General features: G+C 69.3%; 53 protein-coding genes, 2 tRNA genes and 1 other RNA gene (2 of these 56 cut by a window edge). 20 read left to right on the top strand and 36 right to left on the bottom strand.

What is annotated here, in order from left to right; genetic code table 11:
- Positions 1–217 carry the final stretch of a succinate--CoA ligase subunit alpha gene (gene sucD / locus H531_RS0103320; protein ID WP_022797943.1) on the top strand. It extends 650 nt beyond the left edge of the window, so the window shows 217 of its 867 coding nt (coding positions 651–867); its start codon lies off the left edge, out of view; it ends in the stop codon at positions 215–217.
- Positions 218–266: 49 nt separating this feature from the next.
- Here sucD and malQ read toward each other — a convergent pair whose 3' ends face one another.
- The 5 genes from malQ to H531_RS0103295 are packed head-to-tail and all read right to left on the bottom strand — an operon-like array spanning position 267 to position 5974.
- The gene (gene malQ / locus H531_RS0103315; protein ID WP_022797942.1) at positions 267–1769 is read right to left on the bottom strand and encodes a 4-alpha-glucanotransferase; all 1503 of its coding nucleotides are present in this window, start codon (positions 1767–1769) and stop codon (positions 267–269) included.
- A gap of 42 nt (positions 1770–1811) precedes the next feature.
- Complete coding sequence (locus H531_RS0103310; protein WP_022797941.1) at positions 1812–2684, bottom strand: 3-hydroxybutyryl-CoA dehydrogenase; 873 nt, start codon at positions 2682–2684, stop codon at positions 1812–1814.
- 15 nt (positions 2685–2699) lie between these two features.
- Positions 2700–3560 (bottom strand): DMT family transporter, encoded by an 861-nt coding sequence (locus tag H531_RS0103305; protein WP_022797940.1) that lies wholly within the window; start codon positions 3558–3560, stop codon positions 2700–2702.
- Positions 3550–4770, bottom strand: coding sequence for a M16 family metallopeptidase (locus H531_RS0103300; protein WP_022797939.1), 1221 nt, complete (start codon positions 4768–4770; stop codon positions 3550–3552). The genes H531_RS0103305 and H531_RS0103300 overlap by 11 nt, the downstream gene beginning before the upstream one ends.
- Entirely contained in the window at positions 4763–5974 is a 1212-nt protein-coding gene (locus H531_RS0103295; protein ID WP_022797938.1) for a M16 family metallopeptidase, read from the bottom strand. Before H531_RS0103295 ends, H531_RS0103300 begins: the two co-directional genes overlap by 8 nt.
- 15 nt (positions 5975–5989) lie before the next feature.
- Between H531_RS0103295 and recG the strand changes: the two genes are divergently transcribed.
- Complete coding sequence (recG, locus tag H531_RS0103290; RefSeq protein ID WP_028490618.1) at positions 5990–8290, top strand: ATP-dependent DNA helicase RecG; 2301 nt, start codon at positions 5990–5992, stop codon at positions 8288–8290.
- On the top strand, positions 8290–9066 hold the full coding sequence (locus H531_RS0103285) for a hypothetical protein (RefSeq protein ID WP_022797936.1): 777 nt from the start codon (positions 8290–8292) through the stop codon (positions 9064–9066). The genes recG and H531_RS0103285 overlap by 1 nt, the downstream gene beginning before the upstream one ends.
- Here H531_RS0103285 and H531_RS0103280 read toward each other — a convergent pair.
- From H531_RS0103280 to ssrA, 4 genes are all read right to left on the bottom strand, one after another.
- Positions 9020–10009: a pectin acetylesterase-family hydrolase gene (locus H531_RS0103280; RefSeq protein ID WP_022797935.1), complete on the bottom strand. Its 990-nt coding sequence runs from the start codon at positions 10007–10009 to the stop codon at positions 9020–9022. The genes H531_RS0103285 and H531_RS0103280 overlap by 47 nt on opposite strands.
- A 99-nt stretch (positions 10010–10108) precedes the next feature.
- The gene (locus H531_RS0103275; protein WP_022797934.1) at positions 10109–12946 is read right to left on the bottom strand and encodes an AAA family ATPase; all 2838 of its coding nucleotides are present in this window, start codon (positions 12944–12946) and stop codon (positions 10109–10111) included.
- A complete protein-coding gene (locus H531_RS0103270; protein WP_022797933.1) occupies positions 12927–14045 on the bottom strand; it encodes a metallophosphoesterase family protein in 1119 nt (372 codons plus the stop codon). The genes H531_RS0103275 and H531_RS0103270 overlap by 20 nt, the downstream gene beginning before the upstream one ends.
- A 46-nt stretch (positions 14046–14091) precedes the next feature.
- Positions 14092–14439, bottom strand: a transfer-messenger RNA (tmRNA) gene (gene ssrA, locus H531_RS13815).
- A 155-nt stretch (positions 14440–14594) separates the two neighbouring features.
- Here ssrA and rimP point away from each other — a divergent pair.
- The 8 genes from rimP (at position 14595) to H531_RS0103230 (ending at position 23144) form a co-directional block, all read left to right on the top strand.
- Complete coding sequence (gene rimP, locus H531_RS0103265; RefSeq protein ID WP_022797932.1) at positions 14595–15020, top strand: ribosome maturation factor RimP; 426 nt, start codon at positions 14595–14597, stop codon at positions 15018–15020.
- 9 nt (positions 15021–15029) lie between these two features.
- Complete coding sequence (nusA, locus tag H531_RS0103260; protein ID WP_022797931.1) at positions 15030–16187, top strand: transcription termination factor NusA; 1158 nt, start codon at positions 15030–15032, stop codon at positions 16185–16187.
- Positions 16188–16189: 2 nt separating this feature from the next.
- Positions 16190–16465: a YlxR family protein gene (locus tag H531_RS0103255; RefSeq protein WP_022797930.1), complete on the top strand. Its 276-nt coding sequence runs from the start codon at positions 16190–16192 to the stop codon at positions 16463–16465.
- A complete protein-coding gene (gene infB, locus H531_RS0103250) occupies positions 16434–18149 on the top strand; it encodes a translation initiation factor IF-2 (protein WP_022797929.1) in 1716 nt (571 codons plus the stop codon). The genes H531_RS0103255 and infB overlap by 32 nt, the downstream gene beginning before the upstream one ends.
- Before the next feature lie 8 nt (positions 18150–18157).
- Positions 18158–18454: a hypothetical protein gene (locus H531_RS0103245; RefSeq protein WP_022797928.1), complete on the top strand. Its 297-nt coding sequence runs from the start codon at positions 18158–18160 to the stop codon at positions 18452–18454.
- 102 nt (positions 18455–18556) lie between these two features.
- Positions 18557–20761, top strand: a complete 2205-nt coding sequence (secD, locus tag H531_RS0103240) for a protein translocase subunit SecD (protein WP_022797927.1) — start codon at positions 18557–18559, stop codon at positions 20759–20761.
- A gap of 32 nt (positions 20762–20793) precedes the next feature.
- The gene (locus tag H531_RS0103235) at positions 20794–21960 is read left to right on the top strand and encodes an MFS transporter (protein ID WP_022797926.1); all 1167 of its coding nucleotides are present in this window, start codon (positions 20794–20796) and stop codon (positions 21958–21960) included.
- Positions 21951–23144 (top strand): polysaccharide deacetylase family protein, encoded by a 1194-nt coding sequence (locus H531_RS0103230; protein ID WP_022797925.1) that lies wholly within the window; start codon positions 21951–21953, stop codon positions 23142–23144. Before H531_RS0103235 ends, H531_RS0103230 begins: the two co-directional genes overlap by 10 nt.
- Here the strand turns inward: H531_RS0103230 and mnmC2 are convergent.
- On the bottom strand, positions 23041–23694 hold the full coding sequence (gene mnmC2, locus H531_RS0103225) for a tRNA (5-methylaminomethyl-2-thiouridine)(34)-methyltransferase MnmC2 (protein ID WP_022797924.1): 654 nt from the start codon (positions 23692–23694) through the stop codon (positions 23041–23043). The two genes, H531_RS0103230 and mnmC2, sit on opposite strands and share 104 nt — an antisense overlap.
- Before the next feature lie 19 nt (positions 23695–23713).
- Here mnmC2 and H531_RS0103220 point away from each other — a divergent pair, with 19 nt between their 5' ends.
- The 7 genes from H531_RS0103220 to H531_RS12765 are packed head-to-tail and all read left to right on the top strand — an operon-like array spanning position 23714 to position 30305.
- Positions 23714–24457 carry a DUF554 domain-containing protein gene (locus H531_RS0103220; protein WP_022797923.1) on the top strand — a complete coding sequence of 248 codons (744 nt, stop codon included), beginning with the start codon at positions 23714–23716 and terminating at the stop codon, positions 24455–24457.
- Positions 24458–24467: 10 nt separating this feature from the next.
- Positions 24468–24737: an Asp-tRNA(Asn)/Glu-tRNA(Gln) amidotransferase subunit GatC gene (gatC, locus tag H531_RS0103215; RefSeq protein WP_022797922.1), complete on the top strand. Its 270-nt coding sequence runs from the start codon at positions 24468–24470 to the stop codon at positions 24735–24737.
- A 2-nt stretch (positions 24738–24739) separates the two neighbouring features.
- A complete protein-coding gene (serS, locus tag H531_RS0103210) occupies positions 24740–26005 on the top strand; it encodes a serine--tRNA ligase (RefSeq protein WP_022797921.1) in 1266 nt (421 codons plus the stop codon).
- The gene (gene menC, locus H531_RS0103205) at positions 25996–27105 is read left to right on the top strand and encodes an o-succinylbenzoate synthase (RefSeq protein ID WP_022797920.1); all 1110 of its coding nucleotides are present in this window, start codon (positions 25996–25998) and stop codon (positions 27103–27105) included. The genes serS and menC overlap by 10 nt, the downstream gene beginning before the upstream one ends.
- Positions 27078–27860, top strand: a complete 783-nt coding sequence (locus H531_RS0103200) for a GNAT family N-acetyltransferase (RefSeq protein WP_022797919.1) — start codon at positions 27078–27080, stop codon at positions 27858–27860. The genes menC and H531_RS0103200 overlap by 28 nt, the downstream gene beginning before the upstream one ends.
- Positions 27841–28950, top strand: coding sequence for an amidohydrolase family protein (locus tag H531_RS0103195; RefSeq protein WP_022797918.1), 1110 nt, complete (start codon positions 27841–27843; stop codon positions 28948–28950). The genes H531_RS0103200 and H531_RS0103195 overlap by 20 nt, the downstream gene beginning before the upstream one ends.
- Positions 28950–30305, top strand: coding sequence for a chloride channel protein (locus tag H531_RS12765; RefSeq protein WP_022797917.1), 1356 nt, complete (start codon positions 28950–28952; stop codon positions 30303–30305). Before H531_RS0103195 ends, H531_RS12765 begins: the two co-directional genes overlap by 1 nt.
- Here H531_RS12765 and H531_RS0103185 read toward each other — a convergent pair.
- Entirely contained in the window at positions 30193–30846 is a 654-nt protein-coding gene (locus tag H531_RS0103185) for a PIG-L deacetylase family protein (protein WP_028490617.1), read from the bottom strand. The genes H531_RS12765 and H531_RS0103185 overlap by 113 nt on opposite strands.
- Positions 30847–30914: 68 nt before the next feature.
- Here H531_RS0103185 and aroH point away from each other — a divergent pair, with 68 nt between their 5' ends.
- A complete protein-coding gene (gene aroH, locus H531_RS0103180) occupies positions 30915–31283 on the top strand; it encodes a chorismate mutase (protein ID WP_022797915.1) in 369 nt (122 codons plus the stop codon).
- A 280-nt stretch (positions 31284–31563) separates the two neighbouring features.
- Here the strand turns inward: aroH and H531_RS0103175 are convergent, their stop codons facing one another.
- The 25 genes from H531_RS0103175 to ychF form a co-directional block, all read right to left on the bottom strand.
- Positions 31564–31947, bottom strand: coding sequence for a hypothetical protein (locus tag H531_RS0103175; RefSeq protein ID WP_022797914.1), 384 nt, complete (start codon positions 31945–31947; stop codon positions 31564–31566).
- The gene (locus H531_RS0103170) at positions 31944–33533 is read right to left on the bottom strand and encodes an aldehyde dehydrogenase family protein (protein WP_022797913.1); all 1590 of its coding nucleotides are present in this window, start codon (positions 33531–33533) and stop codon (positions 31944–31946) included. Before H531_RS0103170 ends, H531_RS0103175 begins: the two co-directional genes overlap by 4 nt.
- 20 nt (positions 33534–33553) lie before the next feature.
- The gene (gene coaD / locus H531_RS0103165; RefSeq protein WP_022797912.1) at positions 33554–34036 is read right to left on the bottom strand and encodes a pantetheine-phosphate adenylyltransferase; all 483 of its coding nucleotides are present in this window, start codon (positions 34034–34036) and stop codon (positions 33554–33556) included.
- On the bottom strand, positions 34037–34552 hold the full coding sequence (locus H531_RS0103160; RefSeq protein ID WP_022797911.1) for an RsmD family RNA methyltransferase: 516 nt from the start codon (positions 34550–34552) through the stop codon (positions 34037–34039). It abuts the gene before it with no gap.
- 10 nt (positions 34553–34562) lie between these two features.
- Positions 34563–36041 carry a PhoU domain-containing protein gene (locus H531_RS0103155; RefSeq protein WP_028490616.1) on the bottom strand — a complete coding sequence of 493 codons (1479 nt, stop codon included), beginning with the start codon at positions 36039–36041 and terminating at the stop codon, positions 34563–34565.
- 39 nt (positions 36042–36080) lie between these two features.
- Positions 36081–36157, bottom strand: a tRNA-Pro gene (locus H531_RS0103150).
- A gap of 36 nt (positions 36158–36193) precedes the next feature.
- On the bottom strand, positions 36194–36604 hold the full coding sequence (locus tag H531_RS0103145) for a hypothetical protein (protein WP_022797910.1): 411 nt from the start codon (positions 36602–36604) through the stop codon (positions 36194–36196).
- A 2-nt stretch (positions 36605–36606) separates the two neighbouring features.
- The gene (locus H531_RS0103140) at positions 36607–37341 is read right to left on the bottom strand and encodes an amino acid ABC transporter ATP-binding protein (protein WP_022797909.1); all 735 of its coding nucleotides are present in this window, start codon (positions 37339–37341) and stop codon (positions 36607–36609) included.
- A 109-nt stretch (positions 37342–37450) separates the two neighbouring features.
- The gene (locus H531_RS0103135) at positions 37451–38239 is read right to left on the bottom strand and encodes an amino acid ABC transporter permease (protein WP_022797908.1); all 789 of its coding nucleotides are present in this window, start codon (positions 38237–38239) and stop codon (positions 37451–37453) included.
- Positions 38240–38285: 46 nt separating this feature from the next.
- A complete protein-coding gene (locus H531_RS0103130; protein ID WP_022797907.1) occupies positions 38286–39050 on the bottom strand; it encodes an ABC transporter substrate-binding protein in 765 nt (254 codons plus the stop codon).
- A gap of 38 nt (positions 39051–39088) precedes the next feature.
- Positions 39089–41545, bottom strand: a complete 2457-nt coding sequence (glgP, locus tag H531_RS0103125) for an alpha-glucan family phosphorylase (RefSeq protein WP_022797906.1) — start codon at positions 41543–41545, stop codon at positions 39089–39091.
- 17 nt (positions 41546–41562) lie between these two features.
- Positions 41563–43032 (bottom strand): TrkH family potassium uptake protein, encoded by a 1470-nt coding sequence (locus H531_RS0103120; protein ID WP_022797905.1) that lies wholly within the window; start codon positions 43030–43032, stop codon positions 41563–41565.
- Complete coding sequence (gene trkA, locus H531_RS0103115; protein ID WP_022797904.1) at positions 43004–44341, bottom strand: Trk system potassium transporter TrkA; 1338 nt, start codon at positions 44339–44341, stop codon at positions 43004–43006. Before trkA ends, H531_RS0103120 begins: the two co-directional genes overlap by 29 nt.
- Positions 44342–44353: 12 nt before the next feature.
- Positions 44354–45658 (bottom strand): 30S ribosomal protein S12 methylthiotransferase RimO, encoded by a 1305-nt coding sequence (gene rimO / locus H531_RS0103110; RefSeq protein WP_022797903.1) that lies wholly within the window; start codon positions 45656–45658, stop codon positions 44354–44356.
- Between the two features lie 60 nt (positions 45659–45718).
- Positions 45719–46576 (bottom strand): RodZ domain-containing protein, encoded by an 858-nt coding sequence (locus H531_RS0103105; protein WP_022797902.1) that lies wholly within the window; start codon positions 46574–46576, stop codon positions 45719–45721.
- Between the two features lie 4 nt (positions 46577–46580).
- On the bottom strand, positions 46581–47426 hold the full coding sequence (locus H531_RS0103100; protein WP_022797901.1) for a pseudouridine-5'-phosphate glycosidase: 846 nt from the start codon (positions 47424–47426) through the stop codon (positions 46581–46583).
- Between the two features lie 7 nt (positions 47427–47433).
- The gene (locus H531_RS0103095; protein ID WP_022797900.1) at positions 47434–48177 is read right to left on the bottom strand and encodes a DUF4388 domain-containing protein; all 744 of its coding nucleotides are present in this window, start codon (positions 48175–48177) and stop codon (positions 47434–47436) included.
- Positions 48153–48941, bottom strand: coding sequence for a fructosamine kinase family protein (locus H531_RS0103090; RefSeq protein WP_022797899.1), 789 nt, complete (start codon positions 48939–48941; stop codon positions 48153–48155). The genes H531_RS0103095 and H531_RS0103090 overlap by 25 nt, the downstream gene beginning before the upstream one ends.
- Complete coding sequence (locus tag H531_RS0103085) at positions 48904–49389, bottom strand: low molecular weight protein-tyrosine-phosphatase (protein ID WP_022797898.1); 486 nt, start codon at positions 49387–49389, stop codon at positions 48904–48906. The genes H531_RS0103090 and H531_RS0103085 overlap by 38 nt, the downstream gene beginning before the upstream one ends.
- An 18-nt stretch (positions 49390–49407) precedes the next feature.
- Positions 49408–50955: a sensor histidine kinase gene (locus tag H531_RS0103080; protein ID WP_022797897.1), complete on the bottom strand. Its 1548-nt coding sequence runs from the start codon at positions 50953–50955 to the stop codon at positions 49408–49410.
- Positions 50942–51706: an RNA methyltransferase gene (locus H531_RS0103075; protein ID WP_022797896.1), complete on the bottom strand. Its 765-nt coding sequence runs from the start codon at positions 51704–51706 to the stop codon at positions 50942–50944. The genes H531_RS0103080 and H531_RS0103075 overlap by 14 nt, the downstream gene beginning before the upstream one ends.
- Complete coding sequence (locus H531_RS12760; RefSeq protein WP_033399254.1) at positions 51703–53772, bottom strand: transglycosylase domain-containing protein; 2070 nt, start codon at positions 53770–53772, stop codon at positions 51703–51705. Before H531_RS12760 ends, H531_RS0103075 begins: the two co-directional genes overlap by 4 nt.
- A gap of 27 nt (positions 53773–53799) precedes the next feature.
- Positions 53800–54162, bottom strand: a complete 363-nt coding sequence (locus H531_RS0103065; protein WP_022797893.1) for a hypothetical protein — start codon at positions 54160–54162, stop codon at positions 53800–53802.
- 46 nt (positions 54163–54208) lie between these two features.
- Positions 54209–54282, bottom strand: a tRNA-Gln gene (locus tag H531_RS0103060).
- 211 nt (positions 54283–54493) lie between these two features.
- Positions 54494–55600: a redox-regulated ATPase YchF gene (gene ychF / locus H531_RS0103055; RefSeq protein ID WP_022797892.1), complete on the bottom strand. Its 1107-nt coding sequence runs from the start codon at positions 55598–55600 to the stop codon at positions 54494–54496.
- 74 nt (positions 55601–55674) lie between these two features.
- Between ychF and deoC the strand changes: the two genes are divergently transcribed.
- Positions 55675–55900: the 5' portion of a deoxyribose-phosphate aldolase gene (gene deoC / locus H531_RS0103050; RefSeq protein ID WP_022797891.1), read on the top strand. Its footprint extends 434 nt past the window's final position; only the first 226 of its 660 coding nucleotides appear in the window; the start codon lies at positions 55675–55677; the stop codon falls past the right edge of the window.

The following is a 55900-nucleotide window of genomic DNA, read 5'->3' as shown; positions in this document are numbered from 1 at the left end:
CGCGGAATGGGTGAAGGCGCACATGAAGAAGCCCGTGGTGGGCTTCATCGGGGGGCGCTCCGCCCCCAAAGGGAAGCGCATGGGCCACGCCGGGGCCATCATCATGGGCAACGTGGGCACCCCGGAGTCCAAGCTTAAGGCCTTCGCCGAGGCGGGCATCCCCGTGGCCGACACCATTGACGAGATCGTGGAGCTGGTGAAGAAGGCCCTAGGTTAAACCGGCTTTCCAGGCCCCCCATGCGGGCTTGCGCCCGCATGGGTTGCTATCACACCCGGCCCGTCTCCTCGGCCATGGCCCTGAGCCTCTCCCCGTGCTTTGGGGTGAGCTCTCCCGGAAGAAGCCGCCAAGCCCAGTTGCCGTAGGGCCTTCCCGGATAGTTCATCCGGGCCTCGCTGCCCAGGGCTAAGACGTCCTGCACCGGGTACACGGCAAGCCGGGCCACAGACTTCATCCCCAGGCCCATCAGGGCCCAGGGCACCTCTTCCTCTTTCCGGAAGGAAAGCCCCCAGTCCGCAAGATAGCGCTCCAGAAAGGCCTTCTCGTGGGGTGTAGCCGTGCGGTACCAGCCCAGGGTGGTGTCGTTGTCGTGGGTGCCGGTGTAGACCACCACCTGGCCGTGGGGGGGGTAGTTGTGGGGGAGAAAGGGGTTTTCCAGGCCGTCGTCAAAGGCAAACTGGAGCACCTTCATCCCGGGAAGCCCGAAGCGGTCCCGCAGGGCCTCCACCTCGGGGGTGATGACCCCCAGGTCCTCGGCCAGGATGGGCACCCGGCCAAAGACCTCCTGGATCCTGTGGAAAAGCCGCTCCCCCGGGGCCTTGACCCAGCGGCCTTCCACCGCCGTGGGGCAGGAAGCGGGGATCTCCCAGTAGGCCTCAAAGCCCCGGAAGTGGTCCACGCGCACCAGGTGGAAGAGCTCCAGGGCCTTCCGCAGGCGGTCCACCCAGAAGGCAAAGCCCTCCCTCTCCAGGACGTCCCAGCGGTAAAGGGGGTTGCCCCAGCGCTGGCCCGTCTCGGAGAAGTAGTCGGGAGGGACGCCCGCCACCACGGTGGGCCGCCCCTCCCCGTCCAGGTGGAACCACTCCGGGTGGGCCCAGACCTCCGCCGAGTCCTCGGCCACGAAGATGGGCATGTCCCCGATGATCTGAACCCCCAGGGCCTCCGCCGCCTCCTTCAGGGCCGCCCACTGGCGGAAAAAGAGCCATTGGGTGAAGGCGTGGAAGGCCATCTCCTCCGCCAGGGCCTGCACCGCCTCCTTTAACGCCTTCTCCTCCCGGAGGCGCAGGGGCAAAGGCCACCGGTTCCAGGGAAGCCCCCCGTGGTGCGCCTTCAAGGCCATGAAGAGGGCGTAGTCCTCAAGCCACCAGGCCTCCTTCTCCCGGAAGGAGGCGAAGTCCTCCTTCTCTTCCCGGGAAGCCCTCTCCAGAAACCCCTGGAAGGCCTCCCGCAGGGCAGGCCACTTCCAGGCGTAGAGCAGGCCATAGTCCACCCGGGCCCCGGGAAAGCCGGGGTCGGTCAGGCGCACGTAGCCCGCCTCCTCGAGGGGCCTCAGGTCCACGAGGTAGGGGTTTCCCGCGAAGGCGCTGAAGGACTGGTAGGGGGAGTCGCCATAGCCCGTGGGGCCCAGGGGGAGGACCTGCCAGTACCGCCCGCCCGCCTCCTTGAGGAAGCGCAGGAAGTCCCAAGCCTCCCGGCCCAGGACGCCCACGCCGTAGGGACCGGGGAGGCTCGTGGGGTGGAGGAGGAGGCCGAAGGCGCGGGGAAGCTCCATGCCCTAGAGTATACCCCCGGGCGTGGAAGGGCTTCCGCAGGCCTAGCCCAGCTTGTTCCCCTGCTCGTCGTAGGCGTAGAAGCCCCGGCCCGTCTTGCGGCCCAAGAGCCCCGCCTGCACCATGCGGCGCAGGAGGGGGGAGGGGCGGTACTTGTCGTCCCCGAAGCCCCGGTGGAGGACCTCCATGATGGCGAGGCAGGTGTCCAGGCCGATGAAGTCGGCGAGCTCCAGGGGCCCCATGGGGTGGTTCATCCCCAGGCGCATGACGCCGTCTATGGCCTCCTTGCTGGCCACCCCTTCCCGCAGGGCCTCTATGGCCTCGTTGATCATGGGCATGAGGAGGCGGTTGGACACGAAGCCGGGGTAGTCCTGGACCTCCAGGGGGATCTTGCCCATGCGCTTGGCCACCTCCACCACGGTGTCCCGGGTGGCCCCGGAGGTGAGCTCCCCCCGGATCACCTCCACCAGGGGCATGAGAGGCACGGGGTTGAAGAAGTGCATGCCGATGAAGCGCTCGGGCCGCCCGGAGTAGCGGGCCAGGGCGGTGATGGGGATGGAGCTGGTGTTAGAGGCCAGGACGGCCTCGGGCTTGGCCAAGGCCCCCACCCTCTCCCAGAGGCCCTTCTTCACCTCCTCGTCCTCCACCACGGCCTCCACGATGAGGTCGGCCTCCGCCAGGTCCTCCAGAAGGAGGCCGGTGCGGAGGCGCCCCAGGGCCTCGTCGTGGGCCTCCCGGGTGATCCGTCCCTTCTCCAGGAACTTTCCCAGGGAGCGCCTTATGGCGGCGAGGCCCCGCGCCAGGGCCTCCTGAGAGACGTCCACCAGGACCACATCGTAGCCCGCCTGGGCCGCCACCTGGGCGATGCCGCTTCCCATCTGTCCTGCGCCCACCACGCCGATGGTCTTGACCTCCATAGGCCACCTCGCGGCCTATTCTACGCCCCGGAGGTTCACGAGGAGCACCCCGAGGAGGGCGAGGCCCCCGCCCAGGAGGGAGAGGAGGGAGGGCACCTCCCCCAGCCAAAGGTAGGCGATGAGGAGGGCCAGGAGGGGCGAGAGGTAGAGGAAGGAGGAGAGCCTCGAGGCCTTGGTGCGGGCGAGGGCGTAGGTCCAGGTGAGGTAGGCCAGGGCCCCGGGGAAGACCCCGAGGTAGAGGGCGGCCAGGAGGGCGGGCCTCGGGGCTTCCAGGAGGGCTTGGGGAAGCCCGGGGAGGAAGACGAGAAGGGGCAGGGTGCCGAAAAGAAGCGTGTAAACGGTCATCTCCTCGCTTCCGTAGCGGGCAAAGAGGGGCTTTTGCAGGACGAAGTAAAAGGAGGTGGAGAGGGCCGAGAGGAGGATGAGGAGGGCCCCAGGGCTCAGGGAAAACCCCCCGCCCTCCCCAAAGGCGATGAGCAAGGAGCCCACCAGGGCGAGGGCAAAGCCCAGGGCCCCCAGGGGCCTGAGGCGCTCCTTGAGGAAGAGGCTGGAAAGGAGGGCGGTGAAAACCGGCCCCGTGGCGATGAGGAGGCTCGCCGCCCCCGCGCTCACGGAAAGCTCCCCGTAGACCAGGGCCGTGTGGTATACGGTGATGCCCAAAACGCCGAGGAGGAAAAGCCGCGGCAGGTCCTCCCGCCTTGGGGGGCGGACCCCCCGGAAGCGGGCGTAAAGGAGGAGGACCCCCCCGGCCACCAGGAAGCGGAGGAGGACGAGATGCCCCGGGGAAAGCCCCTTTAGCCCGGCCCGGATGGCGGCAAAGGCGCTGGCCCAAAAGAGGATGGTGACCAGGGCCGCGGCGAGCGCCCTAGGCTCCATGGGGCAAGACCAGGTAGTAGAGGCCCCGCTCCAGGAAGCCCCTTTCCAGGAGGGCGTTCACCTCCTCCGCGGAGACGCGGAGCACCCGGGCCTTCACCTCCTCCAGGGAGAGGTAGCGCCCGGTGTAGAGGTACTCCATCCCCAGGTGGAAAAGCCGCTGCATAGGGGTTTCCCCGGCGAAGACCAGGCCGGTGGCGAGGGGGGTCTTGGCCCTCGCCACCTCCTCCTCCCGGACCCCCTCCCGACGCAGGCGGGTCAGCTCCGCCTCCAGGACCGAGGCCACCGCCTCCTTGTGGGCGGGGTCGGCCTGGACGTAGGCGTGGAAGAAGCCCGCCCGGTCCGCCTCCTCGAGGCCGAAGGAAGCGGTCTCGGCGAGGCCTTGGTCCACCAGGGCGAAGTGGAGCCGGCCCGACCCCTCCTCCCCCAGGAGGTGGGCGAGGACGTGGCCGGCGAAGCGGGCCTCCTCCTGGTAGGCGATCCCCGGGAAGAGGGCCACCAGGTAGAGGGCGCGGGCCTTCTCGTAGGGGCGCTCCTCCAGGCCCACGGCGGAGTCCAGGGGAGGGTAGTCCCTCCCTGCCTCCCCCGCCCTCAGCCCCTCGGTGAGGCGCTCCGCCTCCTCCAGGAGGCGGTCAAAGTCCACCCGACCCGTGGCCGCCAGGACCATGTTCCCCGCAAGGTAGCGCCGCGCGTGGTAGGCGGCCATCTGCTCCCGGGTGAGGGCTCGGATGCTTTCCTCCGTGCCCAGGACGCTCTGGCCCAAGGGGTGGCCTCGGAAGAAGCGGCTCCGCGCCCACTCGTAGGCCATAAAGCCCGGGCGGTCCTGGTAGCGGGCGATCTCCTCCAGGATCACCCCCTTCTCCGTGGCGAAGTCCTCCTCCCGCAGGGCGGGGCGCAGGAGCTTGGAGAAGAGCTCAAGCAGGGGAAAGGCGAACTCGGGGAGGACCGCCCCGTAGTAGACCGTGGCCTCCTCGGAGGTGAAGGCGTTGTACTGGGCCCCCAGGCGGTCAAAGGCCAGGTTCACGGAAAAGGCGTCCATCCCCTCGGGCCCCTTGAAGACCATGTGCTCCAGGAAGTGGCTCACCCCGCTTTCCTCCTTCGCCTCGTCCCGGGCCCCGGTCCTCACGAAGTAGCCCAGGGCCACGCTCCGGGCCTCGGGGAGGACCTCGGCGATGACCCGGAGGCCGTTATTCAAGACCGCTTCCCTAAACATCCTCTACCTCCCCCAAAAGTCCAAGCCAAGGGTCCCGGTAGGGGTGCGCCCTCAAGAAGGCGTTCACCGCCTCCAGGGAGGTGCCCTGGATGGCCGCCTCTATCTCCGAGAGGGGACGCACCCGGCCCAGCATGTAGAGGTCCCGGGCCATGGAGGCCGCCCGGCTCCTCACGGACTCGTCCCCCATGACCAGGCCCGTCCTCAGGCCCACCCGGGCCCGGGAAAGCTCCTCCTCGGTCACGCCTTCGGAAAGCCTCTCCATCTCGGCGAGCATCACCCTCAGGGTCTCCCGGGCCCGCTCCTTGGTGGTGCCCGCGTAGGCCATGAGGAGGCCCTGGCCCTTGACCCCGGCGGGAAAGGCGCTCACGGCATAGACCAGGCCCCGCTTCTCCCGGACCTCGGTGAAGAGGCGGCTACTCATCCCCCCCGAGAGGACCTCGAGGGCGAGGCGCGCCGCGTAGAACCCAGGGTCCTCGGGGCCCACGTCGGGGTAGGCCAGCCCGATCTGCACCTGGGCGGTGGGGCGCCTCAGGAGGAAGCGCTGGGGGGAGGCGAGCCTGGGGAGGGGGCGGAGGAGCTCCTCCCCTTGCCACAAGGCCAGGGGCTCCAAGGCCCGAAGGAGGCGTTCCCAGGAGACGCCCCCGGCCACGGCCAGGATGGCCCCCTTGGGGGTGTAGCGCCTGGCATAGTCCTCCCTGAGGGCCCTAGGGGTGGCCCGCTTGAGGTCCTCCTCCCGCCCCAAGGGGTCGCGGCCGTGGGGGGAAAGGAACACCCTCCTCCTGAGCTCGGCGAGGAGCTTCCTCGCGGGCTGGTCCTCCTGGGAGAGGAGGGCCTGGAGGGCCACGGAGCGCACCGCCTCAAACCCCTCCTCGGGGAGCCTGGGCCTCGTGAGGAGGAGGGCGTAGAGGCGGAAGACCTCCTCTAAGACCTCGGGGAGAAAGCTTGCGGCGAAGGCGGTGTGCTCCAGGCCCGCCCCGCTCGTCCGCCGCACCCCTAGGGCGTCCAGGGCCTGGGCCAGGGCCCTCGCGTCCAGGTCCCCGGCCCCCTTCCAGATCCAGCCCTCCAAGAGGGCGCTCGCCCCCTCCAGCCCCTCGGGGTCGTTCACCGCCCCGGCGGGGACCAGGAGCTGAAAGGCGACCCCGGGGAAGTCCCGCTCCTCCAGGGCCACCAAAAGGCCATTCGGCAGTCGCTCCACGCGGCTCACAGGCCTAAGGGTATCATGGGGGGCGTGAGGGAAGGGGAACTTCGGGAAAGGCTCCGGCGGCCCATCCTCCGGGAGCTCCAGGACGGGGCCAGGGACCGGGTGGTGGTGGGGGGCCTCGAGGGGCTGGTGCAAAACCTCGCCCGTCCCTTCCCCAAGCTTTTAGAACTCTTCCGGGGCTACGGGGAACGGCCTCCGGAAGAAAGGAAGCGCATCCTGGAGGAAGCCCTCCGCCTCCTCGAGGGCCAAGCGGTCCCCGCCCAAGCCACCCCGACCCGGCTTTCCCCCTCGGACCCGGCCCACCTCCTCGTCCCCCCCCAGAGCCGCAAAAAGCTCGCGGAGCTCGGGCTTCATACGGTGGGGGACGTGCTCCAGCACTACCCCCGCCGCTACGAGGACCGGAGGGCCCTCCCCGGGGTGCGCTACCTGGAGGACGGGCAGAAGGCTACCCTGGCCGTAAAGGTCCTCTCCAAGGAGCTGGTGAAGACCCCCAAAAAGGGGATGCAGCTCGTCCAGGTCAAGGCCCAGGACGCCTGGGGATGGCGGGTCACCCTGGTCTGGTTCAACCAGCCCTGGGTCCTCTCCCAGGTGGAGGAGGGGGCCACCCTCATCGTCACAGGCCGGGTCCAGCGGCGGGGCGGGGTCCAGCTTTTCGTGGAGCACTTTGAGGACGAGGGCACCGAGTCCCTCTCCACGGGGCGCATCGTCCCCATCTACCCCGCCAAGGAGGGCATAAGCCAGGCCTTCCTGCGCCGCACCGTCCATCGGGCCCTGGAAGGGGCCCTTCCCCTGCCGGACCCCCTCGAGGCCTACCGCGAGGGGCTGGGCCTCATCCCCTATGCCGAGGCCCTGAAGGGCATCCACTTCCCAGAGGACGAGGAAGCCCTGAAGCGAGCCCTTCTCCGCCTCAGGTTTGACGAGTACCTCCTCCTGGAGGTCAAAGCCCTCCTGGACGCAGGGGGGCTGGTCCTGGGCCGGAGCTTCCGGGTGGAGGCGGCCTGGGTGGAGGCCTTCCAAAAGGCCCTTCCCTTCCCCCTCACCAGGGCCCAGGAACGGGTCATGGGGGAGATCGCCCGGGACATGCAAAGCCCCCGCCAGATGGCCCGCCTCCTCCAGGGGGACGTGGGCTCGGGGAAGACGGTGGTGGCGGCCTTCGCCCTGTACCTCGCCGCCAAGAACGGGGCCCAGGGCGCCCTCATGGCCCCCACGGAGATCCTCGCCCGGCAGCACTACCAGAACCTCACCCGCTACCTCTTCCCCCTGGGGGTGAGGGTGGAGCTCCTCCTGGGCTCCATGAGCCCCCGGGAAAAGGAGGCCGCCCTCGCCCGCCTCCTTTCGGGGGAGGCCCAGGTGGCCGTGGGCACCCATGCCCTCATCCAGGAGGGGGTGGGGTTCCAAGACCTGGGCCTCGCCGTGGTGGACGAGGAGCACCGCTTCGGGGTCCTGCAGCGCCGCGCCCTCCTCAAGATGGCCCAGACCCCCCCAGACGTCCTGGTCATGTCCGCCACCCCCATCCCCCGCTCCCTGGCCTTAACCCTTTACGGAGACCTCGAGGTGAGCGTCCTGGACGAGATGCCCCCAGGCCGCACCCCCGTGAGGACCAAGGTCCTCCCCCACCGCCTCCGCCTCCAGGCCTATGCCTTCGCCCGAGAGGAGGTTAGGAAGGGGCACCAGGTCTTTGTGGTAGCCCCGGCCATTGAGGGATCGGAGGAGCTGGACCTACGAGCGGCCACCGCCCTCTACCAGGAGCTTAAGGGCCTCCTCCCCGAGGCCCGCACAGGGCTCCTCCACGGCAGGATGCCCCCCCGGGAAAAGGAGGAGGTGATGGAGGCCTTCCGCCAAGGCGCCCTGGACCTCCTCGTCTCCACCACGGTGGTGGAGGTAGGGGTGGACATCCCCCGGGCCACGCTCATCATCGTGGAAAACGCCGAGCGCTTCGGCTTAGCCCAGCTCCACCAGCTCCGGGGCCGGGTAGGGCGGGGGGGGCTTCCGGGCTACGCCATCTTCCTTGCGGGGGAGGCCAGCCAAAAGACCCTGAAGCGGCTCAAGGTGCTGGAGGAGTCCACCGATGGCTTCTACATCGCCGAGATGGACCTGAAGCTTAGGGGCCCCGGGGAGCTCAGGGGCACCCGGCAGTCGGGCTACCCCGAGCTCCGGCTCGGCGACCTGTCCGAGGACGCCGAGGTCATTGAGCGGGCCCGGGCCCTGGCCAAGGCCATCGTGGAGAAGGACCCCACCCTGGACCTCCCGGAGCACCGGGCCCTTAAGGAGGCGCTGAGGGCCCAGGCGGAGCGGGTGGGCTTCCGGGAAGTCATCTGATGCAAGTCCTCCCCCACCCCCACATCCCCACCCTTTTCTCCGAAGGGGGGGCGCTTCGGGCCAGGGCGCTCCAGGCCTATTTGCTCTCCCTCGCCCCTGCCTACGCCCCCTACGCTCCCCTGCCCGTGGTGCGCCTCTTCGTCCTCTCCGAGAGGGACTGGCGGGCCTGGCTCCCCTACCCCTACGGCCTGCCCTTCCAGCACACAGGGCCGGAAGGCCTCGCCCTCTACGCCCCCCTTACCTACCCGGAGAGGCTCCTCCACCGCCTGCGGGAAGTCCTCCTCCCCCTGGGGCCTCCCCCGGGGGAGATCCCCGCCTTTTTGGACCTCAACCTGGGCCACGAATACGCCCACGCCCTACAGGTGGCGTGGCGCCTGCGCACGGGAGCGCGGTGGCTGGACGAGTTTCTGGCCAACTACCTCTTCCTCCTCGGTCTGGAGAGGGAAAGGGCGGATTTGGCCGGCCTCCTCCTCACCTGGAGCCGCTACCTCTCCCGCCTGGACCCGGGAAAGCGGAGCCTCTCGGCCTACGAAAGGCGGCGGGGCAACCTCGGGAGCGCCCTTTGGTTCCAGGCCCACTTCACCCTGAAGGCGGCCGAACTCCTGGCCCAAGACGGCGACCGCCTTCTGCGAAGGCTCCTCGAGGCCGCCCCCCTGGACCGCAGGAAGGGCCACCGCCTCCTCGTGGAGCTTTACCCCGACCTCCGGACCTGGTTCGCCGCCTTCGGCCTCAGGGCCGCACCCGGGGGGGCACCTTCCCCTCGGCCAGAGCCTTGAGCCAGTCCAGGAAGCTCACCTCCCCCACCTTCAAGGTGTAAAGCTCGGGGCGGGGGAGGATGCAGTGTTGGCTCCCCGGGGCCAGGTAGAAGGTGTAGTTCGGCGCCTGGGCCGGGGTGAGGACGGCCTCCTGGGCCAGGGCGGCCCACTCCCGGGCCGTGGCCTCCGAGGGGCTCCTCTCCCCCTTCATGAGGCCGTAGAAGAAGATCTGGGTCCCGTCCAAGACCGTGGTGTACTGGGCCAGGACCGCCTTGGGGTAGGCCTTGGCCAGGGCCAGGTAGATCTCCGACACCCTCGGCCGATCGGAAAGCCCCGGAAGCTCGGGCAGCCTCGGGTTCCAGCGGGCGTAGCCGGGGAAGTCGGCCGTGGTCACCCCCACCCCCGCATCCCCACACACCGCGATCTGGGCGTTTCGGTAGGTGGCGAGCACCCGGTCGGCCCAGAAAAGGGCCCCGTAGGCCCCGGCGCTACAGCCGGTGACGAAAACCCGCTCGGGGGCCGGGTAGTTCTTGTAGAGGTAGTCCAAGGCCGCCTGGGCGTTCCGGGCGCCCTGGTGGAAAACCCGGAAGCCCCCATAGTCCACACTGGCCCGGCCCACATGGAGGTCCCCCGTGCAGTAGGGCACGAAGACGTGGGTCCAGCCGAAGAAGGGGTTGGCCACGCTCATCCGGTTATAGATGCCCTGGGCCAGGTAGAGCTCCTGGACGTCCACCCGCTTGCGGTAGGTCCGGCTCTCCGGGCCGCAGGTGGCCGCGTCCCAGCAGGCCCCGCCCCCCTGGAAGTCCAGGACCACCCTCTTCGGGTCACCGGGGCTCACGTAGAAGCGGTAGGGGGAGCCATCGGCGCAGACGCCCCCGGGCACCTCCACCGCCTTCCAGAAGGCCTCGAGGCCCTGGGCCAGGGCCAGGGTCAACAGGAACACCAGGGAAATAAGCCGCTTCATCTTTTCCCCTCCGAGCCCCATTCTAGAGAAGAACTTGCACTTGGTCAAGAAAAGCCGCAAAACGCCCCTTGGCCAACCCCTCCACGCCCCGCGCCCGAATCACGCCCAGTACACCCGGCTTCCCGCGGGACGCTTCTCCACCACGAGCCTTGCGGGAAGCCGCTCCGCGAGGGCGGCCACGTGGGTTACGATGCCCACGAGCCGCCCCCGGGTGGGAAGGGCCTCCAGGACCCCCGCCACCAGCTCCAGGGCCTCCGGGTCCAGGGTGCCGAAGCCCTCGTCCAGGAAAAGCGCCCCAAGCCTCCCCCGGGAGAGCTCCTCGGAGAGGGCCAGGGCCAGAGAGAGGCTCGCGAGAAAGCTCTCCCCCCCGGAGAGGGTGCGCACGGGGCGCTCCGCCTCCGTCCAGAGGTCCAGCACCCAGTACTCCCCTCCCTGGACGCGTAAGCGGTACCGTTGCCCCGAGAGGTGGGCGAGGAAGTGGTCCGCCCGGGCCAGAAGGTCCCGTTGCCTGAGGTCCAGCAGGTACTCGGGGAAGTTGTTCTCCTGAAGGTCCCAGGCGAGCTTCTCCCATAGGGCCATTTCCCGTGCCACCTCGGCCAGGCGGGCCTCCAGGGCCTGCTTCCGCTTGAGGCCCTCCCGCATCTTCCCCAGGCGGTCCTCTTTGGCCCCCATCTCTCGGGCCAGGTGCTCCAAACGGCCCTCCAGCTCCTTCAAGCCCTTTTGGATCGCCCTAAGCCGCTCCTCGGCCTCCGAAAGGGAGAGGTTGGGGAGGTGGGCCAGGGCCTCCAGGCGGGCCTCCACCTCGGCAAGCTCCCTCTCGTGGGCGCGGATTCTCCCCTCCAGGGCCCTCCTTTCCTCCGGCGAAAGCGCGAGCGCCCGGGCCTCCTCCTCGGAGAGCAGCCCCTCCAGCAGGGCTCTGGCCTCCTCCAGGGCCCGGGTTTGCTCCTCCTTGCGGGCCTTGAGCCCCAAAAGGCCGCTTTGCAGCCGAGCGATCTCCTCCCTGAGGAGGCTTTCCCTCTTTTGCTGGGCCTCCAGCTCCCTGACCCTGTCCTCTAGGCCCTTCAGGTACCCCTCCACCTCGAGGCCCCCGGTCCTCTCCAGGAGGTGGCGGCGAAGCCCCGTGGCCAGGGCCGCCTTCTCCCCCTTGAGGGCGGCAAGCCTCGCCTCCACCTCGGGGAGGCTGGTGAAGCTTCCCTGGGCCACCCGCTCCTTGAGGCCCTGGACCTCCTCCTCCAGGGCCTGGACCCGGCCCCGCTCTTCCTTATAGGCCTCCCGAAGGTGGGCCAGCTTCTCCTCCGCCTCCTTGAGCTCCCCTTCCAGAGCCTTTGGGTCGTCAGGGATGGGCTCGGGCCTGGCCTTCCCCAAAAGGCCCTCCAGGGTCTCCTTTTCCGCGAGGAGGCCGCCCCGCTTCCGCTCCAGCCTTCCCAAGCGCTCCTCTAGCTCCTTCCTTTCCCGTTCCAGGTCCCGGAGGGGGGGACTTTCCGGCAGGCGGTGCACCACCCCGCCGCAGAGGGGGCAGGGCTCCCCGGGGCGGAGGAGGTCGCGGTAGGCAAGAACCCCCAGGCGGCGCTCCTCCGCCCTCAGGGCCTCCAGGCCTTCCCGAAGGGCCTTTTCCTCCTCCTCCAGGGCGAAAAGCGCCGCCTCCACCTGGGCCAAGCGGTGGGCCCGGGCCCCCTGGAGGCGCGCCTTCAGCCCCTCCACCCCCTCCCGCTGGGCCCTACCCTTCCTCTCCAGCTCCCCCAGGGCCTCCTGGGCCTTCCTTAGGGCTTCCTCCCGCTCCACAAGCCGCCTCAGGACCTCCTGGGCCCTTTCCAGGGAGGCCTCCTCCTCCAGGATCCCCTCCAGGGCCCCGGGGTCCAGGCGGGCCGCGGGGGGCTCGGGTAGAGCGCCTGCAAAGGCCGGCGCCACCCGCTTCCAGAGGGCCTCGAGGGCCTTAAGCTCCTGGTCTTCGCCAAGCCTCCTCCGGGCCTCCTCCAGGGCCCCGGGGTCAAAGGCCTGGGCTTGGAGCTCGGCCTCGAGGTCAAGGAGGCGCCCTTGCAGCTCGGCCATCTCCTCCTCGGTCTTCCGCAGAGCCCCTTCCCACCTGCGGTACCGTTCCCAAAGGGGCAGGGCCCGTGCGGCCTCCTCGGCCCGAAAGAGGCGCTGGCGGAGGCCTTCCACTTCCTTGGCCTCAGCCAAGAGCCTGGCCCTTTGGACCTCCAGAAGGGACCTTTCCCGTAGCCCCCTCCAAAGGTCCTCCGCCGCCCTCGCCTCCTTTTCCAGGCGCTCCTTTTCCCCCTTTAGGCGGCCTTCCTCTTGCCTAAGGGCCTCAAGCTCCTTCTCCAGGGCCTCTAGGGCCTCCTCCGTGGCCTCGGCCAGACTCAGAAGCTCCCCCTCCAGGCGGTCCTTCTCCTCCTTGAGCTGGGCCCGCTTTTGGGCTGCCCTCTCCCGAGCCTTCCTGAGGCGGGAGAGCTCAAAGAGGTCCATGAGGAGCTGACGCCTTTCCTTGGCCTCCCCCTTGAGAAAGCGGTCAAACTCCCCCTGGGGCAGGAGGAGGGCCCGGGTGAAGGCCTCGTAGGAGAGGCCCAGGAGGTCCTCCACCGCCCCGTTGAGCTGGTCCAGGGTCTCCAGGGGCACGAGCCGCTCCCCCTCCGTAAGCTCAAAGAGCCGGGCCTCGCCCTTCCGGCCCCGCACCCGCTCCACCCGGTAAAGCCGGCTCCCCACGGCAAACACCAGGCGGACCCGGGCCTCGCTGGCCGCGGGGTGGACCAGGCTCCCCACCTGCCGCCCCACCCGGGGCACCCGGCCGTAGAGGGCAAAGGCCAGGGCGTCCAGGAGGGTGCTCTTGCCGCTCCCCGTGGGCCCGGTGATGGCGAAGAGCTCCACGTCGGAGAAGTCCACCGCCTGCCTTTCCCGGTAGGGGCCAAAGCCCTCCAGCTCAAGCCACAGGGGCCTCAAGCTCCACCTCCCTCAAGACCCGCTCCAAAAGCCCAAGAAGGGCCTCCTCCTTTCGCCCCCTCTCCTCCAGGTAGCGCCCGTAGGCCTCCACGAAGCCGAGCTCCGCCCTACCCTCCGCCTTTTCCTCCAAGGCCAGCTCCGAGGCGGCCTCGAGGGCGAGGAGGTGGGGCAGGGCCCGGTAAAACCGCTCCTTCTCCGCCGGGGAAAGCCTGCCCTCCACCACCAGGCGGAGGTAGCCGGGAAAGCGCTCCATCTCGGCGAACCTCCCGTCCAGCTCCTCCCTCTTCAGGCGGAAGGTCCTGAGGGGCTTGCCCCAGCGCTCCCGGATGGGGTGGACCCGGGGAAGCCCTGCGGGGGGAAGCTCCACGAGAAGGGCCCCCCGCTCCGCCTCCTCCCCCTCCCCGAAGTCCAGCTGGACGAGGCTTCCGGGGTACCAGGCCAGGGGGGCCTCTGAGACCTGCTGCTGGCGGTGGATGTGCCCCAGGGCCAGGTACCGGGCCCTGAGGGGCAAGGCCGAGGCAGGCACCGCGTAGCTTCCGGCAAGGTGGAAGGAGAACTCCCCGCCGCCGGGCCGCACCCCCTCCAGGGCGAAATGGGCCAGCATCAGGGGGCTCTCCAGGTTGGCGAGAACCCTCCGCATGGCCTCGGCGTAAGCGAGGTGGCGCTCCTCCGCCTCCTGGAGCACGCGCTTTACCAAGATGCGCTCGGAAACGAAGGGGAGGAGGGCCGCCCTCAGGTCCCCCGCCTCCACCACGCCTCCCTCCTCGCGGAAAAGAAGCTTGCCCCGCACCTCGGCCCCCGCCAGGGCGAAGAGGGGGGAAAGGGCCTCGAGGCGCTCCTTCGGATCGTGGTTCCCGGCGATGACGAGGGCGGGCACCCCAAGCGCCTTGAGGCGGAGGAAGAAGTCCACCGCCAGCGCCTCGGCCTCCGCAGAAACCTGGGGGCGGTCAAAGAGATCCCCCGAGACCACCACCAGGTTCACCCGCTCTTTCTTGACGATTTCCAGAAGGTCCTCTAACGCCTTCCCGATCTCCGGGGTGCGGTCCACCCCCTTCAACACCTTTCCCAAATGCCAGTCCGCGGTGTGCAATAGGCGCACGGCCCCATTCTACGGACAAAAGGAAGGGGCGCCCGAAGGCGCCCTGTGGTGGAGGTGGGGGGAGTTGAACCCCCGTCCGAAGGTCCCTACGGCGGGCCTCTACGCGCGTAGTCCGCGTTTTGGGTGTCCCCCTAGCTTGGCCCGCGGACGGGCGGCCAGGGGCAAGCCCCGCTCAAGCTTCGCCCAGGGCTACGGGGCCTCGCCCCGGGCTAGCCGGGTTTGTGTCCCCGCTTCCGGTGAGCCCCCGGCCGGGCTACCGGGCGGGGTCGCGGGGATTAAGCCGCGAGAGCGTAGCCAGTGTTGGCCGTTATGCCGTTGCGGGTTTTTACGAGGCCACCCGCACCTCGGCGCGCAACCCTGCCCTCGGCGACCCCCGTCGAGACCGTTCACCCCCATAGGGCCGGGATCGGACCGGCAACCTTGAGTCTACCAGGCTAAAGGGGTTGTAGTCAAGGGCCCCTTGGGTGTAGACTAGGGCCAGTGCTCCCAAGGGAGGGGGGTGGGTGTAAGCCCACCCTTCCTTTGTGAAGGGAGGCTTAGGAGGTGCCCGTGGACCTTTGGCGGTTGGTGGAGGAGGCAGTGGAGCCCTTGGGCCTCGAGGTCCTCGAGGTCAGGGAGGCCCCGGGAGAGGTCCTGGTGCGGCTTGAGCGCAAGGACGAAAAGCCCATCCGCGTGGCCGACCTGGAACGGGCAAGCCGCCACATTGAGGCGGTCCTGGACCGGGAGGACCCCATTCCCGGAAGCTACCGCCTTCTGGTGGAGTCCCCAGGGCCCAGAAGGCCCCTCTTCACCCGCCGCCACTTTGAGCGCTTCCAGGGTCTAAAGGCCAAGGTCCCAGGCCCCGAAGGCTTCGTGGGACGCATCCTCCGGGTGGAGGGGGATGAGGTGGTCTTCCAGGTAGGCTCCGAGGAGAGGCGCCTCACCCTGGGCACCTTCCGGGCCACCCTCGCCGAGTGGCCCGAGGAGCCGCGGTAGGAGGTAGAGATGAACCGAGAATTCCTAGACGCACTGCACCAGCTGGCCTTGGAGCGGGGGGTAACCCCGGAGGAGGTCCTCGAGGCCTTCAAGGAAGCTCTGCGCAAGGCGTACATCAAGAGGCAGAAGGGCTACCGAAAGGAGGAGATCGACGAGGGGCGGGGTCCCGAGGTGGACGTCTACATTGACCCCCAGACCGGCCGCATAGAGATGGTGGAGGTCCGCCGGGTGGTGGAGAAGGTGGAGGACCCCGACAAGGAGATCGCCCTCTCCGAGGCCCTCCAGTACGACCCCGAGGTCCAGGTGGGGGACGAGATGGAGTTCCCCATTGACCCCGAGGGGCTTTCCCGGGTGGCCATCCAGGACCTGCGCCAGATCCTCACCCAGCGCCTGAAGGAGTCCGAGCGGAACCGGATCTACAACGAGTACAAGGACAAGGAGGGCCAGGTGCTCACGGGGGTGGTGTCCCGGGTGGACAACCGGGGCAACGTCTTCGTGGAGCTGGGCCGGGGGGAGGCCTACCTGCCCAAGGGAGAGCAGATCCCCACGGAGCGCTACTACCCGGGCCAGCGCCTCAAGGTCTTCCTGAAGAAGGTGGACCGCTCCGCCAAGGGCCCTTCCCTCCTCGTGAGCCGGGCCCACGAGAAACTCTTGGAGTACCTCCTCAAGCAGGAGGTCCCCGAGATCGCCGAGGGGATCGTGGAGATCAAGGCCATCGCCCGGGAGCCCGGCCGCCGCAGCAAGGTGGCGGTCACGAGCCACAACCCCAACGTGGACCCCATCGGGGCCTGCATCGGCCACAAGGGGCAAAGGATCCAGGCGGTCTCGGCGGAGCTCGGCCGGGAGAAGGTGGACATCATCCTCTGGTCCAAGGACCCGAAGGAGTTCATCCGGAACGCCCTCTCCCCCGCCCAGGTGGGGTCCATTGAGCTGGACCCCGAGGCCAAGAAGGCCAGGGTCAAGGTGACCAAGGACCAGCACTCCCTGGCCATCGGCACCGGGGGGCAGAACGTGCGCCTGGCCTCCAAGCTTACGGGGTACGACATCCACTTTGAGGAGGCGGAGATCTCCGACCTGGACGAGGCCATTCGCCGGGCGGCCCAGGAGGAGTTGGAGGAGAAGAGCCGGGCCAAGGAGGAGTTTGAAAAGCTCTTCCGGGACCTCTAGCCATGAGGCACGTCCCCCTGCGCATGTGCGTGGCCTGCCGCAGGAGGCGGCCCAAGGGGGAGCTTCTCCGGGTCCTCCTGACGCCGGAAGGGTTCCGGCTGGACCCCACGGGCAAGCTCCCCGGCAGGGGGGCCTACGTCTGCCGCGACCACCCCGAGTGCTGGACGGAAAAGAAGCTCCGGCGCTTCGCCGGAGGCCGGGCCAAGGCCCTTTCCGAGGCGCTTTTGGCCCACCTAGGAGGCAAGGATGGCCAAAGTACGCATCTACCAGCTGGCTAAAGAGCTGGGCATGAAAAACGAGGAGCTCCTGGAGCTCCTGGACCAGATGGGCGTGGCCTACAAGTCCCACGCCTCCACCCTGTCCGAGGAGGACGCGGAGGCGGTCCGGGAGCTGGTGAAGGAAAAGCGGGGCCAGGAGGCGAGGCAGGCGGAGGAGGAGCGCCGTAAAAGCCTTCCCCGCCGCCCTCCCGTGGTGGTCATCATGGGCCACGTGGACCATGGGAAGACCACCCTTCTGGACTACCTGCGCAAAAGCCGCATCGCCGAGAAGGAGGCGGGGGGCATCACCCAGCACGTGGGGGCCTTTGAGGTGAAGACCCCGGGGGGCACCGTGGTCTTCATTGACACCCCCGGCCACGAGGCCTTCACCACCATAAGGCAGCGGGGGGCCAGGGTGGCGGACATGGCGGTGATCGTCATCGCCGCCGACGACGGGATCATGCCCCAGACGGAGGAGGCCATCGCCCACGCCAGGGCGGCGGGGGCCAAGCTCCTCTTCGCCATCAACAAGATTGACCTGCCCCAGGCCGACCCCGAAAGGGTCAAGCGCCAGCTCATGGAGCGGGGCTTCGTCCCCGAAGAATATGGGGGCGACGCCATCGTGGTCCCCATCAGCGCCAAGACGGGCCAGGGGGTGCAGGACCTCCTGGACATGATCCTCCTCCTCGCGGAGCTGGAGGACTACCGGGCCGACCCCAACGCCGAGCCCAAGGGGGTGATCCTGGAGTCCAGGCTGGACAAGCAGGCGGGCGTCGTCGCCAACATGCTGGTCCAGGAGGGTACCTTTCGCGTGGGGGACTACGTGGTGGCCGGGGAGGTCTTTGGCCGCATCCGGGCCATGATGGACGCGGACGGGAACCAGCGCAAAGAGGCAGGCCCGGGAAGCGCGGTGCAGGTCCTGGGCTTCCAGGAGCTCCCCCACGCCGGGGACGTGGTGGAGTGGGTGCCGGACCTCGTGGCCGCCAAGGAGATCACCGAGGAGCGCAAGGAGGAGCGGAGGGCCCGGGAGGAGGGGGAAAAGGAGCGCCGTCCCAAGACCATGGCCGACCTGCTCCGGACCCTACAGGAGGAGGGCAAAAAGGAGGTGAACCTGATCCTCCGGGCCGACACCCAGGGCTCTCTGGAGGCCATCCAGCACATCCTGGCGCGGGAGAGCACGGACGAGGTGCGGATTAATGTCCTCCTGGCCCAGGTGGGCGCCCCCACGGAGTCGGACGTCCTCCTGGCCCAGACGGCCGGGGCGGCCATCCTGGCCTTTGGCGTGAACCCGCCCGGCTCGGTAAAGAAGAAGGCGGAGGAAAAGGGGGTCCTCCTCAAGACCTTCCGCATCATCTACGACCTCATAGACGAGGTGCGGAACATGGTGAAGGGGCAAAAGCAGCCCCAGTACAAGGAGGAGGTCCTGGGCCGGGCCGAGGTGCGGGCCATCTTCCGGCTGCCCACGGGGAAGCAGGTGGCCGGGTGCATGGTCACCCAGGGGAGGATCCCCAGGAACGCCGAGGTCCGGGTCCTCCGCAAGGGGCAGGAGATCTGGCGGGGCCGCATCGCAAGCCTCAAGCGCTTCAAGGAGGATGTGCGGGAGGTGGCCCAGGGCTACGAGTGCGGCCTCGGCCTCGAGGGGTTTGACGCGTTCCAAGAGGGGGACGTCCTCGAGGCCTTCCAGCTGGTGGAAGTGCCCGCCTAGGAGGGGGATTGCCGAGGCAAGGTTGGGCCTACGCGGGGGCGGTCCTCGCCCTCCTCCTCCAGGGGGCCCTGCTCCCCCAACCCCAAGGGAAGGGGGAGGCGGGCCTCTTCCCCGGGGGCCCCACCCTGGTGCTCAAGGAGGAGCGAAAGCCCCTGCCCCTAAGCCCCCTCCTCCCCCCAAGGGCCGAACCCCTTCCCCTGCTGAGCCGTAAAGGGCCGGAGGACCCCCCTTCCCCCCGCCCCTGCCCGGTCCTGAGCCCTCCCCTCTACCTCCTCTATGGGCGGCTCCAGCTGGAAGGGGGCTAGGCCCTCGGCCCCAAACCCCGCGCCTAAGGGAAGGGGCGCGGGAAAGGGGTTGAGGGCGGCTTCCCCGGCATAGGCAGACCCATCCACCTTTGGGAGGTGCAGATGAACCGCAAGCTTCTAGAAGGCTTCTTTCTCCTCGGCCTCTTCCTTCTGGCCGTTCTCCTCGTCTGGAAACCCTGGGCTCCCGGCGAGCCCAAGATCAAGCTGGGCCTGGACCTGAAAGGGGGGCTCCGCATCCTTTTGGAGGCGGACGTAGCCAACCCCACCCCCGACGATCTAGAGAAGGCGCGCACCGTCCTGGAAAACCGCATCAACGCCTTGGGCGTGGCCGAGCCCCTTATCCAGATCCAGGGCCAAAAGCGCCTGGTGGTGGAGCTCCCGGGCCTCTCCCAGGCGGACCAGGACCGGGCCCTTAAGCTCATCGGGCAGCGGGCGGTCCTGGAGTTCCGCATCCTCAAGGAGGGGGCCACGGGCACCACCGTGGCCCAGATCAACCAGGCCCTCCGGGAAAACCCCCGCCTCAAGCGGGAGGACCTGGAAAAGGAGCTGATCAAGCCCGAGGATCTGGGCCCGCCCCTCCTCACCGGGGCGGACCTGGCGGACGCCCGGGCGGTCTTTGACCAGTTTGGCCGCCCCCAGGTGGCCCTGACCTTCACCCCGGAGGGGGCCAAGAAGTTTGAGGAGGTGACCCGGGCCAACGTGGGCAAGCGGCTGGCCATCGTCTTGGACGGCAAGGTCTACACCGCTCCCGTGATCCGCCAGGCCATCACCGGGGGGCAGGCGGTCATAGAGGGGCTTTCGGGCCTCGAGGAGGCGAGCGAGATCGCCCTCGTCCTCCGCTCGGGTTCCCTCCCCGTCCCCCTCAAGGTGGCCGAGATCCGGGCCATCGGCCCCACCCTGGGCCAAGACGCCATCCAGGCCGGGCTCAAGGCGGCCTTCCTGGGCACCCTGGCCCTCTTCGTCCTCATCTTCGCCTACTACGGTCTCTGGCTGGGCCTCGTGGCCTCCTTGGGCCTTATCTACACCTCAGCCCTCATCCTGGGGGCCCTCTCCGGCCTGGGGGCCACCCTCACCCTTCCCGGCATCGCCGGCCTCATCCTCACCCTGGGCGCGGCGGTGGACGGGAACGTCCTCTCCTTTGAGCGGATCAAGGAGGAGATCCGGGCGGGCAAGCGCTTCCGCCAGGCCATTCCCGAGGGCTTCCGGCACTCCACCCTCACCATCTTGGACGTGAACGCGGCCCACCTCCTGGCGGCGGCCGCCCTCTACCAGTACGCCACGGGGCCCGTGCGGGGCTTCGCCGTGGCCCTGGCCATCGGGGTGGTGGCCAGCGTGTTCTCCAACCTGATCTTCAGCCGCTACCTCCTGGACCGGATCGGGGAAAGGCGGGAGGTGCGCCCCCCCATGTGGCTCGTGGAGCCCCGGATCAACTTCATGGGGCCCGCCCGCTACATCACCGCCCTCTCCCTCCTCCTCGCCCTCCTCGCCGGGGCCGTGGCCCTCACCAAGGGCTTCAACTACAGCATTGACTTCACGGGGGGCACCGCCTACACCTTAAGGGCCTCCCCGGAAACGGGCGTGGACACCCTGAGGCGCTTCCTGGAGGCCAAGGGCTTTCCCGCCCGGGAAGCCGTCATCACCGAGGTCCAAGCCCCCACCGCCAGCTACAAGGAGTTCTCCCTCAAGCTCCCCCCCCTCGAGGACGCCAAACGCCTGGAGCTGGAGCGGCTTTTCTCCCGGGAGCTCAAGGCCCAGGTGCTCACCTCCGAGACCGTGGGCCCCGCCGTGGGCCAGGAGCTGAGGCGGAACGCCGTCATGGCGGTATTGGTGGGCCTCGGCCTCATCCTGCTCTATGTGGCCTTCCGCTTTGACTGGGCCTTCGGCGTGGCCAGCGTCCTGGCCGTGGCCCACGACGTGGCCATCGTGGCGGGGATGTACAGCCTCCTGGGCCTGGAGTTCTCCATCTCCACCATCGCCGCCCTGCTCACCATCGTGGGCTACTCCATCAACGACTCCATCGTGGTCTCCGACCGCATCCGGGAGAACCAGCGGCTCCTCCGGGGCCTCCCCTACGCGGAGATGGTGAACCGCTCCATCAACCAGACCCTCTCCCGCACGGTGATGACGAGCCTGACCACCGTCTTGCCCATCCTCGCCCTCCTCTTCCTGGGAGGGAGCGTCCTTCGGGACTTCGCCCTGGCCATCTTCGTGGGGATCTTCGTGGGCACCTACAGCTCCATCTACGTGGTCTCGGCCCTGGTGGTCTTCTGGAGGGCCATGCGCCAGGGGAAACGGAAACCTGCCTGAGGCCCTCTCCCTTGGGGGTGGTAGGCTTTAGCGTGTTTCGCCTTCTTCCTTGGCGGCGCGAGGGGCTTTCCACGCTGTCCAGGCTCATCCTGGCCATCGGGCTCATGGAGGGGGTGAGGAGCGGCTTCTTCGCCGGCTTCCTCCCCTTCTATGCCCCCGAGCGGCTCAACCTGGGGCCCACCGCCTTCACCCTGGCCTACACCCTCCACCAGCTTGCGGAAAACCTCTCCAAAAGCCTGGGAGGGCTTCTGGCGGAACGGGTGGGCTTCGGCCTCACCGCCAGCCTGGCCGCCTTTGTGGGGCTCCTTGCCCTGCTCCTCACCCCCCTGGCCCAGGCCGCCTGGGTCCTCTGGGCCCTGGGCCTCCTCTGGGGGCTTTCCCTCTCCACCCTCTATCCCGGCCTCATGACCTACGCCAGCAGGATCGCGGTGCCGGGCAAGGAGGCGCGGGCCCTCTCCTTCACCCTGACCCTGGTCATGCCCTGGGTGGGCGTGGGGCTCATCGGGGTAGGGCAGGTGGCCCAGCGCCACCCGGAGTCCGGCCTGGCCCTCCTCCTGTGGGCCCAGGGGGCGGCCCTAGCCCTCACCTTGAGCCTCCTTCGCTTCCGCATCCCGGTGCCCCCCCAGGGCCAGGACCGCTACCCCCTTTCCCGCATGCTCCTCTTCCTGCCCGCCGCCTTCGGCCAGACCTTTGCCCCGGCCCTGGTCTCCCTCTTCCTCCTGCGCTTCGCCAAGGAGAGCCTGGGCCTCGAGCCCCTAACGCTGGGGGCCCTCCTCCTCCTGGGGGGCGGCCTATTCTTCGGCCTCCTTCCCCTTACGGGCCGCCTGGTGGACCGGGGGGGCTACCGCCTGGCCCTGGTCTTGGGCCTCGCCCTTTTGGGAGGGGTCATGCTCCGCCTGGCCTTCGCCCGATCCCTGGCCGAGGTGGCCCTCCTCGCCGCTTTGGCGGGCCTGGGCTTCAGCCTCTTCCTGCCGGGGTGGAACGGCTTCCTCGCCCGGAACCTGCCCCAGGAGAACCGGGCCGCCCTCTGGGGCACCCTGATGAGCGTGGAGGGCCTGGGGGTGGCCCTGGGACCCACCGCCGGCGGGGCCCTCTGGGAGGCCTTTGGCCTCCACGCCCCCCTATTGGCGGGAGGGGGGATCTTCCTGGCCCTAAGCCTCTTCTACGCCGCCGTGTTCGGGAGGGAACGGTGGAGGTAGCCCTGGGCCTCGTCCTCCTCCTCTACGGCCTCGCCGACCTCCTCTTCCGCTTTCTGGGCCTCGGGGCCTACGCCCACGGCTCGAGGCGGCTGCCCCTGGTGGCCCTCACCTTTGACGACGGCCCCTCGGAAAGGACCGAGGCCCTTCTCGCCCTCCTGGGGCGGCACGGGGTGAAGGCCACCTTCTTTGTCACCGGAAAGAGGGCAAGGGAAAGGCCGGACCTGGTGGAGCGAATCCGCCGGGAAGGCCACCAGGTGGAGGACCACGGGGAGTGGCACCAGGCCTGGCGGCTCCTCCTCCCCTGGCTGGAGTGGCGCCACATGGCGGCCAACCCCGGCCGGTACTACCGCCCGCCCCACGGCCTCCACACCCCCTTCACCCGCCTCTTCGCCCGGGCCCTGGGCAAGCGGGTGGCCCTCTGGGACCTGGAGGGCAAGGACTGGCTTCCCCTGCCCCCAGAGGCCCTGGCCCACAGGCTCCTCGTCTACCTGCGCCCAGGGAGCGTGGTCCTCCTCCACGACGGCCCCGAGCGCACCCTTAGGCTTTTGGAGACCGCCCTCCCCGAGATGCTAAGGCTGGGCTACCGGCCCGTCACCCTGGACGAGCTCGCCCCCAGGCCCCTCACCCCCAGGCTCGCCCTGATCCGGGGCCTCCAGGGCTTTGAGGAGCGCTACAACCGGAAGCGCCGGGTGGAGCGGGCGGGCCTCGGGCCCTTTGACCTCTTCCGCCTGGAGCGGAGGCCCTTTCCCGGCCCCGACCTTCCCGGCCTCCCCCGGGGCACCCCGGCCATGGAGCTCCACCTAGAGAGCCAGCGGGCCATGGAGCTCACCCCCCTCGAGGCCATTCGGCACGCGCGGGAAAGCCTCCGCCGGGTGGCGGAGCGGGTGGCCCAGGACCCGGAGGTGGCCCTGGTCTACGGCTACAGCCACCTGGCCCCCGGGGGGAGGGTTTTCGGCTTCCGCACCGCCCCCCTGCCCCCTTGGCCCGGGCTCGTGTACAGCCTGGCCGCGGCCTGGTTCCTTTGGCTCTACCGGGGGGAGCTTCCGCGGGGGGGGCGCCTCCTCGCCGAGCTCGCCTACCTCACCCGGGAGGAACTTTTGCGGCGATTCCCACCGTCCACTCCCGCTTCCCCACCCCCCGCACCCGGTGAACCCGGAAGCCCGCCCGGAGGAGGGCCCGCCTGAAGGCCCCCTGGGCGGAGTAGGTGGCGAGGCGCCCGCCTGGCCTCGAGGCCAGGCGGAGCTTCCCCAGAACGGAAGCCTCCCAGGGCTCAGGGTTCACCCTGGGGCTGAAGGGGTCCAGAAAGACCGCCGTGGCCCAGGCCCGGGGGAGGACCACCTCCCGCACGTCGGCGAAGACCACCTTAAGCTCCCCCCATGGCCCGGAAAAGCGCTCCTCTGGCCAGGCCTTAAGGAGCTCCGCAAACACGGCCTCGGCCCGGGGCAGGGGAAGCCTTATGGCGGCGAGGGCCTCCTTGGGGAGGGGCTCCCGCTCCACCGCCAGGTAGCGGAGCCGCACCCCCCTCCTGAGGGCGCTTTCCAGGGCCACCCGGAAGTTGACGAGAAGGCCTAAGCCCACCTCCAGGATCCTGGGGGAAGGGTGAAGGTGGGTCAGGGTCTTCTCCAGGTAAAGCCTCCTCGCCTGGAGGAGGGCCCCCTGCCTGGGGTGGTAGGCCTCCCCGTACCCGGGATGGAAGAGGGTGGGCGTGCCGTCCTGGGTCAAGCGGAGCTCCACTTCCCCTAGAATACCTGCTATGGAACTCACCCTCCTGGACAAGCTCTCGGGGACGCTAGCCAACGCGGCCACCGTGGCCCTGGGCAGCGCGCTCGGCCTCGCCCTCAAGGGGCGGCTTCCCGAGCGCATGGCCCGCATCATGGTCCAGGGGGTCGGGCTCACCAGCCTCTTCATCGGCTTCTCCATGGCCCAGGCCCTGGGCAAGGCCCGGGGTGGGGCGGTGGACGGGGTGGTCCTGGGCCTCCTTACCCTGGTCCTCGGAGGGCTCTTGGGGGAGGCCCTGCGGCTGGAGGAGGGCCTCGAGGGCCTGGGGGAAAGGGTCAAGCGGGCGGTCAGGGGTGGGGGGAGCTTCACCGAGGGCTTCGTGGCCGCGAGCCTCCTCTTCTGCGTGGGGCCCATGACCCTCCTCGGCTCCATCCAAAACGGCCTCACCGGGGACGCGAGCCTCCTCCTCCTGAAGGCTACCCTGGACGGGATGAGCGCCATCGCCCTCGCCAGCACCTTCGGCGTGGGGGTGGGCTTCAGCGTCCTGGTGGTCCTCCTTTACCAGGGAGGGGTGGCCCTCCTGGCCGGCACCCTCGCCCAGGCCCTCCCCGACCCGGCGGCGGACCCCCGGGTCCTCCTCGTCACCGGGGTGGGCGGGCTCATGGTCCTGGGGGTGGGGGTGAACCTCCTGGGCCTCACCCGGGTGCGGGTGGGCTCCTTCCTCCCCGCCCTCCTCCTCGCCCCCCTGGTCTGGGCGCTCGCCGACCGGCTGCGCTAAGATAGCCCCCATGGAGCTATCCCCCGAGCTCTTCCGCAAGCTCGAGGCCTTGGCCAAGCTCAGGCTCGCCCCGGAGGAGGAGGCCCTCCTCCTTGAGGACCTGAAGCGCATCCTGGCCTTCGTGAACACCCTGCCCCAGGTGGAGGCCTTGGAGGCCGAGGAGGCCTGGGGCCGCCTGCGGGAGGATGCGGAAGGGGCCTCCCTCCCCCAGGACCAGGCTCTGGCCCTGGCCCCCGACCGGGAAGAGGGCTTCTTCCGAGTGCCTCCCGTGCTGGAATAGCCATGGTGGACCTGAAGCGCATCCGGCAAAACCCCGAGGAGGTCCGGCGGGCCATCGCCCTCAAGGGGATGGACCTGGACCTCGAGGCCCTGCTCGCCCTGGACGAGGAGGTGCTCCACCTGAGGCAACGCCTCCAGGAGCTACAGACCGAGCGCAACCAGGTGGCCAAGCAGGTCCCTAAGGCCTCCCCGGAGGAGAGGCCTAGGCTCGTTGCCCGGGGCAAGGCCCTGGCGGAGGAGGCCAAGGCCCTGGAGGAGGCCCTGAGGGAAAAGGAGGCCCGCCTCCAGGATCTCCTCCTCCAGGTCCCCCTCCCCCCCTGGCCCGGGGCCCCCGTGGGGGACGAGAGCCAGAACCGGGAGATCAAGCGGGTGGGGGCTCCGCCCGACTTCCCCTTCCCCCCCCTGGACCACGTGGGCCTCCTGGAGAGGAACGGCTGGTGGGAGCCCAGGATCAGCCAGGTCTCGGGAAGCCGCACCTACGCCCTGAGGGGAGACCTCGCCCGCTACGAGGTGGCCCTCCTCCACTTCGCCCTGGACTTCATGGCGCGCAAGGGCTTCGTCCCCCTCACCCTGCCCGCCTACGCCCGGGAGGCCGCCTTCGTGGGCACGGGCCACTTCCCCGCCTACCGCGATCAGGTCTGGCCCATCGCCGGGACGGACCTTTACCTCACGGGTACGGCGGAGGTGGTCTTAAACGCCCTCCACTCCGGGGAGATCCTGAAGCGGGAGGAGCTTCCCAAGCGCTACGCGGGCTACGCCCCGGCCTTCCGCTCCGAGGCGGGGAGCTTCGGCAAGGACGTGCGGGGCCTCCTGAGGGTGCACCAGTTCCACAAGGTGGAGCAGTACGTCCTCACTGAGGCGAGCCTCGAGGCCTCGGACCAGGCCTTTGAGGAGCTTCTGGGAAACGCCGAGGAAATCCTGAGGCTCCTAGAGCTTCCCTACCGCCTGGTGGAGGTGTCCACCGGGGACATGGGCCCGGGAAAGTGGCGGCAGGTGGACGTGGAGGTCTACCTGCCCTCGGAGGGGCGCTACCGGGAGACCCACTCCTGCTCCGCCCTTTTGGACTGGCAGGCCAGGCGGGCCGGCCTGCGCTACCGCGACGAGGGGGGGAGGGTCCGCTACGCCTACACGCTGAACAACACCGCCCTGGCTACCCCTCGCATCCTGGCGATGCTTCTGGAAAACCACCAGCTGCCTGACGGCCGGGTCCGGGTGCCAGGAGCCCTCGTCCCCTACCTGGGCAAGGAGGTGTTGGAGCCGTGCGTGTAGAGGCGGCAGAGCTCAGGATCCTGGAGCTTCCCCTAAAGTTCCGCTTTGAGACGAGCTTCGGGGTGCAGACCAAGAGGACCCTCCTCCTCCTCAGGCTCTTCGGGGAGGGCCTCGAGGGCCTGGGGGAGGGGGTGATGGAAAGGCTTCCCCTCTACCGGGAGGAGACGGTGGAGGGCGCACGGTACCTTCTCCTGGAGGTCTTCCTGCCCCGGGTCTTGGGGAAGGACCTCCCGAACCCCGAGGCCCTGCGGGAAGCCCTCGCCCCCTTCCGGGGCAACCCCATGGCCAAGGCCCTTCTGGAGATGGCCTTCTACGACCTCTATGCCAAGGCCCTGGGGCGCCCCCTCTGGCAGGTCCTGGGCGGGGTGCGGCGGGAGGTGGAGGTGGGCGTCTCCTTGGGGATCCAGCCCTCGCTGGAGGAAACCCTGAAGGTGGTGGAGGCGCACCTCAAGGAGGGGTACCGCCGCATCAAGCTCAAGATCAAGCCGGGCTGGGACTACGAGGTCCTGAAGGCGGTGCGCCGGGCCTTCCCCGAGGCCACCCTCACCGCCGACGCCAACAGCGCCTATAGCCTCGCCGACCTCCCCCGGCTCAAGCGCCTGGACGAGCTCGGCCTGGACTACGTGGAGCAGCCCCTGGCCTACGACGACCTCCTGGACCACGCCAGGCTCCAGCGGGAACTTTCCACACCCATCTGCCTGGACGAGAGCCTCACCTCGGCGGAAAAGGCGAGGAAGGCCATAGAGCTCGGGGCGGGCCGGGTCTTCAACGTCAAGCCCGCCCGCCTCGGCGGCCACGGGGAAAGCCTCCGGGTGCACGCCCTGGCCCAAAGCGCCGGGATCCCCCTCTGGATGGGGGGGATGCTGGAGGCCGGGGTGGGGCGGGCCCACAACCTCCACCTCGCCACCCTTCCTGGCTTCACCAAGCCCGGGGACGTGAGCTCGGCGAGCCGCTACTGGGAGGAGGACCTCATAGAGGAGGCCCTGGAAGCGAAGGAGGGCCTCATGCCCGTCCCGGAGGGCCCGGGGATCGGGGTCCACCTGAAGCTTCCCTTCGTGGAGCGGATCACGCTATGGCAGAGGTACATGTCCGCGAGCTGAGGGGCTTTGAGGAGATGGAGCGGGTGGTGGAGCTCCAGCGGGAGGTCTGGGGGCGCTCCGAAAGCGACCTGGTGCCTCGGGGCCTCCTCGTGGCGGTCCAGGACGAGGGCGGACTCGTGGCCGGAGCTTTTTTAGACGGAGCGATGGTGGGCTTCGTCTTCGGCTTCCCCACCCAGGACCCCACCCTCCACCACTCTCACATGCTGGGGGTCCTGGAGGCCTACCGGGGCACGGGGGCCGCCCTCCTCCTCAAGCGCTTCCAGCGCGACTGGGCGCTCTCGCGGGGCGTGAGGAGGGTGGTCTGGACCTTTGACCCCATGCGGGGGGCGAACGCCCGCTTCAACCTCCGGAAGCTCGGGGCCACCGCCCGGCGCTACCTTCCCAACCACTACGGCCCCATGTCCGGCATCAACGCCGGGGCCCCCTCGGACCGGCTCCTCGCCGAGTGGGACCTCCTCTCGGAAAGGGTTTACACCCGCCTCTACGCCCCCCCGCCCGAGCCCGAGGGGGCGGACCTCCCCCAGGTGAACCGGGTGGAGGGGGAGGTGCCCCTCGAGGCCCGGCTGGACCTCGAGGCCGAGAGGGTCCTCGTCCAGATCCCGGAGGACTGGGGCCGGATCCTCAAGGAGGACCCGGCCCTCGCCCTCGCCTGGCGGGAGCACAGCCGCCAGGTCTTCGGCCAGTACTTCGCCCGGGGCTACGTGGCCGTGGACTTCCTCCGGGGGCCCAACCGCTATGTCCTGGCTAAGGGTTGAGCTCTGGACCGCGGAAGTGGTCTACACGGGCTTCGGCACCCCCATGCTCCGGGGGGGGATCGCCGTCCAGGGGGGGGTCGTGGTGGGCCAAGGAAGCCTGGAGGAGCTCAGGGCCCGCTTCCCCGAAGCCGAGGTGGTCAGGAAGGGTCGGGCCCTCTTCCCTCCCCCGGTGAACGCCCACACCCACCTGGACCTCTCCCTCCTTCCCCTCTACCGCGGGCCCTTTCCCGGCTTTCTCTCCCACGTGATGGCCCATCGGGAGAGGCGAGGCCTCGAGGGGGCAAAGCGGGGCCTGGAGGAGCTTTTGGCCTCGGGGGCGGGGGCCTTCGCCGACATCGTCTTTAAGGACGAGGTCATGGACTTCCTCCTCGGGGAGAGCCCCCTTCCTGGGGTCGCCTTCTACGAGGTCTTTGCCCCGGACCCCGCCGAGGCCGAGGAGGCCTTTGCCCGGGTGCGGCGCAAGGTGGAGGCCTGGCGCAGGCGGGAAGGGAGGGTGCGGGTGGGCCTCGCCCCCCACGCCCCCTACTCCGTAAGCCCCCCCCTCCTTAAGAGGCTCGCCCAGTATGCCCAGGCGGAGGGGCTTCCCCTTATGGTCCACGCGGCGGAAAGCCGGGAGGAGGTGGCCTTCCTCACCCGGGGGGAAGGCCCCTTAGGGGAGGTGTACGGGCGCTTTGCCCGGACCCCCTGGACCCCTCCCGGCACGACCCCCGTCCGGCACCTCCACGCCCTGGGGGTCCTGGGGCCGAAGACGGTTTTGGTCCACGGCGTCCAGGTGGAGGAGGAGGAAGTGCGGCTCATCGCCGAGGCCGGGGCCAAGGTGGTTCTCTGCCCCCGTTCCAACGGGAATTTGGGGGTGGGAGAGGCCCCCCTCGCCCTCTACGCCCGGCACGGGGTGGAGCTCGCCCTGGGTACCGACTCGAGGGGCTCAAGCCCCGACCTGGACGTAAGGAACGAGGCCCTCTTCCTGTGGGAACGGGCGGACCCCCGCCTCCTCCTCCGGGCCCTCACCCGGGGAGGGTACCGGGCCTTGGGCCTGCCCGCGCCCCGCCTTGCCCGGGGCACCCCCGCCTCTTTGGTACACTCCCTCTGATGCGGCCTCCGCCCTGGGCCCAGGCCTCCCCCAAAGAGGGGGGGCAGACCACCGGACCCCTCATCCTCTACAGCGCCTTCACCGGAGCCCTGGCGGGCCTTTTGGTCGCCCTCCTCAACCAGCTCCTGAGGGCCCTCGCCGAGTCCCTCGGCCTCCTTTTCGGCTACCTTCCCCCTGAGGCCCCTGGGGAGGGGGGGCTCCTCCAGGCCTTCACCGGGCCCCTCCTCTGGCCCCTGGCCTTCCTCCTGCCCCTTCTTTTCGCCCTCACCAGCCTGGTGGGGACCGGGCAAGGGCTTGCCGCCCTCCTCCGCGCCGCCCGGGAGGGCCACCCACCCCCGAGGCTCGCCCACCCCCGGGCGGTCCTGGGAGGGGTGTTGCAACTCGCTCTTTACTCCCCCATGGGCCGGGAGGGGCCCTTCGGCGTCCTGGGCCTCTGGCTGGGAAGCGCCCTGGACCGCCGCTTTCCCAGGGTGGGCGGGGGCCTGGCCTTCGCCGGGCTCGCCGCAGGCCTCGGGGCCGCCTTCCACGCCCCCGTGGCCGGAGCCCTCCTGGCCACGGAGATCCTCTACCGCTCCCTCCTCCTCGAGGTCCGCGCCCTCACCCCGGCCCTGATCGGGGCCCTTTCGGGCTTCGCCGTCTACGGGGCCTTTTTCGGCTACACCCCTCTCCTTCCCTTCCGGGTGGAGGTGGGCCTCGAGGCCGTCCCCCTAGGCCTCCTCACCGGAGTTCTGGCCGCCGCCCTGGCCACGGCTTGGACGGAGGGAGGCCGCTTCCTGGAAGGCCGCCTCAGGCCCCTGGCCTTTCCCCTGCGGCACGCCCTTTTGGGCTTGGCCCTGGCCCTTGCCCTCCTCTTCCTGCCCGAGGCCCTGGGCCACGGGCTGGGATGGGTGGCCATCGCCACCACCCCCCTCCTCCCTCCCTCCTCCCTCTTCCTCCTCCTTTTGGCCAAGCTCCTCCTCCTCCTCCTGGCCCAGGGGGTCAGGGCCTACGGGGCCCCCTATACCCCAGCCTTGGTCCTGGGGGGATTCCTCGGGGCCCTCCTCGCCGACCTCTCGGGTCCCCTCGCCCTGCCCCCGGACGCCCTGGCCCTGGCCGGGGGCGCGGCGGTGCTGGCGGGCGTGGCCCGGGCCCCCTTCGCCGCCTTGGCCCTCTCGGCGGAGTGGGGGGGGTACGCCGCCCTGCCCCTGGTCCTCCCCGCGGTGCTCCTGGCCTACGCCCTAACCCCCGCCCAAGAGGAGACCCCTAGGGAAGCCCGGGCCACGCCGGAGGCGCCTCCGTCTGAAACGCCTCCGCAAAGCGAACCCCTGCTTCCCGCCCCCGAAGCCGACGGAGGCTCCGGAACTCCTCCAGGGTAAGGGGCCAGCGGTAAAATCCCTGGTAAAAGCCAAAGACCGCCTCCGCCACCTCCTCCGTCTCCGTGACGTCCACGTAGAGCGTGGGCCGGTAGAGGTCCCGCCGCGGATAGTGGTAAAGGCGCACGGGTTCCCGGTGGGCTTCCCCGACCAACTTGGGGATGCGGCAAAGCTTCAGGGCAGAGAGCACCGCTTGGTGCGTGGCCCGGTGGTCCGGGTGGACGTCCAAAGGGTCCCAGGTGACCACGGCCTGGGGCCGAAACTCGGCCATGAGCCGGGCCAGGGCCAGGGCCTCCTCCCTGCCCCCCGTGAGGAAGGTGTCCTGGAAGGGGAGAAAGCGGTATTCCGCCCCGATAAGCCCCGCCACATGGGCCCCATGTCCCTCCCGCACCCGGGCCGTCTCCTCGGGCGGAACCCCCTGGAAATGGCTGGCCAGCTCCCCCCGGGTCATCCAGACCAGGAGGACCCGGTCCCCACGCCTGGCGTGCAGGGCCAGGGTGCCCGCCGCCCCGATTTCATCGTCGGGATGGGCGAAGACCGCCATAAGGTTCATGCCCCAAAGTCTACCCTGCTTGCCCGCGGGCAGGAAACCCCTTAGCATGGGACCTAACTATGGTCCGGGGCATCAGGGGGGCCATCACCGTGGAGGAGGACACGCCCGAGGCCATTCACCAGGCCACACGGGAGTTGCTCCTGAAAATGTTAGAGGCCAACGGCATCCAAAGCCACGAAGAGCTGGCCGCCGTCATCTTCACGGTCACCGAAGATCTGGTCTCGGCCTTCCCCGCCGAGGCCGCGCGGCAAATCGGCCTCCACCGGGTGCCCCTCCTTTCAGCCCGGGAGGTGCCGGTACCCGGAAGCCTCCCCCGGGTCATCCGCGTCCTCGCCCTCTGGAACACCGACACCCCGCAGGACCGGGTGCGCCACGTGTACCTGAGGGAGGCGGTGCGGCTAAGGCCCGATCTGGAAAGCGCCCAATGAGCCTTGACGCCCTGGCCCCCTGGGCGTATCCTGAAGAAGGTCAGCCTAAGGGAGGTGCAGGATGAAAAAGACCTATCTGGCTTGGGCCATGGCGGCGCTCCTCAGCCGGGAGTGGCCCAGCAGGCGGGAGGCCTCACCCTGGAAAGGGTGGAGGCCCTGCGGCAGGAAGCCCGGAAGGCCTACCCCGTAGGATTCGTGGACCTCGCGCCCTGGAAGCCGCGGAAGCCCTGGCGAAGCAGAATCCCAACGACCTCCGGGCCCTCCGTCTTTTGGCCGAGATCTACACCGAAACCCAGTGGGCCATAGGGCCAAGACCCCCTTGGGGCCGTAGGCCAAAGACCAAGCCCTTTCCTCCCTTAAGGGCTTCCCCCCGGGGGTCATAGCGCAGGAGTTCGGCGGTGAAGGCCCCCAGGCCCCCTTCCCCCACCTCCACCCGGGCCTCGTAGGCCAGGTAGGTCCCCCCGGGCTCCTCGAGGCGCAGGCGGAGAAGGTGGCGGCCCGGGGCGGCCTGGACCTCGAGGGGGCAGGTCCCCAAGAGGCTACCGTCCCAGAAGACCTGGGCGGGCCTGACCTCTCCCCGGAAGCGGCAGTCCAGTTGAAAGGCCGGGGCGAGGGTCTGGGCCAGGGCCGGGAGGAGGAGGGGCCAGAGGCCAAGCGCCCTCATCCCAACACCTCCCCCCAGGGCGTGGGCGCCTTGGGGCGCACGTAGCCCGTGTCCATCTGGGCGAGCTGCAGCCTCCCGGAGTACTCCTCGTTCACCGCATGCCAGTAGGTGTACTCCTCCAAGACCCAGATCCCCGACTCCCGGGCCCCGTTGCCGCTCGCCTTGACGCCGCCAAAGGGCAGGTGGGCCTCCGCCCCCACGGTGGCGTTGTTGACGCTGGTCATGCCAGCGCGGATCCCCACCTTGAAGAGGTAGGCCCAGTGGCGGTTCTGGGTGTAGATGGCGCTGGAGAGGCCGTAGGGCGTGCTGTTGGCCACCTCTATGGCCTCCTCTATGCCGTCCACCCTTACCAGGTTAATGGTGGGGCCGAAGATCTCCTCCTCAAAAAGGCGCATCCCAGGCCTTACCTCCCAGACCGTGGGCCAGCCGTAAAGCCCCGCCTCCGGGTCCCCCAGGAAGCGGGGGTAGGGGTTTTCCCGGGTGATCCGTCCCCGGCCAAAAAGGAGCCTCGCCCCGTCCCCCTCCCCCATCCGGTAGTGGTCCTGCCAGCGGGCGAAGAGCCTTTCGTTGATGAAGGGCCCGTAGGTGACCTCGGGGTGGAGGAGGGGGTTCCCCACCAAGGTGGCCTCCACCTTCTCCAGGAAGCGCCGCTTGAACTCCTCGTAGATGGGAGCGTCCACCAGGAGGTTCCCCGCCGAGGTGCACCGCTGTCCCCCGGTGGCGAAGGCGCTCCACCAGGCCCCCTCCAGGGCCAGGTCCAGATCGGCGTCCCGCATCACCACCAAGGGGTTCTTCCCGCCGAGCTCGAGGGTAGGCCGGATGAGGTTCCGCCCCGCCACCTCCCCGATCCAGCGCCCCACCTGGGTGGACCCGGTGAAGGCAAACTTCTGGAAAAGGCCCTCGTCCATGAGCTCCACCATCCCCTGGCCCGTGGAGCCCTTGCCTCCCCCGAAGACCACGTTGATCACCCCCGGCGGCAACCCCGCCTCCTCAAAGAGCTTGACAAAGATGTAGGAAAGGGCTGGGGAGTCGTCGGAGGGCTTCCAGACCACGGCGTTGCCCGCGAGGACCGCCGGGATGAGCTTCCAGCTCGGGACGGCGATGGGAAAGTTCCCGGCGGTGATCATGCCCACCACGCCCAGAGGCCGCCGGAAGGTGAAGAGCTCCTTATGGGGCATCTCGCTGGGCACGGTCTGGCCGTAGAGCCGCCGGCCCTCGGAGGCAAAGAAGAGGGCGGTGTCTATGGCCTCCTGGACGTCTCCGGCCGCCTCTTTGGGGGTCTTCCCCACCTCCCGCACCATGAGCCGGGTGAGGGTGGGCTTCTCCCGATCCAGGACCTTGACCAGGTTGAAGAGCACCTGGCCCCGCACGGGTGCCGGGGTGCGGCTCCACTCCAGGAAGGCCTCCCGGGCCTTCCGTGCCGCCCGGCGGAGGACGTCCTTCGTGCCCTCGGGAAAGCGGGCCACGAGGTCCTCCCGGTCCGAGGGGTTTCGGCGCTCCAGGGCTTCGCCCTCGTAAACCTCTTCGCCCCCGATCAGGTGGCCGAACTCGAGGGCGTTGCCGTACTTGCTGGGGAATGCCCGCATAGGGACCTCCAAGGAGGATTTTACCGGCCCAGCTTGGCCTTGAGGGCCCGAAGGGTGGCCGGGGGCACCAGCTTGGAGACATCCCCCCCGTAGCGGGCGATCTCCTTCACCATGGTGCTGGACACGAAGGAGTAGCGGGTGGCAGAGAGGATGAAGAGGGTCTCCAGGCCAGGCAGGAGCTGGCGGTTCAGGTGGGCCATCTGGAGCTCGTACTCGTAATCGGACACCGCCCGGAGGCCCTTGACGATGGCCTGGGCCCCTACCCGCCGCACGAAGTCCACCAAAAGCCCCGAAAAGGTGGCGGCCTCCACGTTAGGCAGGTGGGCGGTGGCCTCGCGGATGATGCCCAGGCGCTCCTCGGCGGTGAAGAGGTACTGGCCCCGCTTGTTGGGGTTTTCCAGCACGGCCACCGTCACCCTAGCGAAGAGGCGGCTCGCCCGTTGGATCACGTCCAGGTGGCCGTTGGTAAGGGGGTCAAAGCTTCCCGGGTAGACCACGTGCATCTAAACCTCCACCAGGGTTAGGGCGTTTTCCCCGTAGACCCGCCGCTCCCCTATGGGCAGGTAAAGGTCCTTGGGATGCTGGAGGATGTAAAGCCCTCCCCGTTCCACGAGGCCGCTTTGCAAAAGGGCCTGGAAGGCCTCCGCCAGGTCCTGGGCGTAGGGCGGGGCCATGAAGGCCAAGGTATAGCGCTCCCCCCTGGCCCTGGCCTCGAGGAGAAAGGTCTCCACGGGAAGAGGGACGATGCGCACGGCAAGCCCCGCCCGGCGGGCGTTCTCCTTGAGAAGGGCCACGGCCTCCCTATCCTTCTCCACAAGGGTGGCCTCAAAGCCTTCGCTGGCGGCCTCGAGGCCCACCGCCCCGCTTCCCGCATAGAGGTCCAAAAACCGCCCCCTACGGGGGTAGCGGAGCCTTAGGTAGTCAAAGAGGGCCTTGCGGAGGCGTACCGGGGAGGGCCGCGCCGAGGCCGGCACCTTGAGGGGCACCCCCTTGGCCTTGCCGCCCAGGATCCTCACCACGCCCCTTAGCTTAAAGCTCCAGGGCCAGCTGGGCCAGGCGGACCACCCCCTGGTCCACCTCCTCCAGGGTGAGGAGGATGTCCAGGTGGGTCAGGGTGCTGGCCCGGCTTTCGGCCCAGCCGGCCTCGAGGCGGTGCAGGTGGGCACGCTTGAGGGTCTGGAAAAAGGGGCCGCCCTCCTCCCTCACCACCTCCTCCGCCAGGGCCTTCTCCCCCGTGGCCAGGGCCGCCCCCAGGCGCTCCAACCGGGAAAGCACCCGGGAGGCGGCCAGGAGGAGGTCCTCCTTGCCCTCTGGGCTGAAGCGCAACCCCTGGGCCCAAAGCCTTTCCGCCAGGCGCACCACCCGCCGCACCAGGTCCCCCAGGTGCTCCAGCTCGCTTGCGGCCATAAAGAGCTTCACCGCCTTCTCGTCCTTGGTACGGCTCGCCAACTCCGAGGTGTAGAGGACAAGCTCCCGGGTGAGGGCGTCCACCTTGTCCTCCAGCTCCCGCAAGGAGGCCTCCCCACCCTCCTCCTGGGAAAGGACGCGCAGGGCCTGGACTAGCATCCCCCGCACCGCGTCCGCCACCCTGGCGAGCTCGCGCCGGGCGAGGGCCAGGGCAAGGAGGGGGGACTCCAGAGCCTCCCAGCGCAGGTACTTGGGCGCCACCCGGCGTCTGGGGAAAAGCCTTTCCCCCACCCGGCCCCAAACTCCGGAAAGGGGCCAGTAGAAAAGGGCGTAGACGAGGTGGCTCCCCAGGTGCCAGGCCAGCACGTTCTCCGGGAGGAGGCGGGAAAGGGGAAGGAGGAAGAGGGAGAGGAGGAGGCGGTGGAGAAGAAGGGGCACCCCCAGGCGCAGGGCCTCTCCCCGGCCGCCCAGGGCCGCCCAGAAGAAGGTGGCCGTGGTGCCCACCCCGGCTCCCAAGACCAGGCCCACGGCCACCCCGGGGGAAAGCCCGCCCGAAAGGAGCAGGGCCAGGGCGGCCACGGCGTTGGCCGAGCCCAGAAGCCCCCCCAGGAGAAGCCCGGCCAGGTACCCCTCCCCCACACCCCGCACCTCCCCGGCCCAGGCGAGGGCAGGCCCAAGCCCTGCCCCCATCTCCCCGAAGCCGAGGAAGAGGAGGCCAAGCCCGAGGAAGAACATCCCTCCCGGGCGCCAGGCGGGCACCAGGTAGAGGGGAAACCCCAGGGCCAGAAGGGCCTCCTGGGCTCCCTCGCGGGCCAGGGCCAGAAACCCCACCCAGACCCCGGCCCCCGCGGTGGCGGACAGGGCCAGAAGCGCCGCCTGAGCGTGCCCCAGGACCCCCACCTCCAGGAAGGCCAAGGCCAGGAGCCCGAGGCCCGAGCCGCTCCCGGATAGGGCCCCCAGGACCAGCCCGTAGACGAGGCTTCCCCCGGGCGAACCCAGCCCCCGGGAAAGGAGGCGCCTGCGCCCCTTCCAGGCAGAGAGGGCCTCGGAGATCAGGTGCAGCCCCAGGAAGAAGAGGGCCAGGCCGGCCAGGAAGCGCACGGGGGCAGTATACAAAAGGCCGGCTTTGGGCCGGCCCTTTGGTCGGGGAGACTGGATTTGAACCAGCGACCCCCTCGTCCCGAACGAGGTGCGCTACCGGGCTGCGCTACTCCCCGTAGCGGAGACCAGTATAGGGGAGAGGGCGCAAAAGGTCAAAGGGCAGGGCCCCCTCGCCCTCCCAAGGCCTCCTCCGCCAAGCGGAGAAGGAGATAAAAGAGGCCAAGGCCCAGAAGGAGGAGCCCCAGCCCTTCGGGCCGCAGGAGGAGCCCCATCACCCCCAGGAAGAAGAAGGCCCCCACCCCAAGCCCCACGGCCACCAAGGGGGCGGGAAGGTCCTTTTCGGCGGCCCTCAGGACCCCCCTGGCCCTTGCGTAAAGCCACCCCGCCCCCCCCAGGGCAAGGAGGAATAGGGCGGGGTGCGGGGCCCGGGGCAGCCAAGGGGCGAGGAACAGGAGCATCCCCCCCTGGAGCCCCAAAAGGGCCAGGGCGTAGAACCTAAGGCCCCGCCGCCTCGAGGCGGGGTCCGCCTTGGGGTCCAGAAGGGCCCGGAAGAGCGCCTCCATGCCTAGTGGTGGAGTACCCGCTGGAGGAAGCTTCGGGTGCGCTCCTCGCGGGGCTTTGTGAAGATCTCCTCCGGCCTCCCCTCCTCCACCACCTGGCCCCCGTCCATGAAGATCACCCGGTCCGCCACCTCCCGGGCAAACCCCATCTCGTGCGTCACCACCAGCATCGTCATCCCCCCACGGGCCAGGTCCCGCATCACGTCCAACACCTCCCCCACCATCTCCGGGTCCAAAGCGCTCGTGGGCTCGTCAAACAACATCACCTTGGGCTCCATGGCCAAGGCCCGGGCGATGGCCACCCGCTGCTGCTGGCCCCCGGAAAGCTGCCCCGGGTACTTCCTCGCCTGATCCAGGATCCCCACCCGCTCCAAAAGCTCCAAGGCCTTCCGCTCCGCCTTCTCCCGGGGCCAGCGCCGCACCCTTATGGGCGCCAGGGTCACGTTCTCCAGCACCGTCATGTGGGGGAAGAGGTTGAACTGCTGGAAGACCATCCCCACCTCCCGCCGGACCTCCTTGAGGGCCCGATCGTCCTTGACGTTTTTCCCGTCCACCCACACCTCGCCCTCCTGGAAGTCCTCCAAGCGGTTAATGGTGCGGATGAGGGTGCTCTTCCCCGAGCCCGAGGGGCCGATGATCACCAGCCTCTCCCCGGGGGCCACCTCCAGCCTGATCCCCTTCAGGACGTGCAGGGGACCGAACCACTTGTGCAGGTTGTGGATCCGGATGATGGGCTCCACCGCATCCCCCTTCCTCTGGAAGGCGCCAAGGGACCTTCCGGCAGTACCCCCATTCTTCCATCCCCCCGCCTCGCGGACAAGCCCCAAGGGGCTTTCCAGCGCCCGCCCCTCAGCGGCCCGCCACCCTGAGCCTCTCCTCGAGGCGGTTAGTGAACAGGGTGAGGGCCGTGGTGAGGAGGAGGTAGATGGCGGCCACCGCCAGGTACACCTCCACCGGGCGGAAGGTGGCGGAGATGATCCGCTGCCCGGAAAGGGCGAGCTCCGTAAGGGCGATGGCGCTGGCCAGGGAGGAATCCTTGAGGAGGGCCACCACGTTGTTCACCAAGGGCGGCACCACGATGCGCAAGGCCTGGGGGAGGACCACAAAGCGCAGGGTATCCCCCGGGGAAAGGCCCAGGGACCAGGCCGCTTCCCACTGCCCCCGGGGTATGGCCTGGATCCCCGCCCGGACCACCTCGGCGTTGTAGGCCCCCACGTTGACCGCCAGGGCGATGAAGGCGGCCCAGTAGGGGGTGAGGGCCTGCTGGGCCTCAGGCCAGAGGGGCCTTAGGAGAAGGGGTAAGGCGTTGTAGGCAAAGAGGATCTGCACCAGAAGGGGGGTGCCTCGGATGATCCAGATGTAGAAGGCGGCGGGGAGCCGGACCCAGGCCCGGGCCGAGAGGCGGCACATTCCGGCGAAAATGCCCAGGCCCAGCCCGGCCAGGCCGGAGATCAGGGTAAGCTTCAGGGTGATCTCCGCCCCCAAGGCCATGGCCTCCCCGGCCGAGGCCGCCCGCTCCGGGCCAAAGCCGGTGAGGAGGAAGTACCCCCGGAGCGCCACCCCCAGGAGCGCAAAAAAGGCCACGTAGGCCAGGCCGAGGAGGGCGAAAAAAAGAACCAAGCGGAGCCAAAGGCGCATGGCGTTAAGCGGGGGGCCCGGGGCTAGGCCCCGGGCCCGGGAAGGGCTATCGGCAGCGCACGTCCTCGCCGAACCACTTCTGGGAGATCCGGGTGTAGGTCCCGTTTTGCATCAGGTCCGCGAGGGCCTTGTTGAGCGCCTCCAACACGGTCTTGTTGCCCTTGGCCACCGCCATGGCCACCCTCTCCTGGAACACCAGCTCGCCCAGCTGCAGGGTGTTTTCCAGCTTCCTCTCCTTGATGGCCTGTTTGGCCACGAAGCGATCGGTGATCCAGGCGTCCAGGCGGCCCGCCAAGAGGTCCTGGAGGGCCTCGGGGTCCTTCTGGTAGGTGCGCACCTGCTTGACCCCGGGGATCTTCTGGGCCGCCTCCATGTAGGTGGTGCCGATCTGCACCCCCACCACCTTGCCCGCCAGGTCCTTGACCGTCCTGGGCCCCCCCTTCCGGCTCACCAGGATGCCGCCCGTACAGTAGTGGGGGTTGGTGAAGTCCACGGCCTTGGCCCGCTCGGGGGTGATGCCGTGGGAGGCGATGACGAAGTCAAACCGCCCCTGGTTGAGCTGGATGAGGAGGCTGTCAAAGGACTGGGGGATCCATTTGGGCTTCAGCCCCAGCCTTTGGGCGAGGGCATTGCCCAGGTCCACCTCAAAGCCGGTGAGCTGGTTCTTCTCGTCAAAGTAGTTGAAAGGGGGGAAGGCCCCCTCCGTCCCGATGCGGATCTCCCCGCTCTTCTTGATCTGATCCAAGGTCCGCACCTGGGCCAGGCCCAAGCCGAGAAGCACCACGCCGAGGACCAAGAGCGCTTTACGCATCCTCCACCTCCTAAAACCGCACGGGGAGATTATACCCCTTAGGCCCAGCGCACCCAGCCCACCCGGCCCGTGACCGGGTGCCTCAGGGCCAGGCGCACCCCGTAGGCGTAGCTTCCGGGGCGGGAAGGCCGGTAGGTGGCCTCGTACCCCTCCTTTGCGGGAAGCAGGGAGACCACCTCCACCTCCCCGGTGCTCCTTTGCGCCACCAGCTGCACCTCCAAGAAGGGCCAGAGGGCCTCGGGGACCTCCCCTTCCAGGAAGGCGCGCACCCGGAAGGGTTCCCCGTTCAAGGTGACGTAGCCCGGGCCTTCCACCCGAAGGCCCAGGGCGAAAAAGGCAGGGAGCGCCTGATGAAAGGCGGAGAGCACCCCCACCTGGGAGCGGGCCATCCGGGCCATCTCCGCCCCCTGTGCGTAAAGGGCCAGGTACTCCCCCACCATGTGGGCGGCGCTGTAGCGGGGGCCCACGGTGCGGAGGCTCTCGTGAACCATGGAGAGCCAGCCCGAGGAGTAGCCCTCCGGACCCTTGGCGTAGAAGAGGGGAAGCACCTCAAACTCCAGGACGTCGTAGAGGGCCTGGGCGTCCGCCATGTCCTGGGCCTCCTCGCTCTCGTAGGCCCGCTCGTCGCCGATGGCGAACCCGTTTTTGCCGTTATAGGCCTCGGCCCACCACCCGTCCAGGATGCTGAGGTTGAGGACGCCGTTCAGGGCGGCCTTCATGCCGCTCGTGCCGCTCGCCTCCATGGGCCGGCGGGGGGTGTTGAGCCAGACGTCCGAGCCCTGGACCAGGATCCGGGCCAGGTCCAGGTCGTAGTCCTCCAGGAGCACCATCCGGTCCTCGAGGCCGTACTCCCGGATCCTGGCCACGAGCTCCTGCAGGTAGGCCTTCCCGGGCTCGTCCTTGGGGTGGGCCTTGCCCGCGAAGACCCACTGGATGGGGTAGGGCCCCCGCAGGATCTTGAGGAGCCTTTCCGGGTCCTTGAAGAGGAGCACAGCCCGCTTGTAGGTGGCGAACCGGCGGGCGAAGCCGATGGTGAGGGCCTCGGGGTCCAAAAGCCTTTCCACCTCCCTGAGGCGGCGCGGGCTCTCCCCGTTCCGGCGGCGCTGCTCGTAGACCCGCTGCCGCACCTCCCGCACCAGCTCGGCCCGGAGCTCCTTGTGGATGCGCCAGAACTCCTCCCCCAGGCCCTCCACCCTCCAGGTGGCCGGGTCTTCCGGGCGGTGAAGCCACTCGGGCCCGAAGACCTCCGCGTAGTGGCGGCGGAGGCGGGGATGGAGGAAGGTCCAGGTGTGGACCCCGTTGGTCACGTGGCCGATGGGGACCTCCTCCGGGAGGAGGCCGGGCCAGAGGTGCTGGAACATGGCCCGGGACACCTCGCCGTGCAGGCGGCTCACCCCGTTCGCCTGGGCGCTGGTGGACAGGGCCAGGTGGGACATGGAGAAGACCCGGCCCCAGGGTTTCTCCTCGAGGCCCAGCCCCAAGGCGCCTTCCCGGTCCGTGCCCATCCCCGCCCACAGGCCCCCCAGGTAGCGGTCTATGAGCTCTAGGGGAAAGGCGTCGTGCCCTGCGGGCACGGGGGTGTGGGTGGTGAAGAGGGCCCCGGCCCGGGCCAGCTCCAAGGCCACGGGGAAGGAATGCCCCTCGGCCACCATCTCCCGGACCCGCTCCAGGCCCAGAAAGGCCGAGTGCCCCTCGTTCATATGGAAGACCTCCGGGAAAAGGCCCAGGGCCCGGAGGAGGCGCACCCCGCCGATCCCCAACACCATCTCCTGCTGGAGGCGGACCTCCGGCCCAGGAGCGTAAAGCCTGGCGGTGATGGCCCGGTCCTCGGGGGCGTTCTCGGGAAGGTCGGCGGTGAGGAGGTAAACGGGCACCGCCCCCACCTGGACCCGGTAGGCGGAAAGCCACACCAGGCGCCCGGGGAACTCCACCGCCACCTTGAGGGGCCTTCCCTCCCCGTCCCGCACCGGGAATAGGGGCAGCTCCTCAGGACGCAGGACCTCGTAGACCTCCACCTGGGCCCCCTCGGGGGAAAGGCGCTGGTGAAAGTAGCCCTCGTGGTAAAAGATCCCCACCCCCACCAGGTTCAGGCCCAGGTCGCTCGCCGCCTTCACATGGTCCCCCGCCAGGACGCCAAGCCCGCCCGCGTAGATGGGCAAGGCGCTGTGAAAGCCGTACTCCGCGGAGAAGTAGGCCACGAGGGGGCCCCTCTTGGCCTCCCGCGCCTTCAGGTAGTCCCAAAGGACCTTGAGGACCGCCTGGACCCGGGCGGGATAGCTGGTGGCGGCGAGCCCTTCCAGCCGGGCAGGGTCGGCCTCGAGGAGGAGCTTGACCGGGTTGCTGCGGAAGCGCTTCCAAAGCGCGGGGTCTATCTCCTGGAAAAGCTCTCCCGCCTCCGGGTGCCAGCTCCACCAGAGGTTGTAGGCCAGCTCCCTAAGGCCCCTTAGGGGCTCGGGAAGCTGGGGCATGGCCGTGATGTGCCCTAGGGTTTTCACAGAAAGGGATTATACCCTCAGCGCAGCCGGCGCCAGAGCTCCGGGGCCAGAAGGAGGACCACGGGCAGGATCTCAATCCGCCCGGCCCACATCTGCAGGATGAGGACCAGCTTGGAAAGGGGGGCCAGGTGGGCGTAGGAGGCCATCGGGCCCACCGCCCCAAGCCCGGGACCGATGTTGCCCAGGGCCTGGGCGCTGGCGGTGAAGGCCACCACGAAGTCCTGCTCCCATAGGGCAAGGAGCAAGGCCCCCAGGGTGAAAATTAGGGTGTAGAGGAAGACGAAGACGGAGACCTGGCGCAAGGCCTCCTCCCCCACCACCCGGCTCCCCAGGCGCAAGGGGAGGACGGCCTGAGGGTGGAGGGCCCGGGTCACCTCCCGGCGCAAAAAGCCCAGCAGGAGGAGCCAGCGCACCAGCTTGATGCCCCCTGCGGCCGAGCCGGCGCTGGCCCCCAGGAACATGAGGAGGACCAAAATCGCCTGGGCCGGCACAGGCCAAAGGGCGAAGTCGGCGCTGGCGTAGCCGGTGGTGGTGAGGATGGAGACCGCCTGAAAGAGGGCGTGGCGCAGGCTCGCCTCGAGGCCGTACAGCCCATGGGTGTAGAGGTAGGCCGCCAGGGCGAGGCTGGAAAGACCCACCACCAGGGCGTAGGCCCGGAACTCAGGGTCCTGGAACAGGGCCCGGGGCTCCCGGGCGAAGAAGAGGCGGTACTGCAGAAGGAAGTTCACCCCGGCCCAGAACATGAAGAAGACCCCCAGCCACTGCACCACGGGGGAGTAGGCGGCAAAGCCCATGGGATGGGGGCTAAAGCCCCCGGCGGAGACGGTGGACCAGGCGGTGGCCAGGGCCTCGTAGGGGCTCAAACCCCCAAGGAAGTAGCCCAAAAAGGCCAAGCCCGTGAGGAGGAGGTAGGCCCAGAGGGCGGCCCGGGCGGTCTGGCGCAACCTAGGGGTAAGGCGCTCCTTTTCCACCCCGGTGGTCTCGGCGAAGAAGGCCTGGCGGCCCGCCACCTGGAGCTGGGGCAGGATGACCAGGAAGAGGACCACGATGCCCACCCCCCCCACCCATTGGGAGAAGCTCCGCCAGAGGAGGAGGGTTCGGTCCACCCTGGCCAAGTCGGTAAGGACCGTGGCCCCCGTGGTGGTGAAGCCCGACATAGACTCAAAGAAGGCGTCCAGGAAGCCAAGCCCCCCCGAGACCCAGTAGGGCAGGGCCCCAAGGAGGGGTACGGAAAGCCAAAGGAGGGCCACGGCCGCGAAGACCTCGGCCCGCTTGGGCTGGGGAGAAAGCCCCTGCCCCTGGAAAAGCCGCCCGGTCAGGAAGGCCAAAAGGGCCCCTAGGGCGAAACCCCGGGCGTCCTCCCCTAGGACCAGGGCCAGGAGGGCAAAGAGGAAGAAGAGGACGGCCACCCCCTGGTGCACCGGGCCCAGGAGGCGGAAGGCGCCCCAAGGACCGGGCCTAGTGGACGATGCGGGCCAGGACCTCATCGGCCACCTCCTGGGCCGCCACCAGGTAGAGCCGGTCCCCGGGGAGGGCCTCGAGGTCCTCCCGGTAGAGCATCACGCGGTGGTCCCGCTCCAAGGCGATGGGCACCGCGTCCGGCCGGGCCAAGGCCCTGAGGAGGCTGGGGCGGAACTCGCTGGGAAGCTCCACCTCCAAAAGCTCAATGTTCTCCTCCATGGTGGAGACGTGCTCCACGTTCTCCGGCCCCAGCCAGTCCAGAACCGCCCGCACCGCCGCTTGCCTAGGGGTGAGGGGCAGGTCTATGCCCACCCGCTCAAAGAGCCTGCGGGTCTCGGAGCGGGAAACCCGGGTGATCACCTTGCCCACCCCCAACTGCTTGGCCAGGAGGGAGGCCAAGAGGTTCTTCTCGTCGTTGTCCGTGACCGCCACCACCGCGTCCGCCTCCCGGATCCCCTCGGCCTCCAGAAGCTCCAGATCGGTCCCGTCCCCCTGGATGACCAGGGCCCGGGGAAGCTCTTGGGAGAGCCACTCGCACCGCTCCCGGCTGGGCTCAATCACCACCACCTCCACCCGGCGGGCCAAGAGCTCCTTGGCCACCATGAAGCCCACATTGCCGCCCCCGATGACCATCACCCGGCGCACCCCGCGCCCCGAGGCGAAGCAGGCCTCCAGCTCAGGGAAGGCCTTCAGGGTGGTGACGAAGAGGAGCTTGTCTCCAGGCTCCAGCACCAGGGTGGCCCAGCCGGGATGGGCGAAGCTGAGGAAGGCCCCATCCCGCACCACCCCCACCACCAGAACCCCTTCAGGCCAGGCCATCTCGGCCAGGGTCCGGCGGGCGTAGGGCCCGCCCTCCTTTACCCGGTACTCCACGAAACGGAGGCGCCCCTCGGCGAGGAGCTCCATGTCCACCGCCTCCGGAACCAGGATCACCTCCACGATCTCCCGGGCCATGGCCCGCTGGGGCCAGAGGACCTTGTCAATGCGGGTGCCCAGGATCTCCGCGGTGCGGGGGTCGGCCAGGACGTCCACATACCCCCCCTTGCCCACGAAGCAGAGGACCTGCCTCGCCCCGAGGCCCTTGGCGAGAAGGGAAGCCAGGAGGTTCACCTCGTCGGAGTCGGTGCTGGCGATGAAGAGGTCCGCCCGGTCCACCCCCGCCTCGCGGAGGGTATCGGGCTCCGTGGCGCCGCCGACCACCACCTTGACGTCCAAGGGAGCCAGGCGCTCCCGGGCCTGGGGGTTCCGGTCTATGACCACCACCTCGTGGGCCTTCTCCAGGGTGCGGGCCAGCTCCCCGCCCACCTCCCCGCCCCCGGCGATCACGATGTACATACCGCCCCCATCCTAAACCTGCACCCCGAAGAGGTCATAGGTGTCCGCCCGGGTGATGCGCACGGGGATCCTCTCCCCCACCCGGACCGTGCCGTCCGTCTCCACGTAGACCACCCCGTCAATGCCCGGGGAGTCCCGGTAGGAGCGGCCTATGGCCAAGCCGGGCTCGGGAAGCTCGTCCACCAGGACCTCGAGGGTCTTCTCCACGAAGCGCTGGTTCTTCCTCAGGCTGATCCGGGCCTGGTGCTCCATAAGCCTCGCCCGGCGCTCCTCCTTTACCTCCTCGGGCACGGGGTCAGGAAGCCCGTTGGCCTCCGCCCCCTCCACGGGGGAGTAGGCGAAGACCCCCACCCGGTCCAGCTCGGCCTCCTCCAAAAACTCCATAAGCTCCTGGAAGTCCGCCTCGGTCTCGCCGGGAAAGCCCACGATGAAGGTGGAGCGGAGGCAGAGCTCGGGCACCACCTCCCGCCAGGCCTTCAGGGTCTTGAGGTGGCTCTGGTAGCCGCCGGGGCGGCGCATAAGGCGAAGGATCCGCTCGGAGGCGTGCTGCAGGGGCACGTCCAGGTAGGGCAGGACCTTGCCCTCGGCCATGAGGGGAAGGAGGTCCCTCACGTGGGGGTAAGGGTAGACGTAGTGGAGGCGGATCCAGGCTCCAAGCTCCGCCATGTGGAGAAGAAGGTCCTGGAGGTGGGCCCGAACCAGGCGGTCGCCAAAGAAGCTTTCCCGGTGGCCCAGGTCCACCCCGTAGGCGGAGAGGTCCTGGGCGATGAGGAGGAGCTCCTTCGTGCCCGCGGCCACGAGCCTCTGGGCCTCCGCCAGAACCTCGGCGGCGTCCCGGGAGCGCAGCCTCCCCCGGAGCTTGGGAATGATGCAGAAGCTGCACCGGTGGTCGCACCCCTCGGAAAGCTTCAGGTAGGCATAGTGGCGGGGGGTCAGCTTCACCTGGGGCGGGACGAGGTCCAAAAAGGGGTGCCGGGGGGCGGGGAGCACGCTCTGCACCGCCTCCAGCACCCGCTCCACCTCCCCTGGGCCGGTGACGGCGAGCACCTCGGGGTGCCGCTCCCGGATGACCTCGGGCCTCGCCCCCAGGCATCCCGTGACCACAACCTTGCCGTTTTCCCGTAGGGCCTCCCCGATGGCCTCGAGGCTCTCCTCCACCGCGGGGGTGATGAAGCCGCAGGTGTTGACGATGACGAGCTCCGCCTCCTCATAGGTGGGGCTCGTCTCGTAGCCTAAGGCGCGGAGCCGGGAGAGGATCTGCTCCGAGTCCACCAAGGCCTTAGGGCACCCCAGGCTCACAAAGCCGATTCTTGGCATACGCCTCCCGGGGGCAAAGCCCCGACGGGAGAAGAGTATAGCCGAGGGAAAGCCCAAGGGCTAGGGGAAGCTCCGGGTAAGGGGCTTGCCGGGCTCCCCCAAAGGGCCCAGGTCCTCCCCCTCCAGGACCACCCGCACCGCCGCCGGGTTCCCGGCGCGCACCTCCACGGGCAGGTCAAAGGCAAGCTCCGCCCCCACCTCGGGAATCCCCTCGTAGAGGCGCTTCCCCCCCTGGGTGACCCTGAGCCAGCTGCGGCCCTCCAGCCTCAGGACCAGCCTGCCCTTTCCGGCCGCGGCCGCCTGGGGCGGAGGGGCCTCAGGGAGGGGCTTGAGGCGGTAGGAGAGGGCGAGGGGCCGGTCCAGGAGCACCTCCTCCTCCAGGGGCGCATAGCCCGGAAGCTCCAGGCGCAAGACCCTCCTGCCCCCCTCCACGGGAGGGCTCTGGAGGGGGGTCTGGCCCAGGTAAAAGCCATCCAGGTAGACCCTGGCCCCCGGAGGATCGGAGACCACCCTCAGGGAATGGCGCTCGGGCGCCTTAGGAGCGGGCGCCGGGGCGACCTCCACCACCTGGACCGGGGCCGGGCGGAGGAGGCGGTAGGCCCCGTAGCCGAGGGCGAGGAGGGCCAGGAGGACCAGGAAAAGCCCCAGGGGGCGTCGGGCCCTTCTGGGCCTGGGTGGGGGAAGGGGGGAAGGCGGGGCGGGGTAGAGGGCGAGGAGGGGCTCCGGGTCCAGGCCGAGGAGGAGGGCGTAGCGGCGGAGGTAGCCCCGGACGAGGGGAGGCTCGGGGAGGCGGTCAAAGCGGCAGGCCTCCAGGGCCTCGAGGACCTGGACCTTCAGGGCCAGGCGGGAGGCGGCCTCCTTCAGGGAAAGCCCCCTTTCCTCCCGCGCCCGCCTAAGCCTTTCCCCTAGCTCGCACACAAGGCTATTCTAGCCCGGCCAGGGCCACGGCCACCCGGGCGGCAAGGCGGGCATTTTCCAGGAGAAGCCTCTCGTTGACCCGGTCCGTCTCCCCATCGGAAAGCTCCGAGAGCCGGCGGAGGAGATAGGGGGTGAGGGCCTTCCCCGCCACCCCTTCCCGGGCCGCCTGGCGGTTCGCCTCCGCCACCATGCGGGCCACCTCCTCGTAGGGCAGGCCTTGGGAAACCGGGTTCACCAGGAGGACGGCTCCGAGGCCCAAGGCCTGGGCCTTGCGGAAGAGGAGGGCGGCCTCGAGGGGGGTGTCCACCCGGGCCGGGACGGGATAAGGGGAGGAGGGGGAGTAGAAGGCGGGGAGGCGGTCGGTGCGGTAGCCCACGAGGCCGATCCCCAAGGTCTCCATCCTCTCCAAGGTGGCCCCCAGGTCCAGGATGGCCTTAGGGCCCGAGGCCACCACCAGGATGGGGGTGCGGGAGAGGGCCACGAGGTCAGCGCTCTCGTCGTAGGGCTCCGGGTGGACGCCTCCGATGCCCCCCGTGGCGAAGACCTGGATGCCGTGAAGGCGGGCCAGGTGGACCGTGGCCGCCACCGTGGTTCCGGCGCTTTTCCCCTGGGCGAGAAGGGCGGCCAGGTTCCAGAGGCTGGCCTTCTCCGCTTTCCCCTGGGCAAGCAGCTCCTTCTCTTGAGAGGAGAGGCCTACCCGCACCTCTCCCCGCACCAGGGCGATGGTCTTGGGAACCGCCCCCTCGGCCCGCACCGCCTCCTCCACGGCCTCCGCCACCTCCAGGTTCAGGGGGTAGGGCAGGCCGTGGGTCAGGACCGCGGACTCCAGCGCCACCCACGCTTCCCGCATGCGGCCACTATACCTCAGGCCAGACCAGAACCTCCTCCCCGACCCTGAACCCGTGGAAGAGGAGGAGCTCAGGGGCCAGCTTGAGCTCCACCCCAAGCCCCTCCGCCCCCTCCACCCCTAGGGCCGCCTCCGCCCTTCCCCGCACCCGCACCCGGTGGAAGCCTCCGTAGTGGGCCCGCCAGGCGGCAAGGAGCAGGGCGTCCACCTGGGCTCCCCTGGGCCCCAAGGCCACCCGCAGGCGGACGGTGTGGGGCACGCGGGGCAGGACCTCCACCAGGCGGAGGCGGGCCAGGCGCCCCAGGCGCCGCACCACCTCCTCCAGGGGAAGCCCCGTGGCGGGGAGGAGGTCCAAGGGGCTCCTCCCCTCCCCCAGGGCACGGAGCAGGGCGTGCTCCGCGGGCTCGAGGCTCGCCCCTTCGGCCTTGGCCGAGGGGCGCACCAGGTCAAAGGGTCCTACCTCCACGCCCTCGTCCAGGAGGCGGAGGGCCTCGAGGAGGTAGCCCTCCAAAGGCCCCTCCAGGGAGGTCAAGGAGGCCCTCTCCCCGAGGAGAAACCGGAACCTCCCCTCCCTTAAGGACAGGATCTCCATGAGGGCCGCCCGGCCCACCTTACCCCGGTAGGTGGCGTGGACGGGCCTTCCCCCCTCGAGGTAGACCTCCCCTCCCTCCACCTGGAAGACCCCCGTCTTGCCCCCCTGGGCCAGGAGCTGGAGGAGGTCAATGGGGCCTAGGAGGCGGAAATCGCCTTCCACAGCGCCTCCAGGTAGCCCCGGCCGAAGAGGTGGACATGGACCAGCAGGTAGTAGACCTGGTAACGGGGAAGGGCCCGTCGCACCTCCTCGGGGATGGGGTAGCTTGCCTCGTAGGCCTCCCAGAACCGGCGGGGGAAACCCCCGAAAAGCCGCATCATGGCCAGGTCCACTCCCCTCTCCCCCACGAAGAAGGAAGGGTCCAAGAGGGCGGGCCCCTCCCGGGCGAAGTGGACGTTCCCCCGCCAGAGGTCGCCGTGCAGGGGGGCGGGGCCCTCGGCGGGAAGGGGCTTGCGGAAGAGGGCCTCCACCTTAGGCCCAAGCCCTTCCAGGCGGTCCCAGGTGGCCCGCAGGAGGGGCTCCACGCACCTTAGATAAAAGAATTCCGTCCAGTCCCCTCCCACCCGCTCCGGCAGGGGAAAGGGGCCGAGGAAGCCAAAAGCCGCCTGGTAGAGGGGTTCGCGCCTCCGGTGGAAGCGGGCCAGATCCTCGGCCAAGCCCTCCCAGTCCTCCGGCCCGGGTTCCAGATAGCCCAGCACCAACCCCTCTTCCCCCACCCAGTGGACCCGGGGCACCCGTAGCCCCCTTTCGGCCAAGGCCCCAAGCCCCGAGGCCTCGGCCCGGAAGAGCCCCGGCAGGGGGTTGGCCGAAAGCTTCACCACGTAGGCCCCCACCCTATAGACCCGGGAGACGTCCCCCCCGTGGAGGGGTACGGCGGGGCCTTGGGCCTCAAGCCCGGCCTTCCGGAGGAGGGCCAAAGGGTCCATGCCGGTCCAAGAAGGCCTTCAGGGCCGCCTCCAGGGTCCAGTAGACCTCCCGGAAGTCCTGGAGGTCGCCGTAGTAGGGGTCCTTGACCTCCCCGCCCCCGAGCTCCTCCAGGACCAGGCGCACCTTACCCCGGGCCTCGGGGAAGCGCCCTAGGACCTCCTCCAGGTTCTCCCGGTCCATGACCAGGATGTGGTCATACCTGAGGAGGTCCTCCCGGGTGAGCCTCCGGGCCACGTGGGGGAAGTAGGCCCCCTCCTCCTCCAACACCCGCCTCGCCCTCGGATCCATGGGCTCGCCCGCATGCCAGGCCCCGATACCCGCCGAGTCCACCTCAAAAAGGCCCTCGAGGCCCCGCTCCTTGAGGAGCTTGCGGAAGATCCCCTCGGCCATAGGGCTCCGGCAGATGTTCCCAAGACAAACGAAGAGGACGCGCACGGGGCGGTCCATGCTCCCCATCATAGCCGGTCAGTAGGGCACCTCCGCCCCCACCTCCGTCCCCTTCCCCGGCTCCGACCGGACCCAGAACCTCCCGCCCCGGGCCTCCACCCTTTCGCGCATCTGGGTGAGGCCGAACCCCCCGAGGCCCTGGGCCTCGGGAGCGGCAAAGCCCCGGCCGTTGTCCCGCACCACAAGCCGCGCCCCCCTTTCCCCCAGGGGCTCCAGGCGCACCTCCACCCGGGTGGGCTTGGCGTGCTTGGCGGCGTTGGTGAGGGCCTCCTGGAGCACCCGGAAGAGGACGAGTTCGCTCGCCTGGGAGAGCCCCACCCCCTCAGGCAGGAGGAGCTGGACCCTAAACCCTGCCTGCTCCGCGAAGGCCTGGGCGTAGCGGCGAACGGACTCCAGAAAGCCGTAGCGTTCCAGGTCTATGGGCCTGAGGGCGAAGAGGCTCCGCCGGACCTCCCGGATCTGAGCACGCAGGGTATCCTTCACCTCCTGAAGGGCCTTCAGGGCGGCCTCCCGGTCCCTTTCCAGAACGCGCTCCACCAGATCCAGCTTCAGGGCCATAAAGGCCAGGCTTTGCGCCAGCCCGTCGTGGATCTCCCGGGCGATGCGGGTGCGCTCCTCGTTGATGGCCAGCTCCTCGGCCTTGAGGTAGGCCTGGGCGTTCCGCACCGCCAGGGCCACCTGGGAGGCCAAAAAGGAAAGGAAGGGGATGCGTTTGGAAAGCCCCTTCCCCTTGACCACCAGCACCCCCACCGTCTCCCGGGGCCTCAAGGGGAGGGCCAGGGTATCGGGGGCCGCGAACACGGGGCCCTCCAGGGCGCCCCTCCAGGGGCCTTCCGGGAGGAAGGGGTGGCCCGGGAGGTCCAGATCCCGCACCACCCGGGGCACCAGGAAGCCCTCCTCGTCCAGAAGGAGGACCCCCGCCCCCTCCGCCCCGGCCCAGGCGCGGATGCGCTCCAGAAGCCCCTCGAGGAGGCGGTCCAGGTTGGCCTCTGCCTTCAGGGCCTGGTCCACCTCGTAAAGGGTGAGGAGGTCGCGGCTTCGGGCCACCACCGCCTGGAGCGCCCCGCCCACCTCGTGGGCCAGCACCTCCAGAAAGCCACGGTCGGGATGTTGGGCACAGGCCTCCAGGTAGCCCTTAAGCCCGGGAAAGGGTACCCGTAGCCCCTGGCAGTCGCTCCCCGCCTTCACCCCCTCCACCTCCAGGGCCACGGAGTAGCCCAGGCTCTCCTCCAGAACCCGGGCCACCCGGTGCACCGCCTCCTCGAGGTTCTCGCTCTCCAAGGCCTCGCGAAATACCCTCCCCGCCGCCAGGAGCCTGCGGTTGGCCTCCTCCAGGGCCCGCTCTGCCCGAGCCCTCTCCAGGACCTCCTGGGCGATCCACTCCAGGACGGCATAGGTCACCAAAGGCCCCACCAAGCCGTAAAAGCCCAGGCGGAACCACAAGGTGGTGTCCTGGTGGCGGTAGGGCAGGAGGGCGAGCTCAAAGACCACCACCACCAAGGCGATCGCCGGGGGCAGGAGCCGCTGCGCCAGACGCACCAACCGGAGCACGTTATGGCTGGCCATCCCTTTTCCCCATATGGTAACGGCTCTGGTGGAGAAGCCCCCGGAGCATCTGCACCTCCCCCGGGGTGAGCCGGGCCTTGTGGAAGATACGCCTCAGCCGGCGCATGGCGTAGGGAAAACGCTTCTCATCGGTGAAGCCAATCTCCAGGATGTACCGCCCCAGGTCCTGGAAGAAGCCTTCTAGGGCCGAAACCTCGGCGAGCTCCTCCCCCGCCCCCACAGGCCCGGCCGCTGCAGCCCAACCCTCCTTCAGGGCGGCCTGGAAGATCTCATAGGCGAAGATCACCACCGCCTGGGCCAGGTTCAAGGAGGGCTGCTCGGGAGCGGCGGGGATGGTGCCGATGAGGTGGGCGAGCTCCAACTCTTCGTTGGTGAGGCCAAAGGTTTCCCGGCCGAAGACCAGGGCCACCTCTCCCCGGGAGGCCAGGACGTGACGCGGCACCTCCCAGGCGGGGACCACCGGGGCCGGGTAGAGCTCCCGGGGCCTCCCCGTGGTGGCCACCACCAGGTGCACACCTTCCAAAGCCTCCTCCAGCCGGGTCACGGCCACCGCCCGGTCCAGAACCTCCTCGGCGTGAACCGCAAGCCAATAGGCCTCCCGGGCCCAAGGCGGACCCACCCGGGAAGGCGGGTTCACCACGTAGAGGCGAAAAAGCCCGAAGTTGCGCATGGCCCGGGCCACCGCCCCCAGGTTCATGGGCTCCTGGGGCTCCACCAGCACCACCCGCACCCGGTCCAGCTCACGGCTCATGGGACCCCCTCCTGTGGGGGGGGCTCGGTCTGGGGCGGAAGGGGAGGGGGCGCCGGGGGAAGGGGCACCTTGTCCATGGGGAAGGCCATCTCCACCCCCTCCGACGAGGGGTAGCCCGAGAGGAGGTCCACCCGCACCCGCACCAGGCCGGGGGGCATGGGGATGTCCTCCGCAGGCCGGCCCCGGAGAGCCTGGGCCACGAAGTCGCGCCAGATGGGCGGGTTCACCACCGAGCTCGAGGGCTCCCGCCCGCCCATGCGCATGGGGCGGTTGTCGTCCCGTCCCACCCAGACCACCGCGGAGAGCCCCTGGGTCACCCCGGCGAACCACAGGTCCCGGGCCTCGTTGGTGGTGCCCGTCTTCCCCCCCACCACCCGCCCCGGGATGCGGGCGGCCTTGGCGAGCCCCTTCTCCCCTAGGTCGTACACGTACCCCTTGAGGAGGTCAAAGCCTTGGTAGGCCACCTGGGGATCAAAGAGGCGGCGCCGCTCGGGAACCGCCTGGTAGAGGACCTGGCCCCTGGCGTCCTCCACCCGTTCCACGAAGATGGGGGTGACCCGGTACCCCCCGTTCACAAAAGCGGCGTAGGCGGCGGCCAGGTTCACGGGGGTAATGGAGGCCCCACCGATGGCGATGGCCAAGGTGGGGTAACGCACGCTGAAGCCCGCCTGGGAGAGCTTTTCCGCCACCCGCTCCACGCCCACCTGGTGCGCTGTGTACACCGCAGGCAGGTTCAGGGAAAGGTCCAGGGCGTAGCGCAGGGTAATGGTGCGGTTTAGGAAGGTACCCGAGAAGTTCTTGGGCCGCCAGATCCCCCCGGGCTGGCTCGGGTCAGGAAACTCCAAGGGGCGGTCCGGGACCAGGCTGGCCTGGGTCCAGCCCGCCTCAAAGGCCGTGGCGTAGACGAAGGGCTTCACCGCGCTCCCCGGGTTCCTCAGGGCCCGGGTGGCCCGGTTGTACTCGTCGTTGTCCCGCCGAATCCCCCCCACCAGGGCCAAGACCTCCCCGGTGGCCGGGTCCAGGCCTACGAGGGCCAGCTCCGCCCCCTCGGGCAGGCGGGCCCTCGCCGCCGCCGCCTCCGCCGCCCGCTGCATGGCGGGGTCCAGGGTGGTGTACACCCGAAGCCCCCCCTCCCCGTAGACCTTCTCCTTACCGAAGCGGGCCTCGAGGAAGCGCCGCACCTCGAGGACAAAGTGGGGGGCCATGCGGGGCTCCACGGGGGAGACGAGCCGGGCCTCGGGGTCCACGAGTTCGGCCTCCAGAAGGTTGCCCTGGCCGTCGTACCGGACCCGCCACCCCTTGGGGGCCAGGGGCTCGCGCCAGGCAGCCTCCGCCACCTCCCGGCTCACCCACCCTTCGGCCACCATATCGTCCAGAAGGCGGCGGATCCGCTCCCGCACCCCCTTGAGGTCCTGGTAGCGGGCGTTGGGCGCGGGCACCAAGGAGGCCAGGTAAAGGCCCTCCGCCAGGGTGAGGGCAGCGGGGTCCTTGCCGAAATACGCCTCGGCTGCGCCCGCAAGCCCCACCACGTTCCCCCCCCAGGGCACCACGTTCAGGTACATCTCCAGGATCTCCTCCTTGGTGTAGCGGCGCTCCAGCTCCAGGGCCAGCGCCCACTCCTTCACCTTCCGCTCCAGGGTACGGGTCTGGGCCAGGTCCTTCAGGAGGGTGTTTTTGATGACCTGGGTGGTGATGGTGCTCCCCCCCTGGACATCCCCCCTAAGAAGGGCGTACAGGGCCCCAAAGAGGCGCACCACGTCCACGCCGTAGTGCTGGAAGTAACGGCGGTCCTCGGAGAAGACCAGGGCCGCCAGGGCCGCAGGGGAAACCTGGGAGAGGCGCACGAGCCCCCGGTGGATGGCCCTGCCGTCCTCCACGCTGGCGATCTGGGCGAGGAGGGAACCGTCCCGGGCGAAAAGGGTGGAGGTGGCGGTGAGGCGCAGGCGGTCCAGCTGGGAGAGGTCGGGGAGGTGGCGGGTGTAGGCGTAGACCAGGTAACCCAAGCCCACCCCCCCTCCGGCCAGAAGGCCGACCAGGAGGGCGAGGAAAAGCCGCAACGCCCGCACGCTTCCCAGTCTACCCAAGGGATTCCTTCAGCCGCCAAGGGCCAAGAACCCCAGGAGCTTCTCCCGGGTCAGGGGCTTTTCTATCGGCAGAACCCGGACCACCTCGGCGGTGGTGCGGTACTTCTCCGAAGGGGAGATGAGCACCGCCACGGGCACCGGCTTCAGGCGCCGCACGTGCCGGATACGGCTGGCCACGGCAAAGGGGTCCAGGTCCAGGTCCTCGTCCAGAAGGATATGCCGGGGGGTGTGCTCCCAAAGCCAAAAGAGGGCTTCCCGGGCCAGGTCAAAGTGGCGCATGGGGATCCCCCGCTCCAAAAGGACCAGGTCCACGTAGGCCCGCAGGGCCTCGTTGCGGCTCAGGAAGAGGAGGCCCGGGTATTCGGCCGCCACGAGACCATCCTAGCGAAGCTTTGCGAAAAGCCCGTGAAAAAAAGCTTGGCTGGGGCGCGTGGACTCGAACCACGACCGGCGGATCCAAAGTCCGCTGTCCTGCCATTAGACGACGCCCCAGCGCTTAGGGCCTAAGCCCAAGGGGATTGTAGCCCAAGGACGGGCCGAGGTCAAACCGCCCCTCCTACCCTTTGCCTTGGGTTCTTAAGTACCCCACCGCGGCCAAGCCCTCCTTAAAGCCCTAGTTTGGCCATCCCATGCGGCGAAACCAGGGTGCGGACCCTGGGTGCAGGGAGTTTCTACCGGGGCCCATCCCTTGGCCTCCAAGGGGCTAGGCGTTGAAGAGAATGTAGATCACATCCCCATCCTGGACCTCGTACTCCCTGCCCTCGAGGCGGACCCAGCCCCGCTCCTTGGCCCGCGCCCACCCCCCGGCCTCCACCAGCCGGTCCCAGGGGATGACCTCGGCCCGGATGAAGCCCCGCTCCATGTCGGAGTGGATCTCCCCGGCGGCCTGGGGGGCCTTGGTCCCCCGGCGCACGGTCCAGGCCCGCACCTCCTTCTCCCCGGCGGTGAAGAAGGTAAGGAGGCCCAAAGCGCGGTAGCCCGCCCGGGCCAGGCGCTTCAGGCCGCTTTCCTTAAGGCCGTAGGCGGAAAGGAGCTCCCCCGCCTCCTCCGGGGAGAGCTCGGCGAGTTCGGCCTCCAGCTTGGCCGAGACCACCACCACCTCGGCCCCCTCCGCCTCGGCCTTCCGCCTCACCGCCTCCACGTGGGGATTGCCTTCCCCGGAGGGCAGGTCCTCCTCGGCCACGTTGGCCACGTAGATGAGCGGCTTGGCGGTGAGGAGAGGGGTCTCCTTGAGAAGGCGGGCCACCTCCTCCGAAGGGGGAAAGGTGCGGGCCGGCCTGCCCTCCTGGAGGTGGGCGTGAAGGGCCTCCGCTGCCTCCAGAAGGGGAAGCCTCTCCCGGTCGGCCCGCGCCTCCTTCCTCAGGCGCTCAAGCCGCCTCTCCCAGGTGGCGAGGTCGGCGAGGAGGAGCTCCGTCTCCACCACCTCCGCGTCCTCCAGGGGGTCCACCCGGCCCATCACGTGGACCACCTCGGGGTCGGGGAAACACCGGAGGACGTGGGCGATGGCCGCTACCTCGCGGATGTGGGCCAGGAACTGGTTGCCAAGCCCCTCCCCCTTGTGGGCCCCCCGGACGAGACCCGCGATGTCCACGAACTCCACGTGGGTGGGGACGATGGGCGGCACCCTCTCCCCCTTGGCGAAGACGCGCTGCAAGGCGTAGAGCCGTTCGTCCTCCAGGGGCACCACCCCCACGTTCTTGTCAATGGTGGCGAAGGGGTAGTTGGCGGCGAGGGCCTGGGCCCGGGTGAGGGCGTTGAAGAGGGTGGACTTGCCCACGTTGGGTAGACCTACGATTCCTACGGCAAGCATCTTAGGACCTCAAAAAAAGCCCCGGACGGGGCTTCTTTCCATCCTATCACGCGGGTTTCGTATGATGGCGGGGTATGGACCTGGCCGCCCACATAGACCACACCCTCCTCAAGCCCACCGCCACCCCGGAGGAGGTGGCGAAGGCGGCGGAGGAAGCCCTGGAATACGGCTTCTATGGCCTCTGTATCCCGCCGTCCTACGTGGCCTGGGTGCGGGCGCGCTACCCCCATGCCCCCTTCCGTCTGGTGACGGTGGTGGGCTTTCCCTTGGGCTATCAGGAGAAGGAAGTGAAGGCCCTCG

The sequence above is a fragment of the Thermus islandicus DSM 21543 genome, assembly GCF_000421625.1.
GTDB lineage: Bacteria > Deinococcota > Deinococci > Deinococcales > Thermaceae > Thermus > Thermus islandicus.
This window is presented reverse-complemented; position numbering and strand designations above follow the sequence as displayed.

Bases quoted from the DNA above. Each gene is read 5' to 3' on its own strand.
- serS (WP_022797921.1), top strand. From the start codon at position 24,740: ATGGTGGACCTGAAGCGCATCCGGCAAAACCCCGAGGAGGTCCGGCGG.
- H531_RS0103130 (WP_022797907.1), bottom strand. From the start codon at position 39,050: ATGCGTAAAGCGCTCTTGGTCCTCGGCGTGGTGCTTCTCGGCTTGGGC.
- H531_RS0103310 (WP_022797941.1), bottom strand. From the start codon at position 2,684: ATGGAGGTCAAGACCATCGGCGTGGTGGGCGCAGGACAGATGGGAAGC.
- recG (WP_028490618.1), top strand. From the start codon at position 5,990: ATGGGGGGCGTGAGGGAAGGGGAACTTCGGGAAAGGCTCCGGCGGCCC.
- H531_RS0103090 (WP_022797899.1), bottom strand. From the start codon at position 48,941: ATGGACCCTTTGGCCCTCCTCCGGAAGGCCGGGCTTGAGGCCCAAGGC.
- H531_RS0103280 (WP_022797935.1), bottom strand. From the start codon at position 10,009: ATGAAGCGGCTTATTTCCCTGGTGTTCCTGTTGACCCTGGCCCTGGCC.
- H531_RS12765 (WP_022797917.1), top strand. From the start codon at position 28,950: ATGCGGCCTCCGCCCTGGGCCCAGGCCTCCCCCAAAGAGGGGGGGCAG.
- secD (WP_022797927.1), top strand. From the start codon at position 18,557: ATGAACCGCAAGCTTCTAGAAGGCTTCTTTCTCCTCGGCCTCTTCCTT.
- H531_RS0103075 (WP_022797896.1), bottom strand. From the start codon at position 51,706: ATGAGCCGTGAGCTGGACCGGGTGCGGGTGGTGCTGGTGGAGCCCCAG.
- malQ (WP_022797942.1), bottom strand. From the start codon at position 1,769: ATGGAGCTTCCCCGCGCCTTCGGCCTCCTCCTCCACCCCACGAGCCTC.
- H531_RS0103220 (WP_022797923.1), top strand. From the start codon at position 23,714: ATGGAACTCACCCTCCTGGACAAGCTCTCGGGGACGCTAGCCAACGCG.
- gatC (WP_022797922.1), top strand. From the start codon at position 24,468: ATGGAGCTATCCCCCGAGCTCTTCCGCAAGCTCGAGGCCTTGGCCAAG.
- H531_RS0103300 (WP_022797939.1), bottom strand. From the start codon at position 4,770: ATGTTTAGGGAAGCGGTCTTGAATAACGGCCTCCGGGTCATCGCCGAG.
- H531_RS0103255 (WP_022797930.1), top strand. From the start codon at position 16,190: ATGAGGCACGTCCCCCTGCGCATGTGCGTGGCCTGCCGCAGGAGGCGG.
- H531_RS0103170 (WP_022797913.1), bottom strand. From the start codon at position 33,533: ATGCGGGCATTCCCCAGCAAGTACGGCAACGCCCTCGAGTTCGGCCAC.
- coaD (WP_022797912.1), bottom strand. From the start codon at position 34,036: ATGCACGTGGTCTACCCGGGAAGCTTTGACCCCCTTACCAACGGCCAC.
- H531_RS0103200 (WP_022797919.1), top strand. From the start codon at position 27,078: ATGGCAGAGGTACATGTCCGCGAGCTGAGGGGCTTTGAGGAGATGGAG.
- infB (WP_022797929.1), top strand. From the start codon at position 16,434: ATGGCCAAAGTACGCATCTACCAGCTGGCTAAAGAGCTGGGCATGAAA.
- H531_RS0103085 (WP_022797898.1), bottom strand. From the start codon at position 49,389: ATGGACCGCCCCGTGCGCGTCCTCTTCGTTTGTCTTGGGAACATCTGC.
- rimO (WP_022797903.1), bottom strand. From the start codon at position 45,658: ATGCCAAGAATCGGCTTTGTGAGCCTGGGGTGCCCTAAGGCCTTGGTG.
- H531_RS0103175 (WP_022797914.1), bottom strand. From the start codon at position 31,947: ATGAGGGCGCTTGGCCTCTGGCCCCTCCTCCTCCCGGCCCTGGCCCAG.
- aroH (WP_022797915.1), top strand. From the start codon at position 30,915: ATGGTCCGGGGCATCAGGGGGGCCATCACCGTGGAGGAGGACACGCCC.
- nusA (WP_022797931.1), top strand. From the start codon at position 15,030: ATGAACCGAGAATTCCTAGACGCACTGCACCAGCTGGCCTTGGAGCGG.
- H531_RS0103120 (WP_022797905.1), bottom strand. From the start codon at position 43,032: ATGAGGTCCTGGCCCGCATCGTCCACTAGGCCCGGTCCTTGGGGCGCC.
- H531_RS0103100 (WP_022797901.1), bottom strand. From the start codon at position 47,426: ATGCGGGAAGCGTGGGTGGCGCTGGAGTCCGCGGTCCTGACCCACGGC.
- H531_RS0103080 (WP_022797897.1), bottom strand. From the start codon at position 50,955: ATGGCCAGCCATAACGTGCTCCGGTTGGTGCGTCTGGCGCAGCGGCTC.
- H531_RS0103305 (WP_022797940.1), bottom strand. From the start codon at position 3,560: ATGGAGCCTAGGGCGCTCGCCGCGGCCCTGGTCACCATCCTCTTTTGG.
- ychF (WP_022797892.1), bottom strand. From the start codon at position 55,600: ATGCTTGCCGTAGGAATCGTAGGTCTACCCAACGTGGGCAAGTCCACC.
- H531_RS0103145 (WP_022797910.1), bottom strand. From the start codon at position 36,604: ATGGAGGCGCTCTTCCGGGCCCTTCTGGACCCCAAGGCGGACCCCGCC.
- H531_RS0103185 (WP_028490617.1), bottom strand. From the start codon at position 30,846: ATGGCGGTCTTCGCCCATCCCGACGATGAAATCGGGGCGGCGGGCACC.
- H531_RS0103135 (WP_022797908.1), bottom strand. From the start codon at position 38,239: ATGCGCCTTTGGCTCCGCTTGGTTCTTTTTTTCGCCCTCCTCGGCCTG.
- H531_RS0103195 (WP_022797918.1), top strand. From the start codon at position 27,841: ATGTCCTGGCTAAGGGTTGAGCTCTGGACCGCGGAAGTGGTCTACACG.
- H531_RS0103285 (WP_022797936.1), top strand. From the start codon at position 8,290: ATGCAAGTCCTCCCCCACCCCCACATCCCCACCCTTTTCTCCGAAGGG.
- trkA (WP_022797904.1), bottom strand. From the start codon at position 44,341: ATGTACATCGTGATCGCCGGGGGCGGGGAGGTGGGCGGGGAGCTGGCC.